The organism is Bacillus sp. AF62, from assembly GCF_050312695.1.
GTDB lineage: Bacteria > Bacillota > Bacilli > Bacillales > Bacillaceae_G > Bacillus_A > Bacillus_A cereus.
In genome coordinates, this window is the sequence record NZ_JBNPJZ010000047.1 from 1 (window position 1) to 57671 (window position 57671).

Genomic DNA, 57671 nt, shown 5'->3' on the forward strand with positions numbered 1-57671 from the left:
ATACTATCATTCTTCCAGGAAAACGGGTTTCTTTATGCATTCATTTTTGGATATTTATGAGTTTTGCAACACCCTCAAGCAAAAACGATACACCAAACACCTATACCAAGTAGGACAGATGTACTAAGTGTAAATGAATTTTTTAAACCAATATAGACAATAAATAATAGTAGTGCTGATGCGGGGAATCCATATAATACCCCTAAAGCAAATTGACTCAATTCTTGTTTATTTCCGCCTTCGAATGAAATCCAAAATAAACTAAGTAAACTCACGAGAGGAAGGGCAGCAATAAAGCCACCTATCGTACTGTAATGTTTAGCGACTTCAGTGATAATGCCGATAATAAGTGCCGAAACGATTACTTTAACGAGGAAATGCATATTTTGCCTCCTTCGCTAATAACGAAAATGCTTTTTCAATTAATTGTTGTTCTTCTTTTGATAACTGTGATTCTAATATTTTTATCTTTTCTTTATCTAGTAAAGTATGTTTTTCTAATCCTTCAATTCCTTCAATTGTTAATGTAAGGTTTACAACTCTTTCATCTTTTTTATTTCGCTCTTTAATGATGAAGCCCTTTTGAATAAGGCGCTTTATGTGTTCAGACGCTGTGTTATGAGAAAGACTAAGTTCAGTAGCGACTTTTCCAATTGTTATATCTTTCTCACGAGAAACGATTTGTAAAATACGAATTGCTTGGTGGGAAAGGTTGTCCTCGTATTCGTATCGTAAGTGATAATAAATGCTCTCCCAATGTTGATTAATGTTGTTCATAATAATAAATCCCCTTTTTTATATCGTATAGTAAGATATATTCGTTGTTTTAGAAATAAAATCCTTTTATTTGGATAAAAAATGTTGAAAAAGTTTATTTTTATTGAAATATAAGGTAATCTATGTGTAAAGGTATACATTTAGCAAGAGAGAGGATGATAGCTGTGAATACATTCAAATGGATTAGTCATGAACAGATGTATGTAGATGAAATACATGTTGAAAAATGTGGTCCTCTTTCAGTCGGCGTATATGGGGGAAATCAAGAGAGTGATGCATATGAACGAGGAGATGCGGTGCTGGCTTGGTGGGATCCTGAATTACAATTTGAATTTGTTATGATTTTTGATACACATCACAAAACAAAAAATATAGATTATATAATAGAAGCGATTTCGGAAAGAAAAGAAAAACTAAAAGAGTTATTCTCATATCCAATACATTTAGCTTTCCATCATACACATATGTACTTATTAGCGTTATTTACAGATGAGTTATTTATTAAAAAGTGTGATCAAGATGATGAGGAACTCGCTTGCTTAATTTGTTTACGAAAAGGCGAATTTTTATATTGGTTATCAGTTGGTGATTGTTTCGCGTATTTATTCCATTCTGAGAAAACGAAAAATGGAAAAGGACGATTAAATAAACGGAAGAATTACGAATATATTGGCAGGAAAAATATTTTTGCAGCAAATACACCTTGCTTTACGTCAGGTGTAAGAGGATTAGAAAAAGGAATGAATCACATTGTAATGGCAACGGACGGTATTTTAGAGTGTGACAAACGAAGGTTTGATGATGATCAATCTTTAGTAGAAATATTACACGACGGAAATAGCTTGCAGATTGAGCCCGTATTAACAAATGTACTGCAGTGGAAAGGTAGAGACTGTGCCACGATTATTGGATGGTCTATTGATACTGATAATAAACAATGTGCTAATTAATATAAAAGGAGTTCAAGGTTTTTATCCTTGAACTCCTTTTTGTTAAGCAATATGGATATGATATGTTTTCAACCATTCATTTACTTGTAGCATATACTCCATGGCACTTCTTGCCTCAAAATTGTTAATCTCTTTATTACTTTGATTAGCAATTGAAAGTAAGATGGAATGGTTAATAAGTGAGAAAATAGGATTGTTTTTATTGTTACACATATCAAGTGTTAAATTACGGATTGTTTGTAAGTAGAGTGGATCTTGTGAAGTTGGATAAGCGCTTTTTCTTCTATTGCGTACATCGTCAGGTAAAGCTGGTTGTAGTGCTCTACGTAAAATGCCTTTTTCAATATTATCAATACTTTTTATGTTGAAAGGAACATTCCATAAATATTCAACTAATCTATAATCACAAAACGGTACACGAACTTCAAATCCAACAGCCATACTCATGCGATCTTTACGGTCAAGTAAGAAAGGAAGGAATCTTGTTAAAAATAAATAAAACATTTGACGTTGTTTCGCGGATTTTTTACTTTCGCCTTCAAGAGTAGGTACTTCAAGTATCGCCTCTTGGAATCGTGTATCAATATAGTCTTCTAGATTACATTGGTTACTTACTTCATTTAGTAGAAGAGGAGATGTATTTTTCCAATTTGTTAGCCAAGGAAACTTATCTACATATAGTAGTTCTTCTTGATGAAACCAAGGATATCCACCGAATACTTCATCAGCCGATTCGCCGGATAAAGCTACGGTCGCATCTTTTTTCATTTCGCAAAATAGTAAATATAGTGAAGTTTCCATTTCACCAGCACTCGGTAAATCTTTCGCATGAAGGGGAACGAATAATTGATTTGCTAATTCTTCAGCATTCACAATAATATCATGATGCGCTGTCCCGACATGTTCAGAAACGCGTTTTACCCAAGGTGCATCTAAACCAGTGCGAGCAAATGTCAGTTCGAAATCTTTTGCGCTATTTACAAAGTCAACAGAATACGTATGAAGTGTTTTATTTTCAGCAGCAAATTCTTTACCCGCAAGTGCAGTAATACCGCTAGAGTCTAATCCGCCTGATAACATACAAACGAGAGGAACATCGGCAATTAATTGTCTTTTTACTGTATCTTGTAAAATAGATAAAATATGCGAAGATGTATCTTCTATAGAGTCTGTATGGAACTTACTTTCTAAATTCCAATACTTCGTAACTACTTTTTTATGACGTGTAAATGTTATAGAATGTCCAGCACGTACTTCTTGAATATGTTTAAAGACGCCACACCCTGGAGTGCGAAATAAGCCTAATCCAAATATTTCATTTATTCCATCCGCATCAATTTCAGCAGGGACAGATGGATGTGCTAATAATGCTTTAATTTCAGAGCCGAAAATAATACTGCCATTTCTTTCTGTAAAAAAGAGTGGTTTTACACCTAAATGATCTCGTGCTAAAAACAATTGTTGCTTCTGATCATCCCATAGGGCAAAAGCGAAAATTCCGTTTAAATGTCGTACGCAGTCTTCTTTCCATTCTAAATAAGCATGTAGTAATACTTCTGTATCTGAATGGGTTTCAAATGCATGCCCACATTTTTGAAGCTGCTCTTTAAGTTCACGGAAATTATAAATTTCTCCATTATAAGTAAGAGCATACGTATAATCATCAGCACGGAATGTCTTCGGCTGTGTCCCGCCTTCTGGATCAATTACAATTAAACGCCGGTGTGCAAAGGCCGCATGAGGTGAAAACCAAAATCCTTCAGCATCTGGGCCACGATGCTGAATACTATTTGCCATCTTTTTTAAAATAACATGTTGATTTGAAAGGTCTTTCTTCCAATCTACCCAACCTGTAATTCCACACATACACATCTCATCTCCTAAATTAAAATAGTAGATTAATGAAATAAAATGTACACCAAGTTAAAAAATGACTATATAAATAGTGTACTACATGAATTAAATTACAGACTTGAGAAAATTTTCTTTGAACGCATAGTTATGTGAGACAATGGCTAAGGGAAAGTATTCCATTACATACAAAAAATAAAAAAGATGAGAGAAAAAAATTTCTCAGACGTTATATAGGGTGTAAAAGCTTTTACAAAACAATAAGGGGAATCGCTACATGAAATCAAATGAGAAGAATTTTATAAAAAGATTACAGCGGCAAAAAGAAGACGCGTTAGAATTTGTTGTCGATACATACTTACCACTCATAAAGGGGATCACGCATAAAGTTCTACTTCCCATTCAAAATGATGGACTCATAGAGGAATGTATAAACGATATATTTCTTTCCATTTGGAATAACGCAAATAAATTTCATGGAGAGCCGAGTGATTTTAAAAAGTGGATTGCAGCGATTGCAAAGTTTAAAGCAATTGATTATTATCGGAAATCGACTAAAACAGTAGAAATCATTTCAGATGAGCTTCATATCAGTACAGAAAAATCAGCAGAAGACGAATTAATCGTTATGGAAGATAGGGAAGAATTATTGAAGCTCATTAATCAATTAGAGCCGCTAGATCAAAAGGTGTTCATTATGAAATATTTACTTGGTATGAGGACAGAGGAAATAGGTGACAAGTTAGGATTAACTCGGGCAGCAATTGATAATCGAGTGTACCGGGGGAAAAAGAAACTACAACAAAATGCTACGAATATTAGTTTTGGAGGTAGTGCGATATGAAAGACATTTATGAACTATTAAATGATATTGATATAGACGAAAAAGAACTAGAAGAAATTGAGGCTTCTGAAATTGAAAAGGAAAAAGTAAAACGAAATGTAAAACAATCGATACGTACGAAGAAAAAGATGAAAAGTTGGAAAAAAGGTGTCGCTGCTGCATCTATTTTAGTAGGGTTATCGGTTGCAACTCTTGGTATCGGTTTTCCTACATATGCAGGGGGATTGCCAATTGTAGGTGACATATTCCGATTTTTAGATAATGGTAGAACGGGGTTATATGAAAATTATAAAGAGTTTTCGACCGAGTTGAATATGACGAGGGAGAGTAATGGAGTTAAGGTTACAATTAATGATGTAATTTCTGATGGCAGAACATTATCTATAACGTATTCACTGGAAAGTGAGCAGGACTTAGGGGAGGATCCTATCATATTAGGTGGATTGGATATAATGGACGCTCATGGTAGTTCAGGCAGTGGTAAAATGACTAAAGTTAATGAAAAAAAGTATGTAGGTATGGTAACAACGACGCATCATGATAGCAATAAAAAGGACAAAGTAAACTTTAGATGGAATATAGAGAGAATAGAGATGCCAGATAGGAAAAAATCAATACAAGGTAATTGGAATTTCGCCTTAACTGTAAAATCAGTGGATAGTAAAGAGAGAACAATTGGTGGGAGTTCGGAAAAAGAAGGTATAAAAGCAAATATGGAAAAGGTCGCAATATCGCCAGTTTCATTTATTCTTTATTACAATCAAGAGGTTTCTAAGGGCGCGAGGAAAGAATGGGATAGTGTAGATGTTGAATTGACGGTTAAGGATGATTTAGGGAATATTTATTCGGGTGAAGGAAATGGGGGAAGTGGCAACGATCCTTACAATATCCATTGGAGTGCCACCTTCCAAAAACTAAACGAAAATGCAACAAAGCTTATCGTTACACCTCGCGTGCACTTGCGAGTACATACACCTGAAAATCATGGTGGAGTAGAGTATGTGAATGGGAAAGAGAAGAAAATAGAAGTGCCGAAAAAAGAAGCGAAGAGTAAAGATATTGTGTTAGATGATATTGTCATTGATTTAAAGAAATAAAAGAGAGACTGCCTAAAACCATTTAGGCAGTCTTTTTTTCGTTAAGAACTAGTAACGAGCAATGCATGCGGATGCTGCGTTTTATATTCATCTTTCCACGGAATATTTAGTTGTTCCCACGATTCGCCGCTATCATTGGATTGAAAGACGCCATTGTTATTTAACGTGTAAAACGTATGTGGTTCAGCCTTGTTTGTCGCAAACATCGAAATGACTGTACCGATTGCAGATGGTAGTCCTTGTTGTACTTGCTGGAAAGGAGTATCTTTCGTTTTTCGATAAATATAAGACTCATAAGGGATACGATGATGAGCCAGATCAGCACTTGGCGCGGCAGAAACTAGAATCGTATTACAATCAGCTGGATCAATTGCCATGCTGTATAAATAATGATGTTCAAGTCCTTCACTACATGAGATCCAGCTGTTTCCATTGTTATAACTTTCAAGATAAGCACGATCAGGTCCGCCCATAAATCCGTCACCACATGATGCATAAAGGCGATTTGGTGCTTCAGGGTGCATAAGTAATTGATGAGCATCGATAGGAGCACCGAATTTTTTATCAATCCATGTATGCCCTTTATCGTTACTTTGAATAACAGCACCAGCTTCGATTGAAACGTGTATTGTATTAGGGTTGTTTGGATCAACTGTAATCCAGCGTACGTGATGGGTAAAAGGTCTAGGCGGGAAAGCCCACGTATAAGAAGATAATAATGATTTCATATTTTTAAGTTCAGTCCACGTTTCACCACCATTTTCAGAGCGAAATAAAGCGCTCGGTTCTGTGCCGACATAAACGACCCCATATCCGTTCACTTGTTCATTTGAGCTTATTGTTATGGAAGTGATAGAGGAGTGTAAAATACCATCTTCTTTAGGGAAATCAAAGTAACGATAAGAATCTCCAATTGGTCTCCATGAATCCCCGCTATCGTCACTTAACCATAGACCTCGTCCAAATGTTCCGCAATATACACGGTTTGGGTGGAACGGATCAACAGCGATACAGGTAGGTTGCATATTTTGTAAGTGGTAAGTCGTTTCATAGTTATCATATTGTTCTTTCACTACAACAAGTTCACGTTCCATACAGAGAAATAAACGTTTCATTTAAGTAACCTCCTTAAAATTCTTTCATTAGTAAACAATATGAAAATAAAAAAGAAGTAGTCTTGTTTTATTTGAGAAAAAGGGATTGTCTAAAAAATAGCGAAGTGTGTATACAGAGGAAGCGGGCGTTTACAATCAGTCGATTCGGGATAAAGATGGGGGGGTTGTTTCATACTAACATACAGATATTGTACTTAAAGGAGTATAAGTATGGGACATTCGCATGATCATGGTCATTCAAAAAATAAAAAGGCGTTACTAATTGCCTTCCTACTAACAACAAGTTTTATGATTGCAGAAGTTATTGGTGGATTTGTAACAAATAGCTTAGCACTACTATCTGACGCGGGGCATATGCTAAGTGATGCAGTATCTTTAGCTTTAAGTTTACTTGCGTTTAAGCTCGGAGAAAAAACAGCAACAACTGTGAAAACATATGGATATAAGCGAGTCGAAATGTTAGCAGCATTATGTAACGGTGTCGTTCTTATTGTCATTTCGGTATACATTTTTATTGAAGCAATCCGTCGTTTTAAAGAACCAGTTGAGATTGCTAGTAATGGGATGCTCATTATTGCAGTCCTTGGTCTGCTTATTAATATTTTATCAGCTTGGATATTAATGAGAGGCGGAGATGTGAAAGGTAATTTGAATTTAAGAAGTGCTTTCTTACACGTACTAGGCGATCTATTGGGTTCCGTCGGAGCGATCATTGCTGCGTTACTTATTAAATTTTTCGGATGGACTGCTGCAGATGCGATTGCTAGTATTCTTGTGTCTATTTTAGTCATTATTAGTGGATGGCGTGTAACACGTGATACGGTTCATATATTAATGGAAGGTGCACCACAGCACATAAATGTTGAAGAGGTAAAAAGTACGTTATTAAATATTCCGATTGTTAAAGAAGTTCATGATTTGCACATATGGTCTGTCACATCGGATTTTCAAGTATTAACTTGCCACTTGATTATTAAAGGTAATGAAACGCAAAGTGTTTTAAAAGAGGCTACGGATGTATTAAAGGAGAAGTTTCATGTAGAACATGTCACCATTCAAGTAGAAATAGATGGTGAATTTCACCATGATGAGACAACTTGCAAAGTATGAAAGAAAAAGGATAAGAAAAAGTGTCATAACATTTTTCGCACGGCATACATATATATAATGTGGCCACAAATACTTTGCAAGGTAAATATTTCATGAAATTACTTTACTTATAAAGAGTCATCTTTTATAATCAAAAGTGGTAATTGATAGAGATTATCATTTTCAATGATTGTAGAAAGGAGTTTTTTAAAAGATGAGTAGTCAACTCCGTTTTGCTGTTGAAAATCGTAAGAGGCATTTAATTGATGAGTTAATTGGAGCAGGTGTGTTTAAGATTCGCGACCGACAATTATACGAGCTGTCTTTAGAGGAATTGGAAAAAGAGTACGAAGATATGGAAGGTTATGCGAATATTCAGGCGTAGCTATATAGATTAGTAAAAGGAGAGCTGGTTACGATTTTGTGTAACCAGCTCTTTTTTTACTTCGTAGAAATTATTTTTTGTATTTCTTTCATGGGACGGAGCCAGTTTTGGGTCATTATTTGTTCCATTTGTTTTTCGTCCTGCTTCTGTAATGCTTGAATGATAGAGTGATGTTCTTCAATAGATTGACTTGCTGGAACAAAGTTTTGGAAAAACAAATATTCAAGACGTAAAACGTGAAGTTGCATATTTTCTAGAAAGGGTTCAATATATTGATTTTTAGCAATAGAAGAAATTGTATTGTGGAATTGTATATCTAATTCTAAAGCTTGTTTTGTGTTTTTTTTCTCTATAGAGTGCTGAAAATGATCATTTATTTCAGAAAGTAGTTGAATATCAGCGTCTGTAATGTTTTGAAGAGCTTGCTTTCCTATAATAGAGTGAAGACCAGCCATCGTTTCATAAATGATAGATACGTCGTCTAACTTAATAGGAGCAATTTTCGTTTTTTGCCCTGGTACCATTTCCACTAATCCAGAAAGCTCTAATATTTGAAGTGCTTCCCTTACAGGTGTTCTGCTTACTCCTAGTGCCTCAGCCAATTCCCCATCATTAATTTTTTCATTGGGCTTCAGTACACCTTCAATAATCCAATTTTGTAGTTGATTTAAAACGAGTGATTTTGCTGAAATTCTTCCTGGTTTTTTATAATTTTGAGGGACAGGCATAGTGAATTCAATCCTTTCATTGTATATTTTCCTTTTTTGCATGAACAAGCTTTAATTTTTGTTTCCCTTCATCCGGTTTTTGGCTTAAGATGAGCACCATTACAATGACACAAAAAGCGCCTAATAACTGAAAAGATTGAAATGGCACGTGCAATATAAGTACAGAAGAAATAATAGCTGCGAGTGGTTCTGTGCAACCAAATAATGTTGTTTCTTTCGGAGTCAGGTATCGTATGCTGTCTAAGTATAAATAAAAGGCAATAAGTGTCCCGAAAATGACGACAAATGTGATGAGCGGTAGGGTACTTAGTTTTACATATTTCATAGTTGATAATAAAATGAATTCGTTTGTAGAAATAAAGTGTACAATCGTTACACCAATACCCCCAATAATCATGCCCCATCCAACGATAACGGAGGAAGAGCATTTTTCTAACAATTCCTTTGAATATAAACTATAAAAAGCGAGAGATAATCCAGATAAAATACCCCAAATAATAGCTGGTGTAGAAACAGCCAAGTTATGAACAGACCCGTTTGTTAGTAAGAGAAAAGTGCCTACTAATGAAAGGGTAATTGAAATGAAATCAATTTTTGATGGACGAACGTTCCATTTGAAAAGTAAGTATACAGTGATGAATATAGGAGCTAAATATTGTAATAATGTTGCCACGGCAGCATTTCCTTCTTTAATTGAAGCGAAATACGTATACTGTACAGCAAGCATACCGAATAGACCAAACAAAATCATTTTAATAGCATCAGATTTTTGTTTCCAAATGCCAAATATCTCTTTTTTTCTCGTTCCGAATGAGGAAATAATGAGCAAAATAATTCCAGATATAAGTAAACGGATCGTAACTAACCATTCGGTTGAAACATTGTCATATTGAAAAAGTTGTTGTGCAGCTGTACCAGACAAGCCCCATAAACAAGCGCCGATTATGACCATTATAATTCCTTTTAATCGATTTGAATCCATATGATCTAAAATTCTCCTTTCTAAAAATATAAATTGAATACAATATGCAATATATCACAGAATGACTCGTTAATAAACTGAAATTTCTAATTTGTTTTTTGTGTATAGTAAAATATTGTAGAGGAGGGGGAGTATATGTTAGCTGGATTTTTAGTTTGTTTATTTGTTGGGTTACTTATCATTTTTTTAGTGTATCAAATACATGTGAAAAAGAGGTTGTTTTTGTTAGCAGGATATCAAGAAGAAACGTTTGTTGGAGATAAAAATAAATTAGCGAAGCTTTCAGGAGCATTTTCTTATATAGTCGGAGTTGCTACTATAATATTACCGCTTGGCTTAGAAAAAATAGGTAATGTAGTTGGTATCGTATATGCTATATTAATTGTTTTAGGTACAATTGTATTTATAATTAAAGCAAACCTATTAAGTAAGAGTGCTATAAAGTAAAAAGGCTTCATTCTACTGAAGCCTTGTATTAATTATTATGAAGTATAAGTAAAAGCCGGTATAGGATCAATAAATGTATTCCAATCTTGTCTCATTTCTTTTTCTGTTAATAGACAACTATCTAATGATTGTTCAATTAAAGAACAGTTCATATCAATTCCGATAAATACGAGTTCGGTTATTCGATCTCCATATTGTTTATCCCAGTTTTTCAATACTTCTGGTTCTTCTGTAATCATTTGATTTCTTTCAGTTTCAGGTAATGCCGCTATCCACTCACCGGCTCCTTGAATTGTAATAGAGGAACCTGCTTGAGATAGAAGCCCTATCATATTATTACGAGATGCCAGCCAGAAGAATCCTTTCGCTCTTACAACATCTAAAGGCCATTTTTCTAACCAACTCATAAGGCGCTTGGGATGGAAAGGATATTTGCGGCGGTAAACAAAGGACTTGATACCGTATTCTTCCGTTTCAGGTGTATGATGATCACTATTTAATTCTTGTATCCAGCCGGCCGATTGACTGGCTTCTTCATAATTGAATAGATTTGTGTTTAAAATTTCTTGTAATGGTACTTTGCTAAACGAAGATTCAAGAACTTTTGCCTTAGGATTTAATTTTTTTAGTAAATGATGAAGCTCTATCACATCTTCTTTTTCTAGCAAATCTATCTTATTAAGAATAATTACGTTTGCAAACTCAATTTGATCTATTAATAAATCAATAACTTCCCGGGTATCATTCTCATCGATTGCTTGTTTTCGGTCTAATAAACTTTCCCCGTCTGCAAAATCATCCCAAAATCTATTTGCATCTACAACTGTAACCATCGTATCGAGGCGGCAATTTTTCGTTAAATCAATGTTAAGAACTTCGTCTGTATAAGTAAACGTTTGAGCAACTGGAATAGGCTCACTTATACCAGAAGATTCAATAATAATATAGTCAATATCACCATTTTCAACAAGACGATTCACTTCTATCATTAAATCTTCCCGTAGTGTACAACAAATACAGCCATTTTGAATTTCTACTAGTTTTTCCTCCGTACGTGAAAAACCACCCTTTTTTATAAGAGATGCATCAATGTTTACTTCGCTCATATCATTAACGATAACAGCTACTTTTAAGTTATTCTTATTAGTCAAAATGTGATGTAGTAAGGTAGTTTTTCCAGATCCTAAAAAACCACTTAATACAGTGATAGGTACTTTTTTCATGAAACGATCTCTCCTTTAAATCGTAATGATTACGTTTTATATTAAACGATAGGAAAAGAAAAATCAATAATAAATCATAATGATTACGATTTAAGAATAGAAATAGACTATAAAATTTGTGCTGTAGTATGAAGCATTTGGACAAGCACATGTTTACATGTAAATAAAATGGAGGCGAGAAGCTTGGTCTTTAATAGAGTTTCAAAAGAATTAGCAGGCATAGCTCTTATCGCTATGTTTCTCTTTTTATTATTTTTTGTAGATTTTACAAGTCTAGTAAATTTGCACAAAAATATGCCACAGGAATGGTTGAATGTGAATACAGTATTTTTAAGTATCATTTTTGAAGCAATACCCTTTATTTTATTAGGGGTAATTGTTTCTTCATGTATTCAAGTGTTTGTGACGGAAGATATGATTCAAAAAGTAATGCCGAAATCTCCGATTGTTGCAATGATTCCGGCAGTATTTGTGGGAGTTCTTTTTCCAATGTGTGAATGTGTCATTATACCAATTGTAAGAAGGCTCATTCAAAAGGGGTTACCACTTCATGTAGGCATTGTTATTTTACTGAGTGCACCCATTATGAATCCAGTTGTTCTTTTATCTACTGTATATGCGTTTCAAAAAAATGATTACGTTGTATATGCACGCTTTGGGATAACAATTTTAGTTGCTCTATTCATAGGTCTAATTGTGTATTATTGCTATCGCGAAAGAAATGTTTTAAAAGACGTAGAGGTTTCAGTTCAAACAAGCAATAAAAAGAGTTGGAAAGATGTTATGAATCATATTGTAGATGAGTTTTTTGGTACTGGTAAGTATTTATTGATTGGTGCTTTTTTAGCAAGTGTATTTCAAACGTTTTTTGATCGGAATGTACTGGATGCAATAGCACATAACGAAGTAATTGCCCCCTTTATTATGATGGGATTTGGTTATGTTTTATCAATTTGCTCTGCAGCCGATGCTTTTATAGCGGCATCTTTTGGACATGTTTTCTCGGTAAAGGCACTTCTCGCATTTCTTGTATTTGGGCCTATGCTTGATATGAAAAATACGTTAATGCTATTTGCATATTTTCAAAAGAGATTTGTATTCTTTTTGATAGGAATTGTCATTGCATCTGTGTATACCATCCTGCAAATCATAATGTTATAGGAGGTGAGAAAGAATGGAGAAAGAGGAGCAGAAGGCATATCATCGCTATATTCGTGGCATTATTTTAATTGGTTTAGCAATGCTCTTATTTAAACTACTTGTAACAGGTAATATTTATAATTTTATCGCTCCAAAAATGATCAAATTTACGTATATAGCTTTTGTAGTAATTTTAATTTTTGGTACTGTACAAGTTTGGGGAGATGGAAGAGAGAAACAGCATGATTGTAATTGTTGTAAACATCATACAACATCAAAATCAGGGATAAAAAGTTTCTTTGTATATGTTTTATTTGTCGTTCCGATAGTTAGTGCTTTTCTCTTTGGAAGTGTAACAATTGATGGAAGTTTAGCAGGAAAAAGGGGTATGAATCAAAGTGTACAGTCGAGAAGTCTGGAAAGGAATGAAAAAGAGGGGGAACAGGTTAATTTTGATGGGCGAGAAGTATCCGTTGATCCAGAAGAAACATCAAATTTATCAACGACTTATAAAACGGAAGAGCAAGTAGTAAAAAGTATGTTAGGACAGCGTAAACTACAAGTAAAGGATAAGGACTATGTTCAAACAATGAATGTAATTGGTCAAAATGTTAATTGGTTTAAAGGGAAAGAAATTACATTCTTAGGTTTTATATATAAGGATAAAGATGTGACGGGTAATAAAACAGTAGTGGCTCGATATGGTATAACTTGTTGTATTGCGGATGCATCAGTCTGGGGGATGATTGTTACCGGGAAAAATATTGAAAAAACTCCAGAAGAAACATGGGTGAAAATAACAGGATTATTAGATGAAACGACATATAAAGGAACAGTCTTTCCACTTGTAAAAGTAAACAAAATCGAGAAAATTAATAAGCCAACTGACCCATATGTATATGATGCTTTACCTCAATAGAAAAGAATAAATTCTTCATATTTTCATGAAATAGAATCATAATCAAGGCGATAAAAAAATAAAGATAAGAGTAATTTGGTTTGTTAAAAATATGTGCAGAAGGAGTTATGCGATGAACTGGGTTACTCATAAACCATCATTTGAATTTGAAACATTTAGTCCTATTATTCGGTCACAATCTGCGTGGAGTGGACATTTAGATTTTGCATATGACTTAGTACGATTTGAAAAACCAGAAACTTTAGTTGAGTTAGGTACACATCTAGGTGCTTCTTTCTTCAGTTTTTGTCAGGGAGTAAAAGATGGAGGGTTATCGACTAAATGCTTTGCAGTAGATGCTTGGGCTGGAGATGGGCATACAGGTCCATATGGAGAAGGGGTTTTTCAAATAGTAGAAAAAGTAGTGAGTGATAACTACCTTAATATAGGAAATTTAATTCGATCTACTTTTGATGATGCTGTAGAGCGGTTTCAAGATGAAACGATAAATCTTTTGCATATTGATGGCTATCATACGTATGAAGCTGTTTCTCACGATTATAACACATGGATACCGAAAGTCGCGAAAAACGGTATTGTATTATTTCATGATATTGAAGTTAGAAGTAGTGATTTCGGCGTGTATAAGTTTTGGGATGAGGTAAAAGCGAAGTACCCTCATTTTCAATTTGCGCATTCATATGGACTGGGAGTGTTATTTCCGAAGGGTTGTAGTGATAAGTTTGAGGAAATACTTAAAAATAAAGAAGAAATACAAAATATGTATAAATAAAGATAGGGCATGCATCATTTTTATGATGTGTGCCCTATTTTTTTATGTAGAACATAATGGTGTGAATTAAAAAGTGAAGATAGTTGTAAAAAGTTTTGTTGCAGCAAATATTAAAAAAGTTAGTATGGGATTGTTCCTTGTAAATAAAGTAAAGCTTTAATACGTTCATATCAATTCGGAATTTTACAGTAGTTAATTTCTTACCTAAGTGCTTTGCACTTACTGAATTTTAAGGCGGAGGTCTTATTGGCTGAAAATATCGGGATAAATAAAAATACAACATTTTTTATATTTTTCATTGCGAAAAACGTAATCTACTTTTACAATAGAAAGGGTTGTGAATATATTATACTGGAAAAATAAATCGAAATAATATGAAAATTTTGTTTTGTCTTCGCTAATTGTATATTACATACATGTAAGACGACATACGTCATGTTATCGACTTGTAAGGAGAGAAAAAAATGAAAAGTGTAAGATTACCATCGATGCTAGAAATCATAGTTCTTTTATTACTATTTCTTGCTGTTGTCTTTTCCTTCCAAACGATTTTTGATCTCCCAATTCAATTAGCGCTATTTATTTCATGGTTTTTAGTAATTGCGCTTGGATTAAGATTAGGATTTCGTTATCAAGAATTGCAAGATGCAATTACGAAAGGGATTTCTAACGGATTAGAAGCAATACTGATTTTAGTTGCAGTAGGTGCTTTAATTGGAACATGGATTGCTGGTGGGGTAGTACCAACATTAATCTATTATGGATTAGAATTTATTCACCCTAGCATATTCCTATTAGCAACATTAATTATTTGTTCTATAACTTCTATCGCAACAGGAACGTCTTGGGGAACAGTGGGAACAGCAGGTATTGCTATGATGGCGATTGGTGAAGGACTTGGTTTACCACTTCCGCTTGTTGCTGGTGCAGTTCTTTCAGGAGCTTATTTCGGCGACAAATTATCACCACTTTCTGATAGCACAGTTCTTGCAGCTTCTATGGCGAAAGTAGATGTTATCGCTCACGTTCGAGCTATGCTCGTATTAGATGTTCCGGCTTACATTATTACTAGTATTATGTTTACTGTAGCTGGTTGGATGTATGGCGGCGATAATGTAGATTTGAATCGAGTAGAATTTTTAAAAGAAGCTTTATTAAAGCAATTTGATATTAAAATATGGATGCTTGTTCCGGCGGTCATTGTTATCGTTCTATTAGCGATGAAGAAACCGTCTATGCCAACAATTGCAATGGGAGCTTTAATTGGTGCAATTTGGGCAACTCTTTTCCAAGGGATGAACTTTGGAGAGGCGATTGGAACAGCTTATAACGGATTCTCAATTCAATCTGGTGTTGAGTTTGTTGACAAGTTATTAAACCGTGGTGGAATTAACGGCATGCTTGGCTCAGTAGCCGTTATTATTTTCGGTTTAGGATTTGGTGGATTACTTGAAAAATTAGGTGTTTTAAAAGTAATCGTATCAAAATTCGAGAAGAAATTAAATTCTGCAGGTAATGTAACATTGTCTACATTAATCGTGGCATTCTTAGCTAATATATTTGGTTGTGCGATGTATGTATCACTAATTTTAACACCAAAAATTATGGAAGATAGCTATGATAAATTAAAAATAGACCGTCGTGTATTAGCGCGTAACTCAGAAGTAGGTGGAACGTTAACTTCAGGTATGGTTCCATGGTCTGATAATGGTATTTTTATGGCTGGTATTTTAGGTGTAGCAACGTTCTCATACGTTCCGTTTATGTGGTTAAGCTTCGTATCGTTAATTTTAGCAGTTATTTACGGATATACAGGCAAATTCATCTGGTATGTAGATGATGCAGATAAAGGAAAGCAAGCATCATAAAATAAAAATCACCTTCTACAACATGTAGAAGGTGATTTTTTTATTTTTTAATAGCATTTGCTGAAGTTATTTCAATCTCATATTTAGCAATTTTTTGTTGTATCTTTTTTAAGTTTTTTTCAGTGTCTTGAATGAGCTGTAAGACATTGGTCTCCTGTTGTTTCATTAATTCTAACCTTTGAAGGATGGTAGATTCTCCTTCCATAGACCAGTCGATAAATTGTTTTATTTTTTGAATTGGCATACCAGTGTTTTTTAAACACAAAATCATCTCTAAATATTTCAGTGCTTCTTCATCAAAAACTCGATCTCCTTTTTCGTTTCTTTGCAGAAAAGGAAACAGTCCTTGTTTATCGTAATAACGTATTTGAGAAATAGTTAAATGTTGCATTTTGGCGACTTGCCCAATTGTATAATACATATCATTCATCCTTTTATTACCAAGGTATAATGCCATCTTTGTTAAATATTTTACCATTATAGTTTGTTTCACTTAATGCATATTTAATAATAATTTTAGCACTTTCAGTGGTTGTATGGCCACCGGGGGAATTTCCATTAAGATCCGTAGTTGTAAAACCAGGAGTTACTCCAAATACTTCTGGACCGTTAGTGGAAAATTCTTTACTAAAAGCTAATGTTAAAGCATTAATAGCTGTTTTGGAAGAATTATATCCTAGTGTATTAATTGGATGTGTTTCACCATTAGCAAACATTGTTAGTGAGGCCATGTCAGTTGTTACATTTATGATTTTACTGTTGCTTGATTTCTTTAATAATGGTAAAAAGGCTTGCATCATTTGGAAAGTTCCAAAAAAGTTAACTTCAAATCCTTGGCGTAAAGTTTCAATATTTAATTCACTAGGTAGCGTATTGAAGTCTAGCGCTATGCCTGCGTTATTAATTAATAAATGTAAGTGGTCAGTCGTTTCGTAAATTTTCTTTGTTGCTTCTTGAATGGATTGTGAATTTGAAATATCTACTTGAATATAGGAAACGTTTGAAACATTTAAAGATTCTACGGCTTGTTGTCCAAGTTGTTCATTACGAGCACCTAAAAATACGTGATAATCTTTTTCTGCTAATTGACGAACAAGTTCATATCCAATTCCTTTATTCGCACCTGTTATAAAAGCATATTTTTTCATATTGAATTCCTCCAGTAGTGTTATAGTAGGTTACAATGGAAAGGATACAGCCTAAACCTAAGTTTAGGTCAAGAGGAATTTTTTAAAATAAATATAGAATATCTATATATAAGAGTGAGAATTCTTATCATTTAAGAGAAAGTCTGTTATTATAAGAGATGTAGGTATTATATTTTCAAGGGGATGAAAACATGGAGTACAGAATTGAAAGAGATACATTAGGAGAAATAAAAGTTCCAGCTGATAAATTATGGGCAGCACAAACACAACGTAGTAAAGAAAACTTTCCAATTGGAACAGAGCAAATGCCGCTTGAAATTGTAAAAGCATTTGCAATTTTAAAGAAGAGTGCAGCGCTTAGCAATCAAAAATTAGGAAAGCTATCAGAAGAAAAAGCAGAAGCAATTGTAGAAGCTGCGGATGAAGTGATTGCAGGGAAATGGAATGAACATTTTCCGCTTGTCGTATGGCAAACAGGTAGTGGTACACAGTCAAACATGAATGTGAATGAAGTAATTGCAAATCGTGGGAATCAAATTTTGAAAGAGAAGGGATCTGACGTACACATTCATCCGAATGATGATGTGAACATGTCACAAAGTTCAAATGATACATTTCCAACGGCTCTTCATGTAGCTTGTGTAATCGCAGTAGAAAATCACGTATTACCAGCAATTACGAAATTAAAAGAAACTTTAGCAGAAAAAGTAACTGCATTTGAACATATTATAAAAATTGGTCGTACACATTTACAAGATGCAACGCCGTTAACTTTAGGGCAAGAAATTAGCGGATGGCACCGTATGCTTGAAAAAACAGAGCGTATGATTGCAGAGAGCAATACATATATGAAAGAGTTAGCAATTGGTGGAACTGCGGTTGGAACAGGTATCAATGCTCATCCTAAATTTGGTGAGATGGTATCAGAGGAAATTAGTCAATTTACAGGTAAACAATTTGTTTCTGCACCAAATAAGTTCCATGCATTAACGAGCCATGATGAAGTTGTATATACTCACGGTGCATTAAAAGCATTAGCTGCAGATCTAATGAAGATCGCTAACGATGTACGTTGGCTTGCAAGTGGTCCACGTAGTGGTCTTGGAGAAATTATTATTCCAGCAAATGAACCGGGAAGCTCTATTATGCCAGGTAAAGTAAATCCAACGCAAAGTGAAGCGTTAACGATGGTTGTAGCGCAAGTAATGGGGAATGATGCAACAATCGGATTTGCTGCGAGCCAAGGTAACTTTGAGTTAAATGTATTTAAACCTGTTATTGCTTATAACTTCTTACAATCAGCTCACTTATTAGCGGATGCAATTGTTTCGTTTAATGACAATTGTGCAGTTGGTATTGAAGCAGATGAAGAAGTAATTAATGAAAATGTGAATCGTTCACTAATGCTTGTAACAGCGCTAAACCCACATATCGGATATGAAAATGCAGCGAAAATTGCGAAGCATGCTCATAAAGAAGGATTAACTTTAAAAGAAGCAGCATTGCAATCTGGACTACTAACAGAAGAGCAATTTGATGAAATTGTAGATCCAAAGAAAATGATTGCTCCAAAAGAGTAATAGAAAAAGCCAGGGTTCTGAGTATAGAATCTTGGCTTTTTTGATGTTCATTTTTATGTTTCATCTACTTGCAATACTGCAAGCTTCAAAATATATTATTTGTTAGCGGGCGTATTCATTACTTTCATCTGTGGGCAGTTCTCTTTTAAGAGTGAAATGAATTTTTCTTCTTCTTGTGGTACGAAAGTGGTCACTGAGTCAAATAAATTATAATTAATTTCTAATTGTTGCCTCGTCCATTTTTTTGAACGAAGTTTTTTGCCAGAGTACTTAATATGGCGAATGTCTTTAAATGGGATTTCAGTACGAAGTATGAAACCGTGTTTTACAACAAGAGATGATTCCGTTACGTTGTAGTGAGAGAAATAGAATGAAGAAAGATTCACGATATTTAATAGCATCATGAGAGTGAAAAAAATAGAATTTTCATTTTGGAAGAATAACGAAACGAAAAAAATAATTATAAATAATGTAATGAAAATGACGTGGAATGGATTTTTTTTCGCTTTAAACTTCAAGTTAGTCACCTCGGTATACTTGTTCTTTAACTAAATTAAATCATAACATTGTGATAAAACGTGTGAATATGCATAATTGCATATTCACACGTTTTATTATTCATGTAAAATTTCTTGATGGGATAAATTCAAAAGAAGTTTTGTAATAGTGGAGTGGCATGAAGTGACTTACAAGAATAGAAAGATAGCGTTAGTCATAATTAGTTGTATGATGATTATGAGTAGTTGTGCTAATAAATTTGTTGAAGATAGAAATCGAAAGCATACATTTGTACAAGTAAGTAAGGTTTTAGTAGAGACTGTAAATAGAATATATAAAAAGTAAAAGATGTTTTCTTATACGAAAACATCTTTTTTGTAGTTAAAATTGAATACTGAAGTTTTGGAATGAGTGAATACCAGTTCCATATTCACTAATCGCATATGTATTCTGTGCAATTTGTTTAACGGTAAACTAAGGGTCTTGAAGAATATTTATGTTCTATTTCACATCCTATAAAATGAATTTGTATAAACATATTCGCTTTTCGTTGTATTAAACCCTTTTGTTAGATGTTTTTGTAAAAGTTTATAAAATGGGTAAACGAAACATTGAAATGTTTGTTTGCGTTGTGATAAAATGATGAAGTGATAATAAACGTTATGCTGATTTGTTTAGTTTTAAATAAACATTTTAAAGGAGTGTTTAGTATGAGTGATATTTCAGAGAAGTTTTGGGATGCGTCAATAGAGGAATTAAAGAAAGGGTATGTGTTTGATGAAGAAAAAGAGGAGTACATTTGCTTAGCTTGTGGTGAAACATTTATTAAAGGTGTTATTTATCAAGATAATCAAATTTTGTATGAAGCAGAGAAGTTCGTCCAATTGCATATTCAAAATGAGCATACGTCTATGTTTGATTATTTGTTAAATATGGATAAGAAATTTACTGGTTTAACGGATTTACAAAAGAAAATGGTTCAGTTTTTCCATATGGGACTGAATGATAAAGAAATTGTAAAAGAAATGGATGGCGGAAGTACATCAACAATTCGTAATCATCGATTTACACTGCGAGAGAAAATGAAGCAAGCAAAAGTATTTTTAGCGCTAATGGAATTATCAGAAGAAAAATCAAAAGTACAAACGAAATTTGTGCCAATTCATAGAACAGCAACGATGGTGGATGATCGATACAATATTACGGAAGAAGAAAATAATGAAGTATTAAAAGCTCATTTTACAGAAGGGTTAGATGGACCTCTCTCTAAATTTCCGAAGAAACAAAAGCGTAAATTAATTATATTGCGCCATTTAGTGAAGAAGTTTGATAGTAATAAAAAGTATACTGAAAAAGAAGTAAATACAGTGATAGAAAATGTATACCCTGATTTTGTAACATTAAGAAGATATTTAATCGAATATGGATTTTTAGATCGAACAGCCGATGGAAGTCAATATTGGGTGAAGTTATAATTATACGAAAAGAAAATGAATAGAAGCACAGTATTATAACAACTATACAAAGAGATAGAGATTGAAAATAGATGTTTAATAAAAGGAGAAATGAAATTTGAAACCACCTGCAGATAACAATAAAGAAGGTGCGGAGTCACATAAGTTGGAAAGTGAGAGTAAACCGATTTGGAAATCGATGTCGATGTTTTTAGTACCGTTATTATTAAGTAATGTACTACAATCAGTTGGACAATTATTTGGTATGGTAGTAGTAGGAAGATGGCTTGGAGTTAATGATTTAGCGGCTATATCAGCATTCTTCCCATTATTTTTCTTGCTCGTTTCATTTGTAATTGGTATCGGTTCAGGAAGCTCTATTTTAATTGGTCAGGCGTTTGGTGCTAAAAACGAAGATCGTTTAAAAGCTATCGTTGGTACGACGTTGACGTTTACCTTTATTATTGGAGTTGTGTTGGCGATAATAGGCAGTATTTTTGCGATGGATATTATGCGTCTAATGGGAACGCCAGAAAATATTATTGAAATAAGTGTACATTATGCACGGATTTTATTTATATCGATGCCAGTATTATTTTTATATTTCGCATATACAACATTTATGAGAGGTACAGGAGATTCTAAAACGCCATTTTACTTTTTAATTGTAAGTACAGCGCTAAATATGATCTTATTACCGATTCTTATTTTTGGATGGTTAGGAGCTCCGAAATTAGATGTGTATGGAGCGGCCTATGCATCTGTTATATCTACAGTTATTACGTTTATTGTCATGCTTGTGTATTTAAAGAAGAAAAATCACCCATTACAACTAGATGGCACGGTTAGAAAATACCTTCGAATGGATGGGGAGTTATTAAAGCTATTGCTAAGGCTCGGTATACCAGCAAGTATAAATATGATATTAGTATCATTATCTGAGATTGCCGTAATCGCATTTGTAAATCGTTACGGTTCGGATGCAACAGCTGCTTACGGCGTTGTGAATCAAGTTGCAAGTTATGTACAAATGCCAGCAGTTAGCCTTGGTATTACAGTTTCCATTTTTGCGGCACAATCGATTGGTGCGAATCAATTTGATCGATTGCAGAAAGTTGTGAAGGCTGGAATTATTATGAACTACGTCATCGGTGGTTTGTTAATATCTCTTATTTACTTATTCTCAAGAGACATCTTATCACTATTTTTAACGAGTCAAACTACAATTGAAATTGCTCATAGCTTAGTTATGATTACGTTATGGAGTTATTTAATTTTCGGTCATGCACAAATTATTAGTGCGACAATGCGAGCGAGCGGTACAGTACTTTGGCCAACTGTTATTGGAGTTGTTTCAATTTGGCTTGTAGAAGTACCCGTAGCATATTATCTTTCTTACCATACAAGTCTTGGAATAGAAGGCATTTGGATCGGGTATCCAGCAGCATTTATTGTCAGCTTAATATTACAGTATGCATATTATAAGCTTTCATGGCAAAAGAAACGAATTACACGATTAGTTAGTTAAATAGAAAAATGTCCCTAAGTTATTAGACTTAGAGACATTTTTTCGTAAGTGCAGGTTTACAAATAGCTTTTTAAAGTGATATCAAAATGTTGTCTAATGAGTGTTTTATCACTCATATAAAACTCCCACGCTTTTTCCGGTTCACCGATAATCTCAAAGGATTCCTCTGTAATATATAAAGCGCAATTATCCTCGAGTGCAATTCCTTCTATATTCCCTTGATGATTTTGTAAAAAGGAATGGAAGGCGTTCATTCTGTTTAATTGATTATAATGTGGACAAAATCTTTTATTAACAATACCCCATCCGTTACTCTCTATATAACCAGAACCTTCATAATCTGATCGGATACTAGACGTGAACCAACACATAGCACCAGCGCTATAACCAGCAATAAGTGTTCCTTGCTGCAGAGCCAATAATAATTTTTCATCGAGTCTATGTTCTTTCCATTGCGTAAGCATGTGAATATAGTTCCCGCCACCTAAATAAATTAAATCGGCTGAATGAATCATCTCGTCTATTTCATACTTAGAAGGTAAATCTGTTGTAGTACGTAAAATTTGTACTTCACAATGTAATTGTTTTTCAAACGTGTCTAAAAATAATTTTATATAGCTTTCATCATCATGACTAGCCGTTGGAATAAACAATATTTTTGGGTACTGTTTATTTGTTAATTCTATAAGGCGTTCATTAATAGGCAAGTAATTTGAATCTTGTAAATCACCGCCACCAATGACAGCTAATTTCATAGTAAAGCACCACCTAATCATTTTTGTTATATAAAAATTCGATAGAAGAGAGTTACATTCCTTCCGTAATGTAATCAATAATTAGAAAATATAGCTTAAGTATATCGGAATAGTAAAGAAACTACTGACTATATATACCAATGCATTAGAAACCATTCATTGATATATAATATTTCATACTAATGTTTCAAAATATGGAAAAAATATGTTTAAATAGATATAATGACGCATTCATTCATATTGAATTTATACTTATATTTTAAAAGGGTATCGGAAATAATAGCGATTTTCTAAAACAGTTTTTACTTTTAATAGGAAGTTTTATTACAATATGGTAAAATTATTTCAATATATTTATTTAATATGAAATACAAAGAAGGAGCGTGAAAAAAGTGGATTTTCGATTTGAATTTACAACGAAGCTGAAAGAATACTTAGACGATGAGAAGGATGAAAAAATAATAAAAGATGGACATAGAGATGTAATTTTTCACTATTTATATGCGTTAGAGACTGAAATTGGCGTTGTTAAAAATCCTAATTTTACTTTTTTTGCATCAGGAAGACGTTCACATATAGTGTTAGAAAACGTTGAATTTAAAACAGAAGTAAATGTAAAAAGTAATATAATTGAAATTACAAAAATCGTGGATAATGTAGCTATTCCATTAGATACTATCGTAGCGAAAGATCGGGAATTATTTGCCCTTGGGCGTAATGAGAAGTTTAGTGTACAAATATTAGAGCAGTACCTTTTTGATACATTTGGAGAAAAATTAGGTTTAAAATGAATGGAATAGCCTATGTATTTATAGGTAGTTAATTTTCGTATATATCATTTACGTTTGACCTTTCATTTAATTTATACTACAATTCGTAGTGTGAAAGGAGTTGTACAATGTTTACTCAAAACTATAAGTTAAATGAGCACGGGTTAAATCATTTCTTTGGACCGCTTGAAGCAAAAATTATGGAGATTGTTTGGTCTAGCGATGGTATTACGATTAAAGAAGTGCAGCAGAAATTAAGTGAAGAATCACCTGTGAATTTTAACACTGTTATGACAGTTATGAACAGGTTAGTAGAGAAATTACACTTAGAAAAACAGACTGTGAAAAGAAGTGGCATATATCGTGCTGTACAAACGAAAGAAGAATTCTTATCCAATCAAACGAAGAAAATGACACAGGAATTGATGGGGGAATTTGGAGATTTAGTTGTAAATCATATGTTAGATGAGTTAGAGCAGGCTGATCCGACTTTAATAAAAAAGTTAGAAGACAAATTGAGTCAGTTAAAAAAAGAGGATTAATGAAATGAAATGGCAAATGCGTAAAATCGTATTGTTAGCAGTAATTGTTAGTACCCTCTTTTTCAGCTTGTTACTGTATTACGTTACATATCCATTTCTGTTTCAAAATAAGATGTTCCTTCTTTCAAAATTTTGCTTGTTCCAGTTAGAAAAACATATGAAAGAATTATCGCTGATTCGTATAATAATCGCTGGATTATTATTACTTACTGTATTAATCGTGTGCAAAAGAATTTGGCGACAATTTTTCTATAGTAAAAAATTACAAAAAGTACTTATCCCTTTCATCCGAAAAGGAAAACAAATATATATATTGCCGACTACGGAAGTTGCGGCATTTACAATTGGGCTATTTCGTCCGAAAGTTGTCATGTCAGAAGGGATGCTTCAAACATTTTCAGATGAAGAAATGGATGCAATTATTTTCCATGAAGAATATCATCAAAAGAATTGGGATCCGCTAAAATTATTTTGTTTTACGCTATTAGCAGAAGGAATGATGTACATACCAATATTAAAAGGGTTGTTACAGCGATATCATACGTATCAGGAACTAGCTGCTGATAAATATGCGATGCAAAAAATGGAATCCTCACTTGAGTTAGGTAGCGCGTTATTAAAATTAATTAAAATAAAGACAATGGAAAATCGATGTGTTACAGCTTCATTTGCAAAAACAGCAATAAATTTACGAATCGAGCAAGTGTTAAATGAAAAGGTTGTTAAGCTTACTATTCCGTTACATACGAATTCGGTATATGTAACAGTAGGTTTATTCTGTATGTCGGTTGTACTTATTGTCGGAGAGTGCATATAGCCTCTTTTTTTTAGAATAAACACTACTCATTGTAGTGTTTCAGGGGGAATAAAATGAATGCAGCAGATTTAACAATTTGGCTTGTGGCTGGGGCGGGAGTATTGTCATTTATATCACCGTGCTCTTTACCGCTATATCCATCTTATTTATCTTATATTACAGGTGTGTCTATTCAAGATTTAAAAGAAAATCGTGGGATTATGCAAAAATCAGCGATTATACATACAGTATTTTTTATGATCGGATTTTCGGTTATATTTTACGCGTTAGGTTTATCGGTAAGTTGGATTGGAATAACATTTTCATCTAACCAAAAATTGATTCAACAAATTGGTGGGATTTTTATTGTTTTAATGGGGCTATTTATGACGGGCTTGTTTCAGCCTAAGTGGCTTATGGCAGAGAAAAAGGTGCAGTATAGAAGTAAATCGACTGGATTTATTCGCTCGATTTTAGTCGGTATGACATATGCAGCGGGTTGGACGCCATGTGTTGGACCGATATTTTCAGCTGTACTCATGCTTGGCGCGACGAATCCTGAAGGGGCACTTCTTTATATTACAGCGTATACTCTTGGGTTTGCGGTTCCATTTTTCGTGATGGCATTCTTTATTGGGAAGGTAAAATGGATTGTTACATATGCCAATGTCATGATGAAAATTGGCGGTGGAATGATGATTGTAACGGGTATTTTATTGTATACAAATCAAATGACGAAAATTACAGCATTCTTTATTCGACTATTCGGTGGATTTACAGGTTTTTAAAAATGAGGAGGAAGAAAAGTGAAGAAACTAATTGCTATTATACTAGTAGGTGCTCTCGTTTGGGCGGGGGTTAACTTTTATAATTCAAAGAAAGAAGAAAAGGAAAGAAAAGCAAAGCAAGCAGAGTTACAGGAGAAAGAAGTATTACCACAAGTCGGTTTTAAAGCACCTAGCATCACATTAAAAGGATTAGACGGAAAGTTGCAGTCGTTAAATGATGCTAAGGGAAAACCATATATTATTAATTTTTGGGCATCATGGTGTGGGCCGTGTGAAATGGAGGCACCTGATTTAGTTCATATGTATGATAAATATAAAAAGGATGTTGAAATTTTTGCGGTGAATGCAACTGTTAGTGACCCAGTACAAGAAGCAAGCGCATTTGCTAATCGCTATGGGTTTGAGTTTCCTGTTCTATTAGATATGGACGGAGTAGCTGGACTAGATTATAAAGTATTCTCTTTACCGACGACATTTTTTGTTAATAAAGATGGAATTATAGTAGAGCATGTACGAGGTGTATTACCACCAGATCAATTAGAAAAGAAATTTAAGAAATTGATTGAGAATTAAAAGGAGATTTCGTGACGATGGAGTGGATCGTGAGGTTACAACCCATATCTCTTATAATTGGAAGTCTATTTGGATTTGTGTTGATGAAACGAAAGATGAGGCATCAAAATGTATCATATGAAAAAATGATGGATGCCGTAACAAATGCTTTTCTTATCATCGTATTTGTATGGAAGTTTGCACCATCAATTTTAAATCCTGTATGGGCCTTTGGGGCGCCAGTGCAAGCAATATTAGCTGTTGGAAGTATGCAACATATTGTAGTAGGATGCGTGATTGCGAGTGTATACATTGTTTGGAAAAGTAAAAAGGAGCAATTTTCGCTTCGTATTTTACTTGATGCATTGCCTTTGGGTCTGTGTGTGAGTATTATCTTTTATTTTCTATTACATCATGAAGTAGGTGCACAAACGACACTACCATGGGGAATGAAAATATATGAATCTAAACTTTTATATCACCCTATTTTCGTATATGAGATCAGCCTTGCTCTTTGTATAATGGGCTTGTTATGGATGAAAAATGAAAGGCTCGAAAATGGAAAGAATATAAGTGTTTTTCTAATTATTGAGGGGTTTGCTCATATTATTATTTCGCTTGTTAGTGAACAAAATTCGGTTCTGTTTGGTCTATCAGCAGAGCAAATAATGAGCTTTTGTATTATTAGTTTAGGGATTTTGTTGGTGTCGAAAAAATAAAAGATAGCCATGTACAGAGAGTATATGGCTATCTTTTATAAGCATATTTCTTCATCATATGCTAAATCATTATATTGTAGAAATCTAAAAACCCCTTTATTAGGGGTTTTTAGGTTTCTATAGGTCTGCATGTGTTTCTTGTTTATCTGTATCCCATTTTGGAAGTTGTTTTGCTTGTTGACTTTCAGTAAAATTATTAAATCCAAAAGCAAGTATGCATGTAAAGGTTAAAATAGCTAAACTAATCTTTTTCATTATCTTAGTGCCTCCTTAGTTAATAATTTTTGTTTTGCTTCGTAAGTATTGAAAAAATATTTTTGAGATTTCTCTATTTTATTCACTTTATGAAATTCTACTGCTAATAATTCGTAATATTCTTGTACATAATCGTATAATTCTTTACTGTTAAAATATGTAGTGCCTGCAATGATTGCGTTTTCTAAGTCGTCTAGAATACCAGTGTGTTGTGTTTTTAAGATAGTGAAATGGTGTTTATATTCTTGATTATTTAATTCATTACAAATTTCTAAGCCTTTTTGAACCCAATCGTTTGCAATTTCTTTTTCATTTAAACTAAAATGTTCTTTGGCTTGTAGAAAATTGGCTTTTAGGTGTTTAGGTAATTTGTTTGTAACTATTGTAAGATGTCTAATAGCAAGGGTTGATAGATTTTGAGAAGAGTAGAGCCAACCTAAGTTATTTCGAACTTTTAAGATTAGTGTATCGTCTTTCAGCTTTTGTAAAATATTGATTGCTGAATTATAGTTCTCTTCGGCTTGTTCGAATTGTTTTAAATAAACAGAACATGAGCCTAAAATGTTTTCGCATAGAGCTATTTTAATTTCATAACGTGGATATTTTGAGAAAATCTCTTTAGCTTGATTTGCATAATTGATTGCTGTAAGTGGTTTGTTTGTATGGTGATTAAATATAGCGAATTTATATTTATATTCAGCTTCTTCTAGTTCGCCTGGTACATGTTTTAAAAGGGATTCAGCTTTTTCGTATTCTTTTTTTGCTTCATCATAATTTCCAATAATGGTAGCATGTTCAGCTTTAAAAAAGTGATAATAATAAGTAATAAAGTCTTCAGTTATTGGATTGTCTAAACGAACAATTTGACTAAAAGTATCATATTTAATGTTTGTCCAATCGGTTAGGACCTTATATTTAAAGTTTAGTAGGGAGTAGTAAAGCGATAGATTTTGATCAGCTTCAATTTTATTAATCTGTTTCTCTATTTTTTCTTTTAATTGTTTCGCTTCAATTAATTGCTCCGCTACCATTACTTGATATAAAATGTTTAATTCGTTGACAATCTGTTCATGCCCTTTTAATAACACACTCATTATATATTCCCCCATTCGATAAAAGTATCCTAATTTAATTATTTCTATAATAGCAAAATAGAAGAAGTATAAGAGTGATTTTACCATATTTTTCAACAAAATTCTGAAAAATTAATTAATTTTTACATATTTCTTATTTTTATGTGAATATTACAAGTGCCTCTGGTAGTGGTGGGATGAATCTGACTCATGATACGTTAGCATCAATGGGAGGGATAGTTTTACTTGTAAATATGTTTTTAGGAGGATTGTTCGGATTGGGTCCAACTGTTAAGTTTTTAACAAAAATTTCACTTTCTTATTTAATAAAAACAGGATAATCCTCATTTTATAAGAATCATCCTGTTTTTATTGATATATTAAAAAATCGGCGGAGTAACAGAAAATAAGACTATCGCGTTTTTTTCAAAATGATTCACCCATTTATGCTTTAAATAAGCAGGTATTTTTACACTGTCGCCAGTTTCTAATACGTATTCTTCCTCATTTAAATATAATGTGATTTTCCCATCTAAGACAAATGCTAATTCTTCTCCTTTATGTTCTAGCACATTTTCTGATGAAGCTGTATTAGGCGGGACGGTCATAATTGCTGTTGCTAAATTTCCAGTGAAATCAGGTGAAAGCATTTCATATGATAAATTATCAATAATCATTTTCTTTCGTTTATGGGAACGTACAATTAAATCGTCTGTATTTGTATCTTCAAGTAAAAAGCTAAATGTTGGCACATCAAGAGCTTTAGCAAGCACTTTTAATGTTTGGATAGAAGGGTTAGCGGACCCGCGCTCAATTTGACTTAACATTGATGGTGTAATATCGGCCATCTTTGCTAGTTCTTTACTAGTTAAACCTTTTTCTTTTCTTTGTTTTTCAATTTTTTTACCAATATCTATATTTTCCATAATGAAAATCTCCTTAATAATTATTAAATTATATTTAAATAAATTAAATTAAAATTAACTAAATTGGATTATTTGTGTTAAACTATATTAAAATTAATTTAATTATAATTTATTGTATGGTGAGCTACAAGGATATAAGGAGGAAACAAAATGAAAGAAATAGGGGCATTACAAGCAGAATATCCATTAGTGAATAAGCTTATTGCAACAGAAGAAGTATTTTGGATAAATCCAAACATACAAATGTATGAAACAGCAATAAAAGATTCACCACTTAATGAAGAGAATGTAAAAGATGCGGAAGAGAGATTAAAGCGTTTTGCACCATATATTGCGAAAGTTTTTCCTGAAACGAAAGGGGCGAACGGCATAATCGAATCACCTTTAGTGAAAATACCTTCTATGAAAGAAGCTTTAGAGAGAAAATATGAGCAACCTATTTTAGGAGAATTATTATTAAAATGTGATAGTCATCTTCCAATATCAGGATCAATTAAAGCTAGGGGCGGCATTTATGAAGTGTTGAAACATGCTGAGCAACTAGCATTGCAGCACGGAATGGTAACAGAAGAAGATAATTATTCCGTTTTAGATAGTGATACATGTAGAGAGTTTTTCTCGAAATATTCAATTGCAGTAGGTTCTACAGGGAATTTAGGACTTAGCATAGGGATTATGAGTGCGAATCTAGGTTTTAATGTAACTGTTCATATGTCAGCAGACGCAAAAGAATGGAAGAAAGATTTATTAAGAAGTAAAGGTGTAAACGTTATTGAATATGAAGATGATTATAGCAAAGCAGTAGAAGAAGGAAGAAGACAAGCGGATGCGGATCCTAGCTGTTATTTTGTAGACGATGAAAACTCACATGCTTTATTTTTAGGATACGCAGTAGCCGCATCACGATTACAAAAGCAATTAGAAGAGTTAGAGGTTGTAGTAGATGAAGATCATCCTTTATTTGTTTACCTTCCGTGCGGAGTAGGAGGAGGACCTGGCGGAGTAGCATTCGGTTTAAAGTTATTGTATAAAGATAATGTTCATTGTTTCTTTGCAGAGCCAACACATTCTCCTTGTATGTTACTCGGCTTAATGACAGGCCTTCATGACAAAATTTCCGTTCAAGATATCGGAATTGATAATGTAACAGATGCGGATGGACTTGCGGTAGGAAGGCCATCTGGATTTGTCGGTAAAACGATGGAACCATTTTTGAGTGGGAATTACACAGTAAGCGATGAAGAGTTATATAGATTGTTAAAAGAACTAGCTGATACGGAAAATATTTATTTAGAGCCTTCTGCACTAGCAGGTATGATAGGGCCAGTGAAAGTATGCAAAGAAGGTGAGTATTTACAAAAGCAACAGGTAACAGAGAAGGTGAAAAAAGGTACTCATATTGTGTGGGGAACGGGTGGAAGTATGGTTCCAAAAGATGTAATGAATGAGTATTATAGGAAAGGTTTGGATTTAACGGTATAAGAAAAATGAGGCTAGTTGTAGCCTCATTTTTTCATGTACATAAAAATCTTTGTTATTTTCACAATAGTTCTTTATAGTATATATAAAGGATAACTAATATTGAATAAATACAACAAAAAAGCTTTATTTTACATAATAAGAGGATGTGTATACGATGTCATTACAGACTAAATATATAGCGGGTATTTCGCTTGGGGTTATGGGTGTCGGCTTTGCGGCTTCTATCCCTTTTCAAGGAACGGTAGCTGGAGAGATTATACAAGGTGGATTTGAAGCTGGATTGGTTGGTGGACTTGCGGATTGGTTCGCGGTTACAGCTTTATTCCGTCATCCGATGGGAATACCAATTCCGCATACAGCTTTGTTACCTAAAAACCGTAAACGGGTAACGAAAGGACTCATTCATACGTTAGAAAATGAATGGCTGACGAAAGAAAGTATTACGAATAAAGTAAAAGAGATGCAGTTAGTACAAATGGTACTGCAAATTGCTGAGAGAGAAATGCAGTCTGATGCTGTGAAAAAGGGGATTGTAACGATTGCAGAGAAAGCAATTGTTACAATAGATACAGAAAAGTTAGCTGTTATTATTGAAAAAGAATTAAAAACATATTTGCATACAATTAATACAAGTAACATTTTACAAGTGCTTGTTGATCAATTAGTTGTGCAAGAATATGATGAAAAGACACTTGATTACATATTAGTGAAGGTAAAAGATTGGACAGCGCAAGATGAAGCTCGTTACCAGCTCGGTAGCTTAGGTATGAAGGCGATGGAAAATATAAAAGTAGATGGATTCTTGCAGTTTACTTTGAAATCATTTATGAATATTGTAGATGAAGATAAAATTGGCGGCATTTTGCAGAAGTTTATCATTAGTAATATTAACAGCTTACAAGAGGCTGATAATAGCACAAGACAACTTATATTAGCGAAGATTCGTCAAGAAATTATCAATGTAAAAGAAAATGAAGCCTTATTACAGGAATTAGAAAATTGGAAAGAAAAGTGGATTGCGAATTGGAATGCTACTGACAAAATAAAAGAGATGCTAGAGCAAGTACAACAAAGAGCAGTTGCTTTTGTAAATAATGAAGAATTTGCTGATAAATATGTTATTCCATTTTTACAAAAACAAATGAACAAAATAAAAGAAGATGAACAAACTGTTCAAAAAATAGAGGAGTGGTTACAAAAGCAAGTTGTTACACTTGTGGAAAAAAACCATTCGAAAATCGGTAAGCTTGTACAAGAAAATCTTGATAAGTTAGATGATAAAACGTTAATCGAAATGATTGAAAATAATGTCGGTAAAGATTTGCAGTGGATCCGAGTGAACGGGGCGGTTTGCGGATTTATGATTGGATTAGTGTTAGAAGGAATTAAAGCGATTATATGAGAAAAACCTTCCGCAATTGCGGAAGGTTTTTTATTTTTCGAGAACACTCATATTCAAATTATAAGCTTTCTCAATATTTAACTTGTACGTGCCATTTCCAGTTTTAATCGAATTTTTATACCAATGTTCTTGGTTGTTTAATTCTGGATGTTCTTCTGGAGAAGTATTTTCTTTTTTCGTTAAATCTTCTACTTGTTCCCAAGGTGTGCTTCCATGTGTTTCTTTTTGATTTGTTACTGCTGTTAAAGATACATCACTCTCTTTTGCAAGATGGACAGATACTCTTGAGCTTTCCTGTACAAACCAATTAGTTTGTAATTGACCTGGATAAAGAGATAGTTCGTTATTTGAAGCACGGATTTCCACATTTTTATTTTGCGGAAGAACAAGCGTTGGTTTCACCTGTGGTGCTGAATTAAATAACGTATGCTGAACAGGTAATGATTTTAAAGTGATATACATCGTTTCTCCAGCCGTTTGAATTGAAAGGAAATCATCTCGTTTTAAATTGAGTTTTTCATTTGCTTTCGTCGTCATTTCATAAGTTCCCAAAAGGTGAATTTGATTTGTATTATTTCCCTCTATAGTTAGAGGCTGATGACCTGCATCTACTACGATTTTTTTGATAGATTCAGGTATATCAAATTGTCCGTCTGGAATATTACTCGTTTGCCTCGTTGTGTTAATAGAGTGACGAACTTCTTCTAGTAATCCAGTTGATAATAAACAGTAAAAAGCAATTCCGACGCTTCCTAAAACACCGATAAAGAAAATACTAAAAATATCATATTTAATAAATGATTGTTCCTTCTTAGAAAATAGAAGGTATAGTAAAACTTCAGCTCCAAGTATGATAAGTAAAACTGGCCACCATGCAGTTAGTGTATCTAATACTTGAATTCCTTTTACGACTGAAAATAGTAAAAAGCATCCTAACGATATAATAGAAAGCCCCATTGAGAATGTTCCAACACGCCAAGTCCTCATTCGCTTGTCCCACCTTTGTTTTCTTTATTTCCAAGTAACAATTTAAAGCCGCCGCCAATTAAAAGGAGCGCAACGATAGATGTCTGGAAATAGCGATAATATAGTTCACTAAGATGAATATTAAATATAGTTACAAAATAATCATTCAAAATAGGAAGGACTGTTTGATTTAATAAATAATAACCACCGAGTGTAATTAATCCGATACCGATCCATCTTTGATGATTTATAAAATAATCGATAATGGGTTCGTCTTGTACTCGTTCTTTTCCGTATTTTGCTGTTTGCTGTAACGCATCAAAAAAGCTATAGAACCAAATGATTGGTACTAAAAATAAAAACGCAGAAAGTCTTAATAAGTCGAGTAAATAAATAGATAGTAAAAAGGCTGCCATAAGCTGAAGACCACGGCGTTGTAAACCTAAATACATATGACCTGCTCCAGGGAACATCGCTAAAATAGAAGCAAATGTTTTACTTTTCTTTCCTTGCTCTCGATGTTCTTCAAAATCTTCGAAAATAGTACGGTCATCTAGTTGCTCGCCACGTTCTTTTTTCTGGAGTTGCTGAACAACATCGAAGAAATTGTAAATCCATAAAACAGGTAATGTAATAAGGAAGATAAGAAAACTTTCTTGCGATGTTAAAAGTGCAACGAAAATAATCATACTTCCGATTCCTGTGCAAGCTACTAAAAATGTAAGTCCACGTTGCATAAGTCCTAATTGGAAATGGCCAAGTCCAGGGATGATGGATAGGAGAATGATATAAAATCGTTCGCTCTCTTTAGAGGAATTTATCAATTCTCCAGCTTCTTGTTTTTTCGTTTGTTTTATAATGGTGATAACTAAATCTAGTAAGTTAATTACCCATAGAACAGCTAGTAAAAATAGAGAAAGAAAAGCAATATCACGTCCTCTTACTACTATGGTACAAAATACTGCAAAGGAGAATAGAAATAAAGATCCTCCGCTATATAGAATAAACCGTCCTAGCTTTTTTAAGTATAAATGTCCAAGCCCAGGAATTAGCCCTAATACAAGTGCTAAAAAGGGGTTTTTATTCATGCTTTAAACCTCCGTCCTTTTTTGATGTATCTACCGATTTGTTTACAATTTGTTGTGAGATAGAAGACTCGTTATGTTTTGAAGATTTCTCGAAATTTGATGTCGCTGTAAAAATATATTGGAATAAACCACTTACCATAAAAATAATTGTAGCTGCAGTCGCAATTATGTAGTGAATAATTGTGCGTTTTAGTGAGTTTGTTTTTATATTTTCATTAGGTTGTAGCGTTTCAAAATTAATTTGCGTCATAACTTCGTTCGTAAATGAATCATCATTTATCATTGGAAGGTTTTCATGTTGTTCATCAATACTTTCCATATAAAGTGCTAAACAATGATCACATTCATAAAGGTGTTCTTCCATAGATTTACGTTCATTGTTTTCTATAAAATCTAATGTATAATTGCGCCAATCTTCTTTTGAATAATGCATCATAGAAACTCTTCCTCCTTCCAATGTTTTTTTATCCATTTTCTTGCCCGATACAGTTTCATTTCTACTGTTTTCACTTCGATGTTTTCTTGGAAAGCAATTTCTTGATAGCTTTTTTCCTCTAAGTAATGCGCGAGAACAACGTCACGGTAATTTTCCGGAAGTTCTCTCAGTTTTTGAGCAATAAGTAATTTTTGCTCTTTCGTCAATAGTAAAGCTTCAATGTTATGAGAGGATTTTATATTTTCCTCTGTTTCTTTACATAAGGAGAGTTCTTCGTGTTCTCTAGCTTTCTTTCTCTTATAATCAATAGCGTGATTGGTGGCAATACGTGCCATCCACGTTTTTAATCCGCGAAATTGATAATTTGGGAGAGAGGTATGAATTTTTACGAATACTTCTTGTGTAACATCTTTAGCATCTTCTTCATGTCTTAAAATAGAAAAGATAACTTGAAAAATATAATGACGATATGTTTGTACAAGGATACGAAAAGCATGCTCGCTTCCTTGCTGTGCTTTTTCAATTAATTGTTTTTCCTCAATCGGTCTCTCCCTCCTTTTTGACGCATTCTATTATATAGACGTAAAGAATGATAAGTCACCCTACACATTTTGTAAAAAAAGAATAATATATTTTTTGCAGGAGTGCTAGATGAAAAAAGGTGTGAAAAAATGGTAAAGAGAAGTATATAATGAGCAAGTAGGAAATGTTACGGGAAGAAAGGATGTGAATGTTAGTAGGGGAAGGGCCATACTAACAAACATGAAAATTAAAATATTAATAGCGGATGATAACTCTTTTATTAGAGAAGGCATGAAAATTATTTTAAATACATATGAAGAGTTTGAAGTTGTAGATACAGTAAATGATGGAAAAGAAGCAGTGGAGTATTGCAAAAAGAACGATGTTGATATCGCTCTATTAGATGTTCGCATGCCAAATATGAACGGGGTAGAGGCGACGAAGTTCATTTGTGAAGAGACGAAAACAAAACCGCTTATTTTAACGACGTTTGATGATGATGAATATATTTTGGATGCAGTAAAAAACGGAGCGAAAGGTTATTTATTAAAAAATAACGATCCGGAGCGTATTCGTGATGCGATAAAAGGGGTTTATAACGGTCAAACTGTTATGCAAGATGTTGTTCTTGATAAAATTAAGTCTAATTTAATGGAAAGTAAAGAGGAAGAATGTAAAATTGATAAGAGCCTTTTCACAGAAAGGGAGCTTAGTATTATCGCATTAATTGCAAAAGGTTTCTCAAATAAAGAAATTTCGAAACAGCTTTTTATATCTGAGGGAACAATTGCAAATTATATTACGTCAGTTTTAGGGAAAACTGAACTTGAACATCGCACACAAATTGCGATTTATTACTTAACAGGGAAAGTAGATTAATGATATGGAATTTTGGTTAACTGTAAGTAAATTAATTGTCTTTTTATATATTGTGTTTAGTTATATTTACGCAAATGTAGCAAATTTACCATGGGTTATATTTACTTTACTTATTTACCTCTCTGTAAACGTAATGATTTCTATATTTAAAAAAGATACGTATAAAAAAATATTAATCTGTATGTCCATTGGCGTAGTTATGTTATTTACATGGAGGGTTCATCCATTTTTTATTTTGTTTTTACCTTTGAACTTATACGAAATTACATTCCATTACATAGAAAAGAATTGGCCACGCTTTGTCATTATGATGCTCCCAATTACGATTGCAGATGAAAGTATTCGAATGACTTATGGATTAATTGTTGCATTTACTTTTCTCGTTTTAACTATGGCAGATCGATATATATCGCGTGTAGTAAAGCTTGAATCGCAAAATGATAAAATGCGAAAAGATATGCAACGACTTACGAAAAGTTTACATGAAAATAAAGAGTACATAAGACAATCTGAATACACATTTAAGCTAGAAGAGAGAAATCGGTTATCGCAAGAAATTCATGATAAAATTGGTCACTCGATGACGGGTGCACTTATTCAAATGGAAGCAGCAAAAAGGTTAATGGAAATAGATAAAGAAAAATCTGCGGAGTTATTACAAAATGCAATTCACATTTCAAAAGATGGAATTGAAAGTATTCGCATTACATTAAAAAATATGAAGCCACCAACTGAGCAAATTGGTATTCATCGTATGAAATTATTCATAGAGGAATTTGCCGGTAAGAATGATGTGAATATTCCTTTTGTATACAAGGGGAACTTAGATATGATTTCTCCCATTCAGTGGAAAATTATCGGTGAGAATGTTACAGAAGCACTAACAAATGCAATGAAATATGCTGATGCGACAGTTATTTCTATAGATATTCATGTGCTTAACAAGATGGTTAAGGTGCAAGTGAAGGATAACGGGAAAGGCGCAGTTCTTGTTAAGAAAGGTCTCGGTATTATGGGGATGGAGGAGCGAACAGCATCAGTAAACGGCAAAATTATTGTAGATGGAACAAGTGGTTTTTCAGTGACAATGTTGTTTCCGATATAAGAGAATGGGACGAAGATGAATCATCTCATATGAAAAAAGTGAATATTCTCATGTGAAAAGAATGAACTTCTGCACTGAGCAGGTTCATTCTTTTTGTTTATAATAACAGCAGAGAAACCGAAATAGGGGTGAAATGATGAATACATTAGAAATTAAAAATTTAACGAAAAAATTTGGTGATTTCATCGCAGTTGATAATATGTCTTTATCTATTAAAGAAGGAGAAATATTTGGCTTTTTAGGATCGAATGGTGCTGGTAAGAGTACGACAATTAATATGATTGCTGGTTTGTTAAGAAGTAATGAAGGCGAAATTAGCATACTAGGAAAAAATATAAAGAAACATAATCGATTTGCAAAGATGAATATTGGTATTGTTCCGCAAGATATTGCGATTTATGAAGAGTTAACTGCTTATGAAAATGTGAAGTTCTTTGCTGGATTGTACGGATTAAGAGGGGCCGAACTAAGAGTGAGAGTAGAGGAAGCACTTCAATTTGTAGGACTTAGTGATAAACAGAAAAGTTATCCGAAAAACTTTTCTGGCGGGATGAAGCGAAGATTGAATATCGCTTGTGCAATTGCACATAGACCGAAGTTAATTATTATGGATGAACCGACAGTTGGAATTGATCCGCAGTCAAGAAACTATATTCTTCAGTCTGTCCGGAAGTTAAATGAAATGGGAAGCACTATTATTTACACGAGCCACTACATGGAAGAAGTAGAAGAGATTTGTACGAAAATCGCAATTGTCGACCACGGTAAAGTGATTGCAGAAGGTACGAAAGAACAGTTAAAAGCGATTATTACAGATACGAAAGATATTTGGATTGAAGTGAAGTCAGTAGAAAATTTAGATGTAGAAAAGTTAAAAGAGATCAACGGTGTGAAAGCAGTTCAAATTGAAGAAAACGTAATTAAAGTGAATTCTGATGCGGGATTAAATAATTTAAATAAAATCATTCAACACTGTATCAATCATGATATTGAAATTCGTTCATTAGAGGAGCAGGCTCCCAACTTAGAAACAGTATTCCTTACATTGACGGGAAGAAACTTACGAGATAAATAAAAAGTAAATGAAGAAAAGGTAAAGGGAGGTTCATCAATTGAACATCTTCAATATTGCAATTATGCATATTAAAAGAGATTTCAGAGACGTAAGAACTTTAGTTTTTATGTTAGCATTTCCGATTGTGCTTATGCTTGTGTTAGGAACAGCGTTAACCAACGCATTTAATAGTGATAGTCATTCGATTAAAGATATACAAGTGCTATATAAAGATGAAGCGAGTAGCACGTTTTCTCAATCATTTGAAGCATTTACGAAAGAAGTGGATAAATCAGGTATTCATTTTAAAAAAGCTTCCGGCAGTATAGATGGGAAAGAAGAAGTGAAGCAAAATAAATATGCCGCTTATGTAGAGTTAAATAAAGATGGTGCAAAATTTTATGGAAGTGACAAAAGTAGTATTGAGGGAAGTATTGTGGAAGGAATGCTTACAACATTTGTTGATAAGTACAATGTAGCGGTCGAAGTTGCAAAAGTAGATCCTACTAAGGTTAGTACGGTTATTTCAAACGGAAATCATAATGATTATATAAAAGAAACATCTTTACAAGCTGCGAAAAAACCAGGTTCTATGGATTACTATGCGGTTGTAATGACAACGATGATTGCACTATATGCTGCGATGGGAGCGAGTTCTTTAATTCGAGGAGAACGAATACGTAAAACAGGAGATCGTCTCATTGCTGCACCTATAAGTAAAGCTGAAATATTCATTGGAAAAGTACTTGGTTGCCTAGTAGCAAATGCCCTGTGCATATTACTCGTCATGTTATTTAGTAAATTTGTTTTTCAAGCGAATTGGGGCGACCATCTTGGAATCATATTTCTTATTTTATTAACACAAGTCTTTCTAGCAATTAGCTTCGGTTTAGGAATCGGATATATTACGAAAACAGCTGAAGCGTCTAGGGCAATTATTATGGTTGTTGTGCAATTAGCTTCTATTTTTGGAGGTGCATATTTCGTAGTAGAAGAAAATTTCGTTACGAACTTATCACCATTAACTTGGGCAAATACAGCTGTTATGAAAATTATTTATGCAAATGATGTAGGGGCAGCACTACCAGTCATTTCTTTAAACATTGGAATTTCAGCACTCTTTTTATTAATTGCAATTATTGCATTACGTAGACGGGAGGGGCTATAGTATGAAGGATATTTTATGGCTCATACAAAAAACGTTATCTGTGCTTTTGAAAAATAAAAAAAGTTTACTCATTATAATTAGCTTGCCGATAATAGGGACGCTCATTTCCTTCTCGATATACGGAAATGCAGGGCAAGGAACGTTAAATATCGGGATTGTAAATAAAGAAAATGAGCCAATAGCAAATGATACGATAAAGTTTTTAGAAGGATTAAATCATGTGAATGTGAGTAAGGTTAAGGAGTCTGAAGTAGAAGATAAACTCACTTCCAAAAAACTTGATGGAGTTATTACATTAGATTCTGGTTTTTCAAAAAGTGTTCGAGAAGGGAAACCAGAGCATATTGAAATTTCATCGATTAAAGGTGATCAAGTAACAGGATTTATAAAATCATATTTATATAATTATATTGATAATATAGCAGCTATTAGTAAAGTAGCAGGAACAGATCAAAGTACATTCGACAATATGTACGCAGGGTATCAAAAAAGTTCATTTAAAATGAAAACGGAGACGCTAGAAGATACTTCGAAAAATAAAGATATGACAAATCAAACGATGGGTTACCTTATTATGTTTATGCTGTTTTCAGCAGCGAACCTATCAGGTCATATTTTAAAAGAAAAAGAGAATAGAACGTACTTTAGACTATTATCAACGCCGATAGATGGGAAGAAGTTTATATTATCTAATGTCGGAGTAAATATGATAATACTAACAGTACAAATTTTGATTACAATCCTATTCCTAACGAATGTTTTTCATACGAATATCAATATGCCTTTTATAGTGATGATGGGCGTACTAATGCTATTTGCATTAATCGCAATTGGAATATCATTAGTCCTTGTAGCTTTTTCGAAAAACTCAGCATCGGCAAATGCGATGCAAAATATGGTCATTGTACCAACATGCTTACTTGCTGGATGTTATTTCCCATATGACATTATGCCAAGTGCAGTACAAAAAGTAGCTAATTTTCTTCCGCAGCGCTGGTTGTTAGACACAGTATCGAAACTACAGCAAGGAATTCCATTCTCTGAGTTGTATTTAAATATTTTAATTTTATTCGCTTTCGCGATTGCATTCTTCTTAATTGCGATTTATAAGTTTGGAAGAAATAATGATGCGAGGAATTTTGTTTAATGTGAAAAGGATGTGACGTTAAGTCACATCCTTTTTTGTATGAAGCATGAAATCTAAACTTGAATGACAAAATAGAAAGGTGGAAAGAAAATGATCGGAAGGAAATCAAAATGATTAAAAAAATATTGCGAGTTACTTCTATTGTTATTGCTATTTTCGTTTTTATTTTAATATGGATGCATATCGATGTTACCTTAGGTAGGAAAATGGAAGCTGGGAAAAACATGCCGACAGAGTATGCGCCTCATTATAGTGACTTTCAATTATATGTAGAAGGGAAGCCTTTTTATAAACAATTATTTACTGATATAAGAGAAGCGAAAAGCTCCATCTACACTTATTTCTTCATTTTGTCGGATGATAAAAGTAGCCATACTTTTTTAAACTTATTAAAAGAGAAGGCAAAAGAAGGATTAAACGTCTATTTATCAGTTGATCGCATTAATGATTTATCATTTGAAAGAAAGGTGATAAATGAATTGCGGGAAAGTGGTGTACATTTTACATATAGTAGAAAACCTACATTACCATTCGGATTTTATTCACTTCACCATCGTAATCATCGCCGTATTACGACGATTGATGGAGAAATTGGCTATACAGGCGGATTTAATATAGGAGATGAGTACTTAGGGAAAGATAAGCGATTTGGATATTGGCGTGATTATCATGTGCGGCTTAAAGGAGAAGGAGCAAAAGATTTAGAACAGCAATTCGCTTTAGATTGGAAACGAGATACGAAAGAAGAGATAAAGAGAAGTACGAATAAAGCTAGTAAAGGGACTACATTACATACTATGACTAGTTACAATGGGCATTACGTTGCTGAAAAATATATAGAGCTCATAAAACAAGCTCAGCACTCCATTGTAATTGCAACACCGTATTTTATAGCGAAAAATAAAGAATCTATGAATGCTTTAATCGCGGCGCAAAAGCGTGGTGTTACAGTAAAAATACTTTGGTCATATAAACCGGATCTACCTCTTATAAAAGAAGCGGCGTATCCATACATACGTCAAGCTGTTAATAATGGGATTACTGTATATGGTTATAAAAAAGGAATGTTCCATGGTAAATTAATGCTTATTGATAATGAATTAACCGTTATTGGTACAACAAACTTTACTTCGCGTAGCTTCAATATAAATGATGAAATGAATTTTTATATTTATGGTGGTCCTATTGTAGGACAAGTTAATAAGGCGTTAACAGAGGATTTTCATGATTCGAAAGAAATGACGAAAGAGTTTTTTGAAAAGTTATCTTTTTGGGAGCGTTGTAAGGAGAAAGTGGCGGGATTGGTTGACTTCTATTTGTGATGATGAATTAGGAAAGGGTGCCTACAAAAGGCACCCTTTTTGGTGGGGAATTATTATTTTTCATGCACCAGCATCGTAACATCATCATTGATCAACGTCCCCACATGTTCGCCTAAACATATTTTCTTCATGACACCAGGCTCATCAAAGTTAAAGACGTGTGCTGGTAAATTGTAGTCCCGGGCAAGCAGTAATGCCGCTTGATCCATGACTTGTATATTTTGTCTAACGACATCATTATAGTTTAGTTTGCTGTACATTTTTGCTGATTTATTATGCTTTGGATCACTTGTAAAGACGCCATCGACCCCTTGTTTTGCGACTAATATGGCATCACTATTCATCTCGATGGCTCTTTGTACACTTGGATAATCTGTTGTCACGAACGGTTGGCCGTTTCCGCCTCCAAAGATAACGATATAACCGTTATCTAAATGGTGGACTGCACGCAAGCGAATGTATGGTTCAGCTACTGCATTAAATGGAATGGAAGTCATAACGCGTACTTCTCTATTTGTTTTACTTGTTAAAACACCGCGAAGCATTAAGCTGTTAATGATTGTACCTAGTGTACCGATATTATCAGCTTCTACGCGATCGATTCCCCATTCTTCAGCTAGATGCCCCCTAAAAATGTTACCGCCACCGATGACGATGGATACTTCGATACCTAAATCAACAATGGATAAAATTTCGTTTGCGATATGTTCTAATCGTTTGGAGTTAAAGCTATTTCCAGTTTGATCGGCAAGTGCACCGCCGCTTAATTTAATTAAGACACGTTTATATGGTCTCATAACAATTCCCCCTATATAGATCGCAATAAAAAAGGAACAAAGGCGAATGCCTTTGTTCCTTTTTAAGAAAATGAAAAAGAAAAGAAGAAGATAGGACGAATTGCTTTGTATAGTTTTTCATAACATCCACTCCTTTTCCTTTTGATTTGTTGTAAGTATATATCTTTTTGATTATACGAAATAATCTGATTGCTTATCAAGTTTATTTTATCGTTTTTTAACAAAATGGTGTCAATGAAAAAAAGAAGAAAAATATTTGAATTTTTTGTGACGAACTTGTAGGTTTTTGTATGATTTTGTAGGTTCGCTTATAAGATGTGTGAGTAGCTTTTATAAATTCAAATTGAAAGCGTTCGCATGAAGGGGATGAACATAAATGAAAAAATTCGGATTGGCAACACAAATTTTTGTCGCGCTTGTTTTAGGGATTGTAGTAGGGGCAGTCTTTTATGGCAATAAAACGGCGATTTCTTATATCACACCAATTGGGGATATATTTATTCACTTAATTAAGATGATTGTAGTACCAATTGTTATTTCAGCATTAATTGTTGCGGTAGCTGGTGTAGGAGATATGAAAAAGCTTGGGAAACTGGGCGGTAAGACAATTCTTTATTTCGAAATTATTACGACGATTGCTATTTTAATGGGATTACTTGCAGCGAATATATTCCAACCAGGTACTGGTGTTGATATGAGTAATTTACAGCAAAGTGATATTTCTTCTTATAAACAAACAGCAGATGCAACGGAGAAGAAAGGTTTTGCTGAGACAATTGTTCACATTGTACCAAAAAACGTATTTGAATCGATTGCACAAGGTGACCTATTACCGATTATATTCTTCTCAGTATTATTCGGCTTAGGAGTTGCGGCAATTGGGGAAAAAGGAAAGCCTGTTTTTAACTTCTTTGAAGGCGTACTCGAAGCAATGTTTTGGGTTACAAATCAAGTTATGAAATTTGCACCATTTGGTGTATTCGCATTAATTGCCGTTACAGTTGCAAAATTTGGTGTAGCAACATTACTTCCGCTAGGAAAACTAGTGCTAGCTGTATACGTAACTGTTATACTATTCGTTGTGATTGTATTAGGTATTAATGCACGAATGGTTGGAGTAAACATTTTTACATTAATAAAAATTTTAAAAGAAGAACTGATTCTTTCGTTTACGACAGCAAGTTCAGAAGCTGTTTTACCTAATATAATGAGAAAAATGGAAGAGTTCGGTTGTCCAAAGGCAGTTGCCTCTTTCGTAATTCCGACAGGTTATACATTTAACTTGACTGGATCGGCTATTTATCAAGCGTTAGCGGCATTGTTTGTTGCCCAAATGTACGGTGTGCACATGTCACTAACGGAGCAAATAACGTTATTATTCGTTCTCATGTTAACATCCAAAGGTATGGCGGGAGTTCCAGGTGCATCGTTCGTTGTTGTATTAGCAACGTTAGGTTCAATGGGGCTACCACTAGAAGGTATCGCGTTAATTGCGGGAATTGACCGCATTTTAGATATGATTCGCTCATCTGTCAATGTATTAGGAAATGCATTAGCGGCCATTGTTATGTCGAAGTGGGAAGGCGAATTCGATAATGAGAAAGCAAAACAATATGTAGAAACAGTCAAAGAAACAAAAGCAGCATAAGAAATCGTTAAGGAGTGAATAATCATGGCAACATTAACTGAAGTTAAAAATGGTGTTCGAATTGAAAAAGATTTTTTAGGTGAAAAAGAAGTACCAAACTATGCATACTATGGCGTACAAACAATGCGTGCAGTTGAAAATTTCCCAATTACAGGATACAAAATCCATGAAGGTTTAATTAGAGCATTCGCAATTGTAAAAAAAGCAGCAGCACTTGCGAATACAGATGTAGGAAGATTGGAATTGAACAAGGGTGGCGTGATCGCAGAAGCTGCTCAAGAAATTCTTGATGGAAAATGGCATGATCATTTCATCGTAGATCCAATTCAAGGCGGAGCAGGTACTTCAATGAACATGAATGCAAATGAAGTCATTGCCAATCGTGCTCTTGAATTATTAGGAATGGAAAAGGGAGACTATCACTATATTAGTCCAAATAGTCATGTAAATATGGCGCAATCAACAAACGATGCATTCCCAACGGCGATTCATATCGCAACATTAAATGCATTAGAAGGCTTATTACAAACGATGGGTTATATGCATGATGTATTTGAATTAAAAGCAGAACAGTTCGACCATGTTATTAAAATGGGTCGTACACATTTACAAGACGCTGTGCCAATTCGCCTTGGACAAGAATTTAAAGCGTATTCTCGCGTACTTGAACGTGATATGAAACGTATTAAGCAATCACGTCAACATTTATATGAAGTAAATATGGGAGCGACTGCAGTTGGTACAGGCTTAAATGCAGATCCAGAATATATTGAAGCAGTTGTAAAACATTTAGCTGCAATCAGTGAATTACCGCTTGTTGGTGCAGAAGATTTAGTAGATGCGACGCAAAATACGGATGCTTATACTGAAGTATCTGCAGCACTTAAAGTATGTATGATGAATATGTCTAAAGTTGCGAATGACCTTCGTCTAATGGCATCAGGTCCACGTGTTGGTTTAGCTGAAATTATGTTACCAGCTCGTCAACCAGGTTCTTCTATTATGCCAGGGAAAGTAAACCCTGTTATGCCAGAAGTTATTAACCAAATTGCGTTCCAAGTAATTGGTAATGACCATACGATTTGCCTTGCTTCAGAAGCAGGACAATTAGAATTAAATGTTATGGAACCAGTACTTGTTTTCAACTTACTGCAATCAATTAGCATTATGAATAACGGTTTCCGTGCCTTTACAGATAATTGCTTAAAAGGAATTGAAGCGAATGAAGATCGCTTAAAAGAGTATGTTGAGAAAAGTGTAGGAATTATTACAGCCGTGAACCCTCATATCGGTTATGAAGCTGCAGCTCGCGTTGCGAAAGAAGCAATTGCGACAGGGCAATCCGTTCGAGAACTTTGTGTGAAAAATGGTGTACTGTCACAAGAAGACTTAGAGTTAATTCTAGATCCATTCGAAATGACACATCCAGGGATTGCAGGAGCAACTCTTTTAAAGAAAAATTAAAAGAAGAGGGGGGACAAGCCCCTCTTTTTTGTTTACAATATAGAAATGCTATATATGAATAGAGGTAGGGATGTTATGAGCAAGTTTACAGTAGCTTCTAATGGTGCATTAGAAACAACATTAAGAGGAGCAGAAGTATTATCAACACCACTTTTAAATAAAGGGGTAGCTTTCACACAAAATGAAAGAGAAGAGTTAGGTTTAAAAGGGTTATTACCGCCAGCGGTTTTAACGTTAGAAGAACAGGCACGCCGAGCATACGAACAATTTAGTTCGCAGCCGGATGATTTATTAAAGAATGTATACTTAACTGCGTTACATGATCGAAATGAAGTATTATTTTATCGTATATTAACAGATCATTTACGTGAAATGTTACCGATTGTATATACACCAACTGTCGGTGTAGCAATTCAAAGGTATAGCCATGAATATCGTAAACCACGTGGTATTTACTTATCAATTAACGACCCATCAGGTATTGAAGAAGCGTTTGCCAATATCGGTGCAACAGCTGAAAATATTGATTTAGTCGTTGTAACAGATGGAGAAGGTATATTAGGAATTGGTGATTGGGGTGTTGGCGGTATTAATATCGCAATCGGAAAATTAGCTGTTTACACTGCCGCAGTTGGAATCGATCCTAGCCGCGTATTACCGGTAATTTTAGATGTAGGTACAAACCGTGAGGAACTATTAAACAATCCATTTTATATTGGAAATCGTCACCCTCGTATAACAGGTGAAGCTTACGATGAATTTATTGATACGTTTGTACAAGCGGTAAATAAACAATTCCCGAAAGCACTTTTACATTGGGAAGACTTTAGCTCTCGTAACGCACGAAAAATTTTAGATAAATACCGTCATGACGTTTGTACGTTTAATGATGATATTCAAGGTACAGGTGCAGTTTCACTTGCGGCAGTATTATCGGCAGTGAAAGCTTCTGGTGTACCGCTAAGTGAACACCGCGTTGTTGTATTTGGTGCTGGTACGGCTGGAATCGGTATCGCAGATCAAGTTAGAGATGCGATGGTCCGCGTAGGTGTATCTGAAGAAGAATCATATAAGCGTTTCTGGTGTATTGATCGTAACGGGTTAGTTACAGATAATATGGAAGATCTTCTTGATTTCCAAATTCCGTACGCAAGAAAAGAAGCAGAAGTAAGTGAGTGGAAAGAAAATGATGTGATCGGACTTGCTGAAGTTGTGAAACATGTAAAACCGACAATTTTAATTGGTACATCTACTGTTGCAGGTGCATTTAAAGAAGAGATTATTAAAGAAATGGCTTCTCACGTAGAAAGACCAATCATTTTACCAATGTCGAATCCGACGCCACTTGCTGAAGCAAAACCAGCAGATTTAATCGAGTGGACAGAAGGAAGAGCGTTAGTTGCAACAGGAAGTCCATTTGAACCAGTTACATATAACGGTGTAACGTATGTGATTGGACAATCAAATAATGCACTTATTTTCCCAGGGCTTGGTCTTGGAACAATTGTAGTACGAGCAAGCGTCATGACGGATGGAATGTTCGCAGCGGCTGCTGAAGCAGTTGCAAGTATGGTAGATACAAGTCAGCCAGGAGCACCTATTTTACCAGAGGTCGAAGAATTACGTAATATCTCAGAAATGGTTGCAATTGAAGTAGCGAAAGTTGCAGTTGCAGAAGGTGTTGCAAGAGTGAACTTAAGTGATAACGATATCAAGATGGCAGTGCAAGAAGCAATGTGGAAGCCAGAGTATCGCCAAATAAAAGCGGTAGAAAAGGTTAGAATATAGAAAGAAAGCCCGTTTATAACAATAAGCGGGCTTTCACTTTTACTACTGAAAAAAGTATAGGAAGTGTCACCTTTGAATTGGAATCAATTATGGAAGAAAGATATGTCCCTTTTAATTATATTAATGGTCGTTGTTCCGATTGCTGGGGAGCTGAACTTTCATCCCTTTAATGATACGTTTCGAGTTAGCTTCGGTACACCGCTATTCTTCTTTTTATTATTATTTTTAAGAAGAGTACCAGCAGGAGTTGCAGGTATTCTTGTTGGTATATCTGTAGTCTTATTCCGAGTATGTCTTGACTGGATCATGCAAGGTTCATTTCATATGACAGAATCATTTTATTTGCGTTATCCTGTGTTCTTCTATTATTTTATTTATGGCAGTTTTTTTTCGCTTTGTAGGGTAAATAAGTTCCATCAGAAACCAATCATTATTGGATGCCTTGGAATTTCAATTGAAATTGTTGCAAGTATGTCAGAACTTGCGTTTTATCACATGTTAGTACTAGGTACAACAATAACGATTTCTGAAGTGAATAAACTTATTATTATTGCTATTTTTCGTAGTTTCTTTGCACTTGGTTTTTTAAATATGATGAATTTATATGAAACGAAATTAAAAGAATCGCAAGTTCGAAAAGAAAATGAAAATATGTTAATGCATCTTTCTAATTTATATGTGGAATCTGTTCATTTGAAAAAGACGTTACAAAATGCGGAGTTAATTACACAAGAAGCATATCAACTATATCGAAATTTACAAGTAAGCGCTGATTCAAGTAGTAAAACAGCATTGAAAATAGCGGGGGAAGTGCATGAAATAAAAAAGGATAATCAAAGGATATTTGCAGGGTTATCTAAACTGTTATTAGATAAAAATGTGGCTGAATATGTAGAAGGACATGAGTTAGCAGAAATGATTGTTAGAATAAACGAGAAGTATGCTGAAATGCTAGAAAAGGATATACGTTTTTCTAAACATATAGAAGGTGAGCATGCTGCATACCACGTGTATACAGTTCTATCAATTTTTAATAACCTCGCTGCAAATGCAGTTGAAGCAATTGAAGATAAAGGTGTCGTTATTATTAAGCTATATAAAAGAGATCAACATATATTTTTTGAAGTAATTGACGATGGACCTGGTATTGCACAAAAGTATAAGAAATTAGTATTTAAGCCAGGATTTACTTCCAAGTATGATCAAACGGGAACACCGTCAACTGGTATTGGGCTTTCTTACATAAATGAAATGGTAACAGAGCTAGGCGGAGAAGTGAGATTAGAAGGCCGAGAAAATAAAAGAGGATGTAAGTTTATCGTTTGTTTACCAGAGGGTAGTTTAAAGCGGGAAGGGGAATAGATTTGTTTTATTATATCGTAGACGATGATGAAGTTTTCCGTTCGATGCTTTCGCAAATTATTGAAGATGGAGATCTTGGAGAAGTAATTGGTGAGGCGGATGACGGAGCTTTTATTGAAGCGGATCAACTAAATTTTAAAAAAGTAGATATTTTATTTATTGATTTGTTGATGCCGATGAGGGACGGAATTGAAACAGTTCGTCACATTGCGTCAACTTTCACGGGGAAAATCATTATGATTTCTCAAGTGGAATCGAAGCAGCTTATAGGTGAGGCATATACACTTGGTGTAGAATATTATATTACAAAACCATTAAATAAAATCGAAGTTGTATCTGTTGTACGCAAAGTGATGGAGCGTATTAGATTGGAGCGTTCTATACATGATATTCAAAAATCATTGAATAACGTGTTTCAGTGGGAAAAACCGCAATTGCGTACTGAACCAGTGCAAGAAGGAAAAAAGATAGGGGATTTAGGACGCTTTTTACTATCAGAACTCGGTATTGCGGGAGAGAATGGAAGTAAAGATTTACTTAGTATGCTGGAATATTTATATGGTCAAGAAAAGGCACAGACATTTGAGTTTGGCTTTCCTGCGTTAAAAGAAATTTTTCATCATATTACGATAAGGAAATTAGGGGATCTAGCTTTAGGTGCGGATATTGATAAAGAGAAAAAAGCGTCTGAACAAAGAGTACGTCGAGCTATTTATCAGTCGTTAAATCATTTGGCTTCTTTAGGACTAACAGACTTTTCAAATCCAAAATTTGAAAGCTATGCTCCAAAATTTTTCGATTTCACCGTAGTTAGAAAACGGATGACAGAAATGACGAAAGATGAACTCGCATCTTCTGGTCATACGCGAATTAATACGAAGAAGTTTATTCAAGTGTTGTATTTTGAGGCGAAGAGGTTGATGGAGATAGAGTGAAGAAGATGCTTATAAATAAGCATCTTTTTTTGTTAAATCAACATTTTATATTTTCTCGTGGAGCATGTAAAATGTTAAGTAAGAGAAAATGGTTTTATATTAAGGAAGTGTCAAAGCGATGAGTTTCACATTGAATAAATCGATTATTAAAGAAGTGTGCGGAGAGACCTCATATAAAAGAGGTGAAACCTATTATAAATCAAATAAAGTGATAATAGATCATTACGATGAAAATAAAGAAATTTGTGAGGCGACAGTAAAAGGGAACGAGGATTTCCATGTTACAGTAGCAAAAGCCAAAAAGGGTGATGTTGTTGCAAAATGTAGTTGTCCTTCATTAGCGTCTTTTCAAACGTACTGTCAACATGTTGCAGCAGTATTAATACAAATAAACTATAATCAACAAACAGGTGGAATGAGCTCCACTAGTAACAGAAATGATCAATTGACAAGTGGTATGTTTCAGCTGTTTGCAGACAAACCACTGAGGCCAAAAAGTAAACAACACCGTTTTGATACACGTGAAATATTAGATGTTGAGTTTATATGTACACCAGTAGCTACGAGAAGTGGTGGTGCTCTTCTTGGAATTCAATTGAAACTTGCCAAGGTGTATTTCATAAATCATATTAGAGAATTTCTTTCTAAGGTGGAGAAAAGAGAGTCTTTTCATTGTTCAAATGAATTTACATATACACCAGATGTACATAGTTTTAAACAAGAAACGGATGCAATTATTCAGCAGCTCATTAAAATGTATCATAACGAAAAAATGTATGAGGATGCGCTAGAAGTACATGCGAAACAAGATGAAAGTATGATATTTATACCACCAGCTTCATGGAAAGATATGCTCTCTTCACTTTCTAAAGTTGAATATGTACAGCTGAAACAAAATAAACAACTGTTTCAGGGATTACAAGTTTCAAAAGGTTTGTTGCCGTTACACTTTGAATTTACGAAGGGAAATAATGGCGGATTTACACTTCATATAGATGGTCTAAATCGTGTACAAGTTATGGATATGTATAACAATGCACTTTATGGTGGGAAATTATATCACTTACACATTGAAGATTGTATGCGACTTATTGAATTACAAAAGATGATGAGTCGCTCAAATAGTAATCAGTTTTATATTCCAGAAAGTAAGATGGAACATTTCGTCGCGAAAGTTGTACCAGGATTAATGAAGCTCGGAACTGTACACATTGATGAAGTAATATCGGATCGTGTTGAAACACCTTCGCTAAAAGCGAAATTGTATTTAGACCGCGTGAAAAATCGCTTATTAGCAGGTCTTGAATTTCACTATGGGAACGTCATGATTAATCCGCTAGAAGAGGATGGACAGCCGTCTGTTTTTAATCGTGATGAGAAAAAAGAAAAAGAGATTTTAGACATTATGAGTGAAAGTGCCTTTGCAAAAACAGAAGGCGGTTACTTTATGCATAATGAAGAAGCTGAGTATAACTTTTTATATCACGTCGTGCCAACATTAAAAGGTTTAGTTGATATTTATGCGACGACAGCAATCAAATTGCGAATTAGTAAAGGGGATGCAGTTCCTCTTATTAGAGTGAGAAGAAAAGAAAGAATTGATTGGTTGTCATTTCGTTTTGATATAAAAGGAATACCAGAAGCAGAAATTAAAGGTGTATTAGTGGCCCTTGAAGAGAAACGTAAATATTATCGATTGACGAACGGTTCGTTTTTGTCGCTAGAGAGTAAAGAGTTTAATGAAATTAATCAGTTTATAAAAGAATCAGGTATTCGGAAAGAATTTTTACATGGAGAAGAGGTAAATGTTCCGCTTATTCGGAGTGTAAAATGGATGAACGGACTTCACGAAGGCAATGTTTTAAGTTTGGATGATTCAGTTCAAGAGTTAGTAGAAAACATTCAAAATCCGAAAAAATTAAAGTTTGCTGTGCCAAATACTTTAAATGCAGAAATGAGAAAGTATCAAGTATATGGGTTCGAATGGATGAAAACACTTGCTCATTACCGTTTTGGCGGTATTTTAGCAGATGATATGGGACTTGGAAAAACGTTGCAAAGCATTGCTTTTATAGATTCTGTTTTGACTGAGATTCGAGAAAAGAAACTGCCAATATTAGTCGTTTCACCATCATCTCTTGTTTATAATTGGTTTAGTGAATTGAAAAAATTCGCCCCGCATATTAGAGCAGTTATTGCAGATGGAAACCAAGCAGAGCGCCGGAAAATTTTGAAAGATATAACGGAATTTGATGTCGTAATCACGTCATATCCATTACTGAGAAGAGATATAAGATTATATGCAAGGCCATTTCATACACTATTTCTTGATGAAGCACAGGCGTTTAAAAACCCTACAACGCAAACGGCAAGAGCTGTGAAAACAATTCAAGCTGAATACCGTTTCGGACTAACTGGTACACCTGTAGAAAATTCATTAGAAGAGCTATGGTCTATCTTCCATGTCGTCTTCCCGGAATTATTACCAGGAAGAAAAGAGTTCGGTGATTTAAGGCGTGAAGATATAGCGAAGCGAGTGAAACCATTCGTATTAAGACGATTAAAAGGAGACGTATTAAATGAGTTGCCAGAGAAAATAGAGCACTTACAATCATCGGAGTTATTACCCGATCAAAAGAGTCTCTATGCTGCTTATTTAGCGAAGTTAAGGGAAGAAACGTTAAAGCATTTAGACAAAGACACGTTACGTAAAAATAAAATTAGAATTTTAGCTGGTTTAACGAGATTGCGACAAATTTGTTGTCATCCCGCTTTATTTGTTGATGATTACAAAGGAAGTTCAGCTAAATTTGAACAACTGTTAGAGATTTTAGAGGAATGTAGAAGTACAGGGAAGAGAATATTAATTTTTTCTCAATTTACGAAGATGCTTTCCATTATTGGTCGTGAGTTAAATCGACAAGCAATTCCATACTTTTATTTAGACGGGAGTACACCAGCGCAGGATCGTGTAGAGCTGTGCGATCGGTTTAACGAAGGAGAAGGAGATCTATTTCTCATTTCTTTAAAAGCTGGTGGTACCGGACTTAATTTAACTGGTGCAGATACAGTAATATTATATGATTTATGGTGGAATCCAGCTGTTGAACAACAAGCGGCCGATAGGGCGTATCGAATGGGACAAAAAAATACAGTGCAAGTTATAAAGCTAGTAGCTCAGGGAACAATTGAGGAGAAAATGCATGAACTGCAAGAAAGTAAGAAAAATTTAATCGCTGAAGTGATTGAGCCGGGAGAAGAGAAATTGTCCTCAATCACAGAGGAAGAAATTCGAGATATTTTAATGATTTAATATAAAAAAGCTATGTCTTCAAATGTATGAGGGCATAGCTTTTTTGTTGTAATAATTATATTTTGTTTTGTACAAAGTAAAGAAATCAAATGTTATTTAAATTACTTCTTTGTACCTTTACTTTTGTATGGTTTGGCAGCTGCCTTTTTCTTTGCACTTGATTGCCAACGGTTCCATCCTTTACTTCCTGTACCTTGTCCTACACCTTTTTTCGGTTTTGCTTTCGTTTTACTCATATGATCACTCCGTTATATAAAAATCTTATTTGATAATAGTCAATGATTTAGAAAATACTCTTTATAAATGACTATGATTGCTTTAAGTAAAAATAAACTGCTTGAATGCTATAGTATAACATGAATTTGCAAGTAAACTGAAAGGAATTATAAAGAAAATGAAAATAATAAGAAATACTGCAGATTCTATATTCCGAACGATCACATTAATTGTTGTGTATACGTTAGTTTCGGTCAGTGAAACATTTTTTGGATTGAAGAGGCAGAAAAAGTAAAGATGTTAAATTAACAACAATCAATAAAGCCGTAAAATAAAGAATTGAAAAACATTTTAAAACTTTTTGTTGACTTTCTTTATTTTTTGTATAGAATAATCATTAATAAAATGTTTCAGAGATGTGACAACAAAACGACTATGAAAGGACGAGTAGTAGTAGGACGTAGTTTAAGCGAGTCAGGGGTGGTGTGAGCCTGATACGAAGCCTATTATGAAGAACCTCCTGGAGTTGCTAACCGAAATCCTTTATAGGAAAGTAGACTTAGCCGGGAACTTCGCCGTTACAAGAAGAACAGTATCGAGATATTTCATCTCCGTATTGTATAAGTGAGCAACCTCTGTTGCTAATTTGGGTGGTACCGCGGAACCAAAGCCTTTCGTCCCAGTTTTTTGGGAAAGAAGGGCTTTTTTTGTTGGCTTCTTTTCACAACATCCAAACATTTTAGGAGGAAACCACCATGTATCAATCATTAATGACAGTAAGAGAGACTCAAATCGCAATTAAGGAAGTTAAAACATTCTTCGAGGATCAATTAGCAAAACGCCTTGAACTATTCCGCGTATCTGCACCATTATTCGTAACGAAAAAATCAGGATTAAACGATCACCTAAACGGTGTAGAACGCCCAATTGAATTTGATATGTTACATTCAGGAGAAGAATTAGAAATTGTTCATTCACTAGCGAAATGGAAACGATTTGCATTACATGAATACGGATACGAAGCTGGTGAAGGTTTATATACAAACATGAACGCGATCCGTCGTGATGAAGAACTTGATGCAACGCATTCCATTTACGTTGACCAATGGGATTGGGAAAAAATCGTTCAAAAAGAATGGCGTACTGTCGATTACTTACAAAAAACAGTACAAACAATTTATGGAATATTCAAAGATTTAGAAGATCATTTATTTGAAAAATATCCGTTCCTTGGAAAGTATTTACCAGAAGAGATTGTTTTCATTACTTCCCAAGAACTAGAAGATAAATATCCAGAATTAACACCGAAAGATCGTGAACATGCAATTGCAAAAGAACACGGTGCAGTCTTCATTATCGGAATTGGTGATGCACTTCGTTCAGGTGAAAAGCATGACGGACGCGCAGCTGATTATGACGATTGGAAATTAAACGGTGACATTTTATTCTGGCACCCAGTACTACAATCTTCATTTGAGTTATCATCAATGGGAATTCGTGTTGATAGTAAATCGCTTGATGAGCAGTTAACGAAAACTGGTGAAGACTTCAAACGTGAGTATGATTTCCATAAAGGTATATTAGAAGACGTACTACCATTAACAATCGGCGGTGGCATTGGACAATCAAGAATGTGCATGTACTTCTTACGTAAAGCACATATCGGTGAAGTTCAATCTTCTGTATGGCCTGACGATTTACGTGCAGCTTGTAAAAAAGAAAACATTCATCTGTTTTAATAGAAGTGAGGGAATAGCTTAAATATAGAGCTATTCCCTCTTTTTTTAATTGTGTAAACGAATGGTTTACAGAGAGTTTTACTAATGGTTTCTTTCATTTATATCTCTTTTTATGTAATAATTTGTTAAAGGAGGGGACGTTATGAGCATAGGAGAGCAGCTAAAAAAACTACGAGAATCAAAGGGGTTTTCGCAAGAGGATGTTGCTAAAAAGATTGGTGTGACGAGGCAAGCAGTGTACAAATGGGAAAATGATAAAAGTTATCCTGATATTGATAATCTAATTTTACTAAGCGAAATGTACAATGTTACGCTTGATGAGTTAATAAAAGGGAAACAGAATATTAAAGAAAAAATACATATTGATGAAGAAGATGAGGATTTTGAGAAAGAGAATGATTTTGGTTTTTATATTGGGTTTGGATTGCTAATTATGAGTGCATTCATTGATTATGAAGGAATACAAGTATTTGTATTAGGAGTTGCACTATTCATGATGGTTTTTTATTCGAATGTGAAGAAAGTTATTTTGAATGAATATAGATCGTTTTTTCAAGAGAAAGAGCGAAAAGATATATGTGATAAAAAGTGAGAAGAGTTAGTTATATTTCCTAGGAAAGGGTATAACGAATATTTTCATTGTATTATAATGATTTTGGGATATCGGTAATATGAAAGCTATTTGGGTAGATCCTTGAAATCTATATGTAAAATGATAATAAAGTTATTTAATTTTAAAAGCTCAAACAAGCATAACCCCGTTCTAAAGCTAGGACGGGGTTCAAAATATAATAATAAAATCGCTTAAGAGTCTACGTTTTATTCAATGATAGTGCCTTTTTATAAAACGTCACTTGCTTATTTATTACCGAGTTCTTCCGCTAAACCGATTAAAATTCCTTCGACTCCACGAATGTAGCAGAGACGATACGAGTTCTCGTACTGAACTACTTCACCAACGAGCTCTGCACCATGCTTAGTGAGTCTCGATACCATTTCGTCAATATCTTGAACGGTGAACATGACGCGTAGATAACCGAGGGCGTTTACAGGAGCATTTCGGTGATCTGCTATAGTAGGAGGGGTGAGAAATCGCGAAAGTTCAATTCGGTTGTGGCCATCTGGAGTGACCATCATAGCAATCTCTACGCACTGAGAGCCGAGTCCAGTTACGCGACCAGCCCATTCACCCTCGACAGTGGCTCGCCCTTCAAGGTTCAAGCCAATTTCCTCGAAGAAAGAGATTGCGTTATCAAGGGATTCTACAACGATGCTGACATTGTCCATTCGTAATAATTTGTTTTTTGCCATAGTCTTATCTCCTTATGTATAAAAGTTTATTATTTAATCATCCTCATAATTATACTACTAAGTAGTTACAAATTCCTTTCAGTCAAAAACACCTTGTCACAGCATAGGAAAAATGGACAAGGTGTTTTTTTATATGTCATATAGCATCTTGTTAACGAACAGCTTTTATTTAATAGGAAGGAAGTAGAGTAATATGATTTTTTTATAAGTGTTACTGAGCATATCAAATTAGCTCATTTGCACTAAAGGCTCAATTTTCGCCATAAATGATTGATGCAGTGCCTCAACACCTGTTACTAAATGAAGGCGGTCAATAACGACAGACACTTTAATTTCTGATGTACTTACCATTTTAATATGAATATCTTCTTCTTTTAAAGTAGTAAACATATTTGCAGCGACACCAGGGTTAGATACCATGCCAGATCCTACGATTGATACTTTTGCTAAATGATTTTCATATTCTACAGCTTCATAGTGAAGTGCCTCTTGATTTTGTTCCAATACTTCTAATGTTTCTCTTAAATCATTAGAATGGATGGAGAAGGAGAGATGAACAGTTCCTTCATTTGTAATACTTTGAATGATGATATCTACATTAATATGTGCCGCTGCTAATGTAGAGAAAACAGTTGAAAGTGAACCTTGTTCTAATCCTTTCACTGTGATGCGTGTAATATTATCTTCAAATGCAATACCTTTAACGATTGATTGTTGTTCCATGTTACATTCTCCTTTTACAATTGTTCCGTTTTCTTGTTCCATACTTGAGCGAACTTCTAAAATGACATTATGATTTTTAGCAAACTCAACAGCACGCGGGTGTAATACACCAGCACCGAGGTTTGCAAGTTCTAACATTTCGTCATAAGAAATTTCATCTAATTTATAAGCATCTTTTACAACTCGTGGATCCGTCGTATATACGCCGGTCACATCTGTGTAAATATCACATT

General features: G+C 34.2%; 58 protein-coding genes and 1 other annotated feature (1 of these 59 running past the window's edge). Of the genes, 36 read left to right on the forward strand and 22 right to left on the reverse strand.

Annotation, left to right across the window (positions count from 1 at the left end):
• Positions 1 to 74: 74 nt before the first annotated feature.
• On the reverse strand, positions 75 to 383 hold the full coding sequence (locus ACQRBL_RS08295) for a DUF3147 family protein (protein ID WP_411995724.1): 309 nt from the start codon (positions 381 to 383) through the stop codon (positions 75 to 77).
• The gene (locus ACQRBL_RS08300) at positions 367 to 777 is read right to left on the reverse strand and encodes a MarR family winged helix-turn-helix transcriptional regulator (RefSeq protein WP_063546992.1); all 411 of its coding nucleotides are present in this window, start codon (positions 775 to 777) and stop codon (positions 367 to 369) included. The genes ACQRBL_RS08295 and ACQRBL_RS08300 overlap by 17 nt, the downstream gene beginning before the upstream one ends.
• A gap of 122 nt (positions 778 to 899) precedes the next feature.
• Between ACQRBL_RS08300 and ACQRBL_RS08305 the strand changes: the two genes are divergently transcribed.
• Entirely contained in the window at positions 900 to 1727 is an 828-nt protein-coding gene (locus ACQRBL_RS08305) for a protein phosphatase 2C domain-containing protein (RefSeq protein ID WP_002040904.1), read from the forward strand.
• 42 nt (positions 1728 to 1769) lie between these two features.
• Here ACQRBL_RS08305 and asnB read toward each other — a convergent pair whose 3' ends face one another.
• Positions 1770 to 3593, reverse strand: a complete 1824-nt coding sequence (gene asnB / locus ACQRBL_RS08310) for an asparagine synthase (glutamine-hydrolyzing) (RefSeq protein ID WP_411995723.1) — start codon at positions 3591 to 3593, stop codon at positions 1770 to 1772.
• 262 nt (positions 3594 to 3855) lie between these two features.
• Here asnB and ACQRBL_RS08315 point away from each other — a divergent pair, with 262 nt between their 5' ends.
• Both ACQRBL_RS08315 and ACQRBL_RS08320 read left to right on the forward strand, forming a co-directional pair.
• Positions 3856 to 4422: a sigma-70 family RNA polymerase sigma factor gene (locus tag ACQRBL_RS08315; RefSeq protein ID WP_411995722.1), complete on the forward strand. Its 567-nt coding sequence runs from the start codon at positions 3856 to 3858 to the stop codon at positions 4420 to 4422.
• Positions 4419 to 5519 carry a DUF4179 domain-containing protein gene (locus tag ACQRBL_RS08320; protein WP_000653129.1) on the forward strand — a complete coding sequence of 367 codons (1101 nt, stop codon included), beginning with the start codon at positions 4419 to 4421 and terminating at the stop codon, positions 5517 to 5519. The genes ACQRBL_RS08315 and ACQRBL_RS08320 overlap by 4 nt, the downstream gene beginning before the upstream one ends.
• A 41-nt stretch (positions 5520 to 5560) precedes the next feature.
• Here ACQRBL_RS08320 and ACQRBL_RS08325 read toward each other — a convergent pair whose 3' ends face one another.
• The gene (locus ACQRBL_RS08325; RefSeq protein ID WP_000825318.1) at positions 5561 to 6634 is read right to left on the reverse strand and encodes a WD40/YVTN/BNR-like repeat-containing protein; all 1074 of its coding nucleotides are present in this window, start codon (positions 6632 to 6634) and stop codon (positions 5561 to 5563) included.
• A 210-nt stretch (positions 6635 to 6844) separates the two neighbouring features.
• On the opposite strand from ACQRBL_RS08325, the gene ACQRBL_RS08330 reads away from it, so the two are divergent.
• Both ACQRBL_RS08330 and fbpA read left to right on the forward strand, forming a co-directional pair.
• Positions 6845 to 7744, forward strand: coding sequence for a cation diffusion facilitator family transporter (locus tag ACQRBL_RS08330; protein ID WP_000510023.1), 900 nt, complete (start codon positions 6845 to 6847; stop codon positions 7742 to 7744).
• 193 nt (positions 7745 to 7937) lie between these two features.
• Positions 7938 to 8108 (forward strand): Fur-regulated basic protein FbpA, encoded by a 171-nt coding sequence (gene fbpA / locus ACQRBL_RS08335; RefSeq protein WP_044796735.1) that lies wholly within the window; start codon positions 7938 to 7940, stop codon positions 8106 to 8108.
• Between the two features lie 56 nt (positions 8109 to 8164).
• On the opposite strand, the gene ACQRBL_RS08340 is transcribed toward fbpA, so the two are convergent.
• Both ACQRBL_RS08340 and ACQRBL_RS08345 read right to left on the reverse strand, forming a co-directional pair.
• A complete protein-coding gene (locus tag ACQRBL_RS08340) occupies positions 8165 to 8836 on the reverse strand; it encodes a GntR family transcriptional regulator (RefSeq protein ID WP_003270099.1) in 672 nt (223 codons plus the stop codon).
• Between the two features lie 16 nt (positions 8837 to 8852).
• A complete protein-coding gene (locus ACQRBL_RS08345) occupies positions 8853 to 9818 on the reverse strand; it encodes a DMT family transporter (protein ID WP_411995721.1) in 966 nt (321 codons plus the stop codon).
• A gap of 135 nt (positions 9819 to 9953) precedes the next feature.
• Here ACQRBL_RS08345 and ACQRBL_RS08350 point away from each other — a divergent pair, with 135 nt between their 5' ends.
• Positions 9954 to 10265 (forward strand): DUF3784 domain-containing protein, encoded by a 312-nt coding sequence (locus tag ACQRBL_RS08350; RefSeq protein ID WP_000879383.1) that lies wholly within the window; start codon positions 9954 to 9956, stop codon positions 10263 to 10265.
• Between the two features lie 35 nt (positions 10266 to 10300).
• On the opposite strand, the gene ACQRBL_RS08355 is transcribed toward ACQRBL_RS08350, so the two are convergent.
• Entirely contained in the window at positions 10301 to 11488 is a 1188-nt protein-coding gene (locus ACQRBL_RS08355; RefSeq protein ID WP_411995720.1) for a GTP-binding protein, read from the reverse strand.
• Positions 11489 to 11656: 168 nt separating this feature from the next.
• Between ACQRBL_RS08355 and ACQRBL_RS08360 the strand changes: the two genes are divergently transcribed.
• The 4 genes from ACQRBL_RS08360 (at position 11657) to nhaC (ending at position 16187) form a co-directional block, all read left to right on the forward strand.
• On the forward strand, positions 11657 to 12649 hold the full coding sequence (locus tag ACQRBL_RS08360) for a permease (protein ID WP_411995719.1): 993 nt from the start codon (positions 11657 to 11659) through the stop codon (positions 12647 to 12649).
• Positions 12650 to 12662: 13 nt separating this feature from the next.
• Positions 12663 to 13547 carry a TIGR03943 family putative permease subunit gene (locus ACQRBL_RS08365; RefSeq protein WP_000409940.1) on the forward strand — a complete coding sequence of 295 codons (885 nt, stop codon included), beginning with the start codon at positions 12663 to 12665 and terminating at the stop codon, positions 13545 to 13547.
• Positions 13548 to 13659: 112 nt separating this feature from the next.
• Complete coding sequence (locus ACQRBL_RS08370; RefSeq protein ID WP_411995718.1) at positions 13660 to 14319, forward strand: class I SAM-dependent methyltransferase; 660 nt, start codon at positions 13660 to 13662, stop codon at positions 14317 to 14319.
• A gap of 464 nt (positions 14320 to 14783) precedes the next feature.
• Complete coding sequence (nhaC, locus tag ACQRBL_RS08375; RefSeq protein ID WP_000843992.1) at positions 14784 to 16187, forward strand: Na+/H+ antiporter NhaC; 1404 nt, start codon at positions 14784 to 14786, stop codon at positions 16185 to 16187.
• A gap of 40 nt (positions 16188 to 16227) precedes the next feature.
• Here nhaC and ACQRBL_RS08380 read toward each other — a convergent pair whose 3' ends face one another.
• Positions 16228 to 16608, reverse strand: a complete 381-nt coding sequence (locus ACQRBL_RS08380) for a MerR family transcriptional regulator (RefSeq protein ID WP_014481997.1) — start codon at positions 16606 to 16608, stop codon at positions 16228 to 16230.
• 16 nt (positions 16609 to 16624) lie between these two features.
• Positions 16625 to 17335, reverse strand: a complete 711-nt coding sequence (locus tag ACQRBL_RS08385; RefSeq protein WP_000759553.1) for an SDR family NAD(P)-dependent oxidoreductase — start codon at positions 17333 to 17335, stop codon at positions 16625 to 16627.
• 191 nt (positions 17336 to 17526) lie between these two features.
• Here ACQRBL_RS08385 and fumC point away from each other — a divergent pair, with 191 nt between their 5' ends.
• On the forward strand, positions 17527 to 18915 hold the full coding sequence (fumC, locus tag ACQRBL_RS08390) for a class II fumarate hydratase (RefSeq protein WP_000456608.1): 1389 nt from the start codon (positions 17527 to 17529) through the stop codon (positions 18913 to 18915).
• Between the two features lie 95 nt (positions 18916 to 19010).
• Here fumC and ACQRBL_RS08395 read toward each other — a convergent pair whose 3' ends face one another.
• Positions 19011 to 19433 (reverse strand): PH domain-containing protein, encoded by a 423-nt coding sequence (locus ACQRBL_RS08395; protein ID WP_000669072.1) that lies wholly within the window; start codon positions 19431 to 19433, stop codon positions 19011 to 19013.
• 690 nt (positions 19434 to 20123) lie between these two features.
• On the opposite strand from ACQRBL_RS08395, the gene ACQRBL_RS08400 reads away from it, so the two are divergent.
• Complete coding sequence (locus tag ACQRBL_RS08400; RefSeq protein ID WP_001280273.1) at positions 20124 to 20888, forward strand: DUF2087 domain-containing protein; 765 nt, start codon at positions 20124 to 20126, stop codon at positions 20886 to 20888.
• Positions 20889 to 20985: 97 nt separating this feature from the next.
• Complete coding sequence (locus tag ACQRBL_RS08405; protein WP_000804123.1) at positions 20986 to 22395, forward strand: MATE family efflux transporter; 1410 nt, start codon at positions 20986 to 20988, stop codon at positions 22393 to 22395.
• A gap of 56 nt (positions 22396 to 22451) precedes the next feature.
• On the opposite strand, the gene ACQRBL_RS08410 is transcribed toward ACQRBL_RS08405, so the two are convergent.
• Positions 22452 to 23150: a peptidase E gene (locus ACQRBL_RS08410; protein ID WP_411995717.1), complete on the reverse strand. Its 699-nt coding sequence runs from the start codon at positions 23148 to 23150 to the stop codon at positions 22452 to 22454.
• Between the two features lie 392 nt (positions 23151 to 23542).
• Here ACQRBL_RS08410 and ACQRBL_RS08415 point away from each other — a divergent pair, with 392 nt between their 5' ends.
• From ACQRBL_RS08415 to ACQRBL_RS08440, 6 genes are all read left to right on the forward strand, one after another.
• A complete protein-coding gene (locus ACQRBL_RS08415) occupies positions 23543 to 23941 on the forward strand; it encodes a DUF3942 family protein (protein ID WP_000347525.1) in 399 nt (132 codons plus the stop codon).
• A 107-nt stretch (positions 23942 to 24048) separates the two neighbouring features.
• Positions 24049 to 24462, forward strand: coding sequence for a BlaI/MecI/CopY family transcriptional regulator (locus ACQRBL_RS08420; protein WP_000495052.1), 414 nt, complete (start codon positions 24049 to 24051; stop codon positions 24460 to 24462).
• Between the two features lie 4 nt (positions 24463 to 24466).
• On the forward strand, positions 24467 to 25279 hold the full coding sequence (locus ACQRBL_RS08425) for a M56 family metallopeptidase (protein WP_023521637.1): 813 nt from the start codon (positions 24467 to 24469) through the stop codon (positions 25277 to 25279).
• Positions 25280 to 25332: 53 nt separating this feature from the next.
• A complete protein-coding gene (gene ccdA, locus ACQRBL_RS08430; RefSeq protein ID WP_000990439.1) occupies positions 25333 to 26046 on the forward strand; it encodes a cytochrome c-type biogenesis protein CcdA in 714 nt (237 codons plus the stop codon).
• 18 nt (positions 26047 to 26064) lie between these two features.
• Positions 26065 to 26619 (forward strand): TlpA family protein disulfide reductase, encoded by a 555-nt coding sequence (locus ACQRBL_RS08435; protein ID WP_411995716.1) that lies wholly within the window; start codon positions 26065 to 26067, stop codon positions 26617 to 26619.
• A 17-nt stretch (positions 26620 to 26636) separates the two neighbouring features.
• Positions 26637 to 27317 carry a prolipoprotein diacylglyceryl transferase family protein gene (locus ACQRBL_RS08440; RefSeq protein ID WP_411995715.1) on the forward strand — a complete coding sequence of 227 codons (681 nt, stop codon included), beginning with the start codon at positions 26637 to 26639 and terminating at the stop codon, positions 27315 to 27317.
• Positions 27318 to 27434: 117 nt separating this feature from the next.
• Here ACQRBL_RS08440 and ACQRBL_RS08445 read toward each other — a convergent pair whose 3' ends face one another.
• Together ACQRBL_RS08445 and ACQRBL_RS08450 are read right to left on the reverse strand one after the other, a co-directional pair.
• On the reverse strand, positions 27435 to 27572 hold the full coding sequence (locus ACQRBL_RS08445) for a hypothetical protein (protein ID WP_000724012.1): 138 nt from the start codon (positions 27570 to 27572) through the stop codon (positions 27435 to 27437).
• The gene (locus ACQRBL_RS08450; protein WP_000114845.1) at positions 27572 to 28666 is read right to left on the reverse strand and encodes a tetratricopeptide repeat protein; all 1095 of its coding nucleotides are present in this window, start codon (positions 28664 to 28666) and stop codon (positions 27572 to 27574) included. The genes ACQRBL_RS08445 and ACQRBL_RS08450 overlap by 1 nt, the downstream gene beginning before the upstream one ends.
• Before the next feature lie 143 nt (positions 28667 to 28809).
• On the opposite strand from ACQRBL_RS08450, the gene ACQRBL_RS08455 reads away from it, so the two are divergent.
• A complete protein-coding gene (locus ACQRBL_RS08455) occupies positions 28810 to 28986 on the forward strand; it encodes a hypothetical protein (protein ID WP_002025592.1) in 177 nt (58 codons plus the stop codon).
• 39 nt (positions 28987 to 29025) lie between these two features.
• Here ACQRBL_RS08455 and ACQRBL_RS08460 read toward each other — a convergent pair whose 3' ends face one another.
• Entirely contained in the window at positions 29026 to 29571 is a 546-nt protein-coding gene (locus ACQRBL_RS08460; protein WP_000427637.1) for a helix-turn-helix domain-containing protein, read from the reverse strand.
• A gap of 150 nt (positions 29572 to 29721) precedes the next feature.
• Here ACQRBL_RS08460 and ACQRBL_RS08465 point away from each other — a divergent pair, with 150 nt between their 5' ends.
• Both ACQRBL_RS08465 and ACQRBL_RS08470 read left to right on the forward strand, forming a co-directional pair.
• Positions 29722 to 31053 carry a D-serine ammonia-lyase gene (locus tag ACQRBL_RS08465; protein WP_411995714.1) on the forward strand — a complete coding sequence of 444 codons (1332 nt, stop codon included), beginning with the start codon at positions 29722 to 29724 and terminating at the stop codon, positions 31051 to 31053.
• A gap of 154 nt (positions 31054 to 31207) precedes the next feature.
• Positions 31208 to 32455, forward strand: coding sequence for a DUF445 domain-containing protein (locus ACQRBL_RS08470; protein WP_000058311.1), 1248 nt, complete (start codon positions 31208 to 31210; stop codon positions 32453 to 32455).
• A 30-nt stretch (positions 32456 to 32485) separates the two neighbouring features.
• Here the strand turns inward: ACQRBL_RS08470 and exsE are convergent, their stop codons facing one another.
• The 4 genes from exsE to ACQRBL_RS08490 are packed head-to-tail and all read right to left on the reverse strand — an operon-like array spanning position 32486 to position 35487.
• Positions 32486 to 33442 carry an exosporium protein ExsE gene (gene exsE / locus ACQRBL_RS08475; protein ID WP_411995713.1) on the reverse strand — a complete coding sequence of 319 codons (957 nt, stop codon included), beginning with the start codon at positions 33440 to 33442 and terminating at the stop codon, positions 32486 to 32488.
• The gene (locus ACQRBL_RS08480; RefSeq protein WP_001039125.1) at positions 33439 to 34509 is read right to left on the reverse strand and encodes a hypothetical protein; all 1071 of its coding nucleotides are present in this window, start codon (positions 34507 to 34509) and stop codon (positions 33439 to 33441) included. The genes exsE and ACQRBL_RS08480 overlap by 4 nt, the downstream gene beginning before the upstream one ends.
• Positions 34502 to 34945 (reverse strand): hypothetical protein, encoded by a 444-nt coding sequence (locus tag ACQRBL_RS08485; RefSeq protein ID WP_000972339.1) that lies wholly within the window; start codon positions 34943 to 34945, stop codon positions 34502 to 34504. Before ACQRBL_RS08485 ends, ACQRBL_RS08480 begins: the two co-directional genes overlap by 8 nt.
• Entirely contained in the window at positions 34942 to 35487 is a 546-nt protein-coding gene (locus tag ACQRBL_RS08490; protein WP_306236426.1) for an RNA polymerase sigma factor, read from the reverse strand. The genes ACQRBL_RS08485 and ACQRBL_RS08490 overlap by 4 nt, the downstream gene beginning before the upstream one ends.
• A gap of 220 nt (positions 35488 to 35707) precedes the next feature.
• On the opposite strand from ACQRBL_RS08490, the gene ACQRBL_RS08495 reads away from it, so the two are divergent.
• From ACQRBL_RS08495 to cls, 6 genes are all read left to right on the forward strand, one after another.
• A complete protein-coding gene (locus ACQRBL_RS08495) occupies positions 35708 to 36346 on the forward strand; it encodes a response regulator transcription factor (RefSeq protein ID WP_000694105.1) in 639 nt (212 codons plus the stop codon).
• 4 nt (positions 36347 to 36350) lie between these two features.
• Positions 36351 to 37451, forward strand: a complete 1101-nt coding sequence (locus tag ACQRBL_RS08500; protein ID WP_023521640.1) for a sensor histidine kinase — start codon at positions 36351 to 36353, stop codon at positions 37449 to 37451.
• Positions 37452 to 37587: 136 nt separating this feature from the next.
• Positions 37588 to 38526 carry an ABC transporter ATP-binding protein gene (locus tag ACQRBL_RS08505; protein ID WP_001093826.1) on the forward strand — a complete coding sequence of 313 codons (939 nt, stop codon included), beginning with the start codon at positions 37588 to 37590 and terminating at the stop codon, positions 38524 to 38526.
• A gap of 37 nt (positions 38527 to 38563) precedes the next feature.
• Complete coding sequence (locus tag ACQRBL_RS08510) at positions 38564 to 39673, forward strand: ABC transporter permease (protein ID WP_411995712.1); 1110 nt, start codon at positions 38564 to 38566, stop codon at positions 39671 to 39673.
• 1 nt (position 39674) lies between these two features.
• Positions 39675 to 40820 (forward strand): ABC transporter permease, encoded by a 1146-nt coding sequence (locus ACQRBL_RS08515; protein WP_000651881.1) that lies wholly within the window; start codon positions 39675 to 39677, stop codon positions 40818 to 40820.
• A 110-nt stretch (positions 40821 to 40930) separates the two neighbouring features.
• Positions 40931 to 42142, forward strand: coding sequence for a cardiolipin synthase (cls, locus tag ACQRBL_RS08520; RefSeq protein WP_000591938.1), 1212 nt, complete (start codon positions 40931 to 40933; stop codon positions 42140 to 42142).
• A 53-nt stretch (positions 42143 to 42195) separates the two neighbouring features.
• Here the strand turns inward: cls and pyrH are convergent, their stop codons facing one another.
• Positions 42196 to 42939 (reverse strand): UMP kinase, encoded by a 744-nt coding sequence (gene pyrH, locus ACQRBL_RS08525; RefSeq protein WP_001248059.1) that lies wholly within the window; start codon positions 42937 to 42939, stop codon positions 42196 to 42198.
• Between the two features lie 376 nt (positions 42940 to 43315).
• Here pyrH and ACQRBL_RS08530 point away from each other — a divergent pair, with 376 nt between their 5' ends.
• The 6 genes from ACQRBL_RS08530 (at position 43316) to ACQRBL_RS08555 (ending at position 53449) form a co-directional block, all read left to right on the forward strand.
• Complete coding sequence (locus tag ACQRBL_RS08530; RefSeq protein WP_000713291.1) at positions 43316 to 44587, forward strand: cation:dicarboxylate symporter family transporter; 1272 nt, start codon at positions 43316 to 43318, stop codon at positions 44585 to 44587.
• Positions 44588 to 44611: 24 nt separating this feature from the next.
• Positions 44612 to 46051: an aspartate ammonia-lyase gene (gene aspA / locus ACQRBL_RS08535; protein ID WP_000224199.1), complete on the forward strand. Its 1440-nt coding sequence runs from the start codon at positions 44612 to 44614 to the stop codon at positions 46049 to 46051.
• 75 nt (positions 46052 to 46126) lie between these two features.
• Complete coding sequence (malS, locus tag ACQRBL_RS08540; protein ID WP_003270074.1) at positions 46127 to 47839, forward strand: oxaloacetate-decarboxylating malate dehydrogenase; 1713 nt, start codon at positions 46127 to 46129, stop codon at positions 47837 to 47839.
• A gap of 63 nt (positions 47840 to 47902) precedes the next feature.
• Positions 47903 to 49201, forward strand: a complete 1299-nt coding sequence (locus tag ACQRBL_RS08545; protein WP_002195356.1) for a sensor histidine kinase — start codon at positions 47903 to 47905, stop codon at positions 49199 to 49201.
• Positions 49202 to 49203: 2 nt separating this feature from the next.
• Positions 49204 to 50136, forward strand: coding sequence for a response regulator (locus ACQRBL_RS08550; protein WP_006918521.1), 933 nt, complete (start codon positions 49204 to 49206; stop codon positions 50134 to 50136).
• A gap of 118 nt (positions 50137 to 50254) precedes the next feature.
• Positions 50255 to 53449, forward strand: a complete 3195-nt coding sequence (locus ACQRBL_RS08555; protein WP_000011086.1) for a DEAD/DEAH box helicase — start codon at positions 50255 to 50257, stop codon at positions 53447 to 53449.
• Between the two features lie 101 nt (positions 53450 to 53550).
• On the opposite strand, the gene ACQRBL_RS08560 is transcribed toward ACQRBL_RS08555, so the two are convergent.
• Positions 53551 to 53685: a DUF3934 domain-containing protein gene (locus tag ACQRBL_RS08560; protein ID WP_000047588.1), complete on the reverse strand. Its 135-nt coding sequence runs from the start codon at positions 53683 to 53685 to the stop codon at positions 53551 to 53553.
• A gap of 406 nt (positions 53686 to 54091) precedes the next feature.
• Positions 54092 to 54350, forward strand: a binding site (T-box leader).
• A 70-nt stretch (positions 54351 to 54420) separates the two neighbouring features.
• On the opposite strand from ACQRBL_RS08560, the gene asnA reads away from it, so the two are divergent.
• Together asnA and ACQRBL_RS08570 are read left to right on the forward strand one after the other, a co-directional pair.
• Positions 54421 to 55404 (forward strand): aspartate--ammonia ligase, encoded by a 984-nt coding sequence (gene asnA, locus ACQRBL_RS08565; RefSeq protein WP_000284912.1) that lies wholly within the window; start codon positions 54421 to 54423, stop codon positions 55402 to 55404.
• Between the two features lie 142 nt (positions 55405 to 55546).
• Positions 55547 to 55996 (forward strand): helix-turn-helix domain-containing protein, encoded by a 450-nt coding sequence (locus ACQRBL_RS08570; protein ID WP_023521645.1) that lies wholly within the window; start codon positions 55547 to 55549, stop codon positions 55994 to 55996.
• Positions 55997 to 56262: 266 nt separating this feature from the next.
• On the opposite strand, the gene ACQRBL_RS08575 is transcribed toward ACQRBL_RS08570, so the two are convergent.
• Together ACQRBL_RS08575 and ACQRBL_RS08580 are read right to left on the reverse strand one after the other, a co-directional pair.
• Positions 56263 to 56715 (reverse strand): VOC family protein, encoded by a 453-nt coding sequence (locus tag ACQRBL_RS08575; protein ID WP_001107262.1) that lies wholly within the window; start codon positions 56713 to 56715, stop codon positions 56263 to 56265.
• A 228-nt stretch (positions 56716 to 56943) separates the two neighbouring features.
• A protein-coding gene (locus tag ACQRBL_RS08580; RefSeq protein WP_000448069.1) for an aspartate kinase crosses the window boundary here: on the reverse strand, positions 56944 to 57671 show its 3' portion. Its footprint extends 502 nt past the window's final position; only the last 728 of its 1230 coding nucleotides appear in the window; its start codon lies off the right edge, out of view — the gene reads right to left on this strand; its stop codon occupies positions 56944 to 56946.

Coding starts and splice junctions, on each gene's coding strand:
- ACQRBL_RS08295 (WP_411995724.1), bottom strand. CDS start 383: ATGCATTTCCTCGTTAAAGTAATCGTTTCGGCACTTATTATCGGCATT.
- ACQRBL_RS08300 (WP_063546992.1), bottom strand. CDS start 777: ATGAACAACATTAATCAACATTGGGAGAGCATTTATTATCACTTACGA.
- ACQRBL_RS08305 (WP_002040904.1), top strand. CDS start 900: ATGTGTAAAGGTATACATTTAGCAAGAGAGAGGATGATAGCTGTGAAT.
- asnB (WP_411995723.1), bottom strand. CDS start 3,593: ATGTGTGGAATTACAGGTTGGGTAGATTGGAAGAAAGACCTTTCAAAT.
- ACQRBL_RS08315 (WP_411995722.1), top strand. CDS start 3,856: ATGAAATCAAATGAGAAGAATTTTATAAAAAGATTACAGCGGCAAAAA.
- ACQRBL_RS08320 (WP_000653129.1), top strand. CDS start 4,419: ATGAAAGACATTTATGAACTATTAAATGATATTGATATAGACGAAAAA.
- ACQRBL_RS08325 (WP_000825318.1), bottom strand. CDS start 6,634: ATGAAACGTTTATTTCTCTGTATGGAACGTGAACTTGTTGTAGTGAAA.
- ACQRBL_RS08330 (WP_000510023.1), top strand. CDS start 6,845: ATGGGACATTCGCATGATCATGGTCATTCAAAAAATAAAAAGGCGTTA.
- fbpA (WP_044796735.1), top strand. CDS start 7,938: ATGAGTAGTCAACTCCGTTTTGCTGTTGAAAATCGTAAGAGGCATTTA.
- ACQRBL_RS08340 (WP_003270099.1), bottom strand. CDS start 8,836: ATGCCTGTCCCTCAAAATTATAAAAAACCAGGAAGAATTTCAGCAAAA.
- ACQRBL_RS08345 (WP_411995721.1), bottom strand. CDS start 9,818: ATGGATTCAAATCGATTAAAAGGAATTATAATGGTCATAATCGGCGCT.
- ACQRBL_RS08350 (WP_000879383.1), top strand. CDS start 9,954: ATGTTAGCTGGATTTTTAGTTTGTTTATTTGTTGGGTTACTTATCATT.
- ACQRBL_RS08355 (WP_411995720.1), bottom strand. CDS start 11,488: ATGAAAAAAGTACCTATCACTGTATTAAGTGGTTTTTTAGGATCTGGA.
- ACQRBL_RS08360 (WP_411995719.1), top strand. CDS start 11,657: ATGGAGGCGAGAAGCTTGGTCTTTAATAGAGTTTCAAAAGAATTAGCA.
- ACQRBL_RS08365 (WP_000409940.1), top strand. CDS start 12,663: ATGGAGAAAGAGGAGCAGAAGGCATATCATCGCTATATTCGTGGCATT.
- ACQRBL_RS08370 (WP_411995718.1), top strand. CDS start 13,660: ATGAACTGGGTTACTCATAAACCATCATTTGAATTTGAAACATTTAGT.
- nhaC (WP_000843992.1), top strand. CDS start 14,784: ATGAAAAGTGTAAGATTACCATCGATGCTAGAAATCATAGTTCTTTTA.
- ACQRBL_RS08380 (WP_014481997.1), bottom strand. CDS start 16,608: ATGTATTATACAATTGGGCAAGTCGCCAAAATGCAACATTTAACTATT.
- ACQRBL_RS08385 (WP_000759553.1), bottom strand. CDS start 17,335: ATGAAAAAATATGCTTTTATAACAGGTGCGAATAAAGGAATTGGATAT.
- fumC (WP_000456608.1), top strand. CDS start 17,527: ATGGAGTACAGAATTGAAAGAGATACATTAGGAGAAATAAAAGTTCCA.
- ACQRBL_RS08400 (WP_001280273.1), top strand. CDS start 20,124: ATGAGTGATATTTCAGAGAAGTTTTGGGATGCGTCAATAGAGGAATTA.
- ACQRBL_RS08410 (WP_411995717.1), bottom strand. CDS start 23,150: ATGAAATTAGCTGTCATTGGTGGCGGTGATTTACAAGATTCAAATTAC.
- ACQRBL_RS08420 (WP_000495052.1), top strand. CDS start 24,049: ATGTTTACTCAAAACTATAAGTTAAATGAGCACGGGTTAAATCATTTC.
- ACQRBL_RS08425 (WP_023521637.1), top strand. CDS start 24,467: ATGAAATGGCAAATGCGTAAAATCGTATTGTTAGCAGTAATTGTTAGT.
- ccdA (WP_000990439.1), top strand. CDS start 25,333: ATGAATGCAGCAGATTTAACAATTTGGCTTGTGGCTGGGGCGGGAGTA.
- ACQRBL_RS08440 (WP_411995715.1), top strand. CDS start 26,637: ATGGAGTGGATCGTGAGGTTACAACCCATATCTCTTATAATTGGAAGT.
- ACQRBL_RS08445 (WP_000724012.1), bottom strand. CDS start 27,572: ATGAAAAAGATTAGTTTAGCTATTTTAACCTTTACATGCATACTTGCT.
- ACQRBL_RS08450 (WP_000114845.1), bottom strand. CDS start 28,666: ATGAGTGTGTTATTAAAAGGGCATGAACAGATTGTCAACGAATTAAAC.
- ACQRBL_RS08460 (WP_000427637.1), bottom strand. CDS start 29,571: ATGGAAAATATAGATATTGGTAAAAAAATTGAAAAACAAAGAAAAGAA.
- ACQRBL_RS08465 (WP_411995714.1), top strand. CDS start 29,722: ATGAAAGAAATAGGGGCATTACAAGCAGAATATCCATTAGTGAATAAG.
- ACQRBL_RS08470 (WP_000058311.1), top strand. CDS start 31,208: ATGTCATTACAGACTAAATATATAGCGGGTATTTCGCTTGGGGTTATG.
- exsE (WP_411995713.1), bottom strand. CDS start 33,442: ATGAGGACTTGGCGTGTTGGAACATTCTCAATGGGGCTTTCTATTATA.
- ACQRBL_RS08480 (WP_001039125.1), bottom strand. CDS start 34,509: ATGAATAAAAACCCCTTTTTAGCACTTGTATTAGGGCTAATTCCTGGG.
- ACQRBL_RS08485 (WP_000972339.1), bottom strand. CDS start 34,945: ATGATGCATTATTCAAAAGAAGATTGGCGCAATTATACATTAGATTTT.
- ACQRBL_RS08495 (WP_000694105.1), top strand. CDS start 35,708: ATGAAAATTAAAATATTAATAGCGGATGATAACTCTTTTATTAGAGAA.
- ACQRBL_RS08500 (WP_023521640.1), top strand. CDS start 36,351: ATGGAATTTTGGTTAACTGTAAGTAAATTAATTGTCTTTTTATATATT.
- ACQRBL_RS08505 (WP_001093826.1), top strand. CDS start 37,588: ATGAATACATTAGAAATTAAAAATTTAACGAAAAAATTTGGTGATTTC.
- ACQRBL_RS08515 (WP_000651881.1), top strand. CDS start 39,675: ATGAAGGATATTTTATGGCTCATACAAAAAACGTTATCTGTGCTTTTG.
- cls (WP_000591938.1), top strand. CDS start 40,931: ATGATTAAAAAAATATTGCGAGTTACTTCTATTGTTATTGCTATTTTC.
- pyrH (WP_001248059.1), bottom strand. CDS start 42,939: ATGAGACCATATAAACGTGTCTTAATTAAATTAAGCGGCGGTGCACTT.
- ACQRBL_RS08530 (WP_000713291.1), top strand. CDS start 43,316: ATGAAAAAATTCGGATTGGCAACACAAATTTTTGTCGCGCTTGTTTTA.
- aspA (WP_000224199.1), top strand. CDS start 44,612: ATGGCAACATTAACTGAAGTTAAAAATGGTGTTCGAATTGAAAAAGAT.
- malS (WP_003270074.1), top strand. CDS start 46,127: ATGAGCAAGTTTACAGTAGCTTCTAATGGTGCATTAGAAACAACATTA.
- ACQRBL_RS08555 (WP_000011086.1), top strand. CDS start 50,255: ATGAGTTTCACATTGAATAAATCGATTATTAAAGAAGTGTGCGGAGAG.
- ACQRBL_RS08560 (WP_000047588.1), bottom strand. CDS start 53,685: ATGAGTAAAACGAAAGCAAAACCGAAAAAAGGTGTAGGACAAGGTACA.
- asnA (WP_000284912.1), top strand. CDS start 54,421: ATGTATCAATCATTAATGACAGTAAGAGAGACTCAAATCGCAATTAAG.
- ACQRBL_RS08570 (WP_023521645.1), top strand. CDS start 55,547: ATGAGCATAGGAGAGCAGCTAAAAAAACTACGAGAATCAAAGGGGTTT.
- ACQRBL_RS08575 (WP_001107262.1), bottom strand. CDS start 56,715: ATGGCAAAAAACAAATTATTACGAATGGACAATGTCAGCATCGTTGTA.